Annotated in this window: 54 protein-coding genes (1 of these 54 only partly in view); 28 read left to right on the top strand and 26 right to left on the bottom strand. The window is 64.3% G+C overall.

Features of this window, described 5'->3' with window-relative positions; genetic code table 11:
* Both FJV77_RS14110 and FJV77_RS14105 read right to left on the bottom strand, forming a co-directional pair.
* Positions 1-603, bottom strand: partial view of a CHAD domain-containing protein gene (locus FJV77_RS14110; RefSeq protein ID WP_142867412.1) — the 5' portion only. 342 nt of this gene lie to the left of the window's left edge; only the first 603 of its 945 coding nucleotides appear in the window; it begins with the start codon at positions 601-603; its stop codon lies off the left edge, out of view.
* 86 nt (positions 604-689) lie between these two features.
* Positions 690-1,187, bottom strand: coding sequence for a CYTH domain-containing protein (locus tag FJV77_RS14105; protein ID WP_142867411.1), 498 nt, complete (start codon positions 1,185-1,187; stop codon positions 690-692).
* A gap of 91 nt (positions 1,188-1,278) precedes the next feature.
* Here FJV77_RS14105 and FJV77_RS14100 point away from each other — a divergent pair, with 91 nt between their 5' ends.
* The 4 genes from FJV77_RS14100 to FJV77_RS14085 are packed head-to-tail and all read left to right on the top strand — an operon-like array spanning position 1,279 to position 4,977.
* Positions 1,279-1,977: a CerR family C-terminal domain-containing protein gene (locus FJV77_RS14100; RefSeq protein WP_142867410.1), complete on the top strand. Its 699-nt coding sequence runs from the start codon at positions 1,279-1,281 to the stop codon at positions 1,975-1,977.
* Positions 1,974-2,927 carry an HlyD family efflux transporter periplasmic adaptor subunit gene (locus FJV77_RS14095; protein WP_142867409.1) on the top strand — a complete coding sequence of 318 codons (954 nt, stop codon included), beginning with the start codon at positions 1,974-1,976 and terminating at the stop codon, positions 2,925-2,927. Before FJV77_RS14100 ends, FJV77_RS14095 begins: the two co-directional genes overlap by 4 nt.
* Positions 2,924-3,844, top strand: coding sequence for an ABC transporter ATP-binding protein (locus FJV77_RS14090; RefSeq protein WP_142867408.1), 921 nt, complete (start codon positions 2,924-2,926; stop codon positions 3,842-3,844). The genes FJV77_RS14095 and FJV77_RS14090 overlap by 4 nt, the downstream gene beginning before the upstream one ends.
* Positions 3,841-4,977, top strand: coding sequence for an ABC transporter permease (locus FJV77_RS14085; protein ID WP_142867407.1), 1,137 nt, complete (start codon positions 3,841-3,843; stop codon positions 4,975-4,977). Before FJV77_RS14090 ends, FJV77_RS14085 begins: the two co-directional genes overlap by 4 nt.
* 3 nt (positions 4,978-4,980) lie before the next feature.
* On the opposite strand, the gene FJV77_RS14080 is transcribed toward FJV77_RS14085, so the two are convergent.
* A complete protein-coding gene (locus tag FJV77_RS14080; protein WP_142867406.1) occupies positions 4,981-5,580 on the bottom strand; it encodes a DNA-3-methyladenine glycosylase in 600 nt (199 codons plus the stop codon).
* 22 nt (positions 5,581-5,602) lie between these two features.
* Positions 5,603-6,580, bottom strand: a complete 978-nt coding sequence (locus FJV77_RS14075; protein ID WP_142867405.1) for a threonine/serine dehydratase — start codon at positions 6,578-6,580, stop codon at positions 5,603-5,605.
* A gap of 198 nt (positions 6,581-6,778) precedes the next feature.
* On the opposite strand from FJV77_RS14075, the gene FJV77_RS14070 reads away from it, so the two are divergent.
* Both FJV77_RS14070 and FJV77_RS14065 read left to right on the top strand, forming a co-directional pair.
* Positions 6,779-8,800, top strand: coding sequence for a hydantoinase/oxoprolinase family protein (locus FJV77_RS14070; RefSeq protein ID WP_142867404.1), 2,022 nt, complete (start codon positions 6,779-6,781; stop codon positions 8,798-8,800).
* Positions 8,801-9,008: 208 nt separating this feature from the next.
* A complete protein-coding gene (locus FJV77_RS14065; protein WP_142867403.1) occupies positions 9,009-11,171 on the top strand; it encodes a malate synthase G in 2,163 nt (720 codons plus the stop codon).
* A gap of 190 nt (positions 11,172-11,361) precedes the next feature.
* On the opposite strand, the gene FJV77_RS14060 is transcribed toward FJV77_RS14065, so the two are convergent.
* Entirely contained in the window at positions 11,362-12,894 is a 1,533-nt protein-coding gene (locus FJV77_RS14060) for a YifB family Mg chelatase-like AAA ATPase (RefSeq protein WP_142867402.1), read from the bottom strand.
* Between the two features lie 290 nt (positions 12,895-13,184).
* Here FJV77_RS14060 and FJV77_RS14055 point away from each other — a divergent pair, with 290 nt between their 5' ends.
* Positions 13,185-14,690: an Ig-like domain-containing protein gene (locus FJV77_RS14055; protein WP_142867401.1), complete on the top strand. Its 1,506-nt coding sequence runs from the start codon at positions 13,185-13,187 to the stop codon at positions 14,688-14,690.
* Positions 14,691-14,891: 201 nt separating this feature from the next.
* Complete coding sequence (locus tag FJV77_RS14050; protein WP_142867400.1) at positions 14,892-15,272, top strand: cupin domain-containing protein; 381 nt, start codon at positions 14,892-14,894, stop codon at positions 15,270-15,272.
* A 5-nt stretch (positions 15,273-15,277) separates the two neighbouring features.
* On the opposite strand, the gene gshB is transcribed toward FJV77_RS14050, so the two are convergent.
* Positions 15,278-16,222 carry a glutathione synthase gene (gene gshB, locus FJV77_RS14045; protein ID WP_142867399.1) on the bottom strand — a complete coding sequence of 315 codons (945 nt, stop codon included), beginning with the start codon at positions 16,220-16,222 and terminating at the stop codon, positions 15,278-15,280.
* A 275-nt stretch (positions 16,223-16,497) separates the two neighbouring features.
* Between gshB and FJV77_RS14040 the strand changes: the two genes are divergently transcribed.
* Positions 16,498-17,088: an NAD(P)H-dependent oxidoreductase gene (locus tag FJV77_RS14040; RefSeq protein ID WP_142867398.1), complete on the top strand. Its 591-nt coding sequence runs from the start codon at positions 16,498-16,500 to the stop codon at positions 17,086-17,088.
* 171 nt (positions 17,089-17,259) lie between these two features.
* Here FJV77_RS14040 and FJV77_RS14035 read toward each other — a convergent pair whose 3' ends face one another.
* Both FJV77_RS14035 and FJV77_RS14030 read right to left on the bottom strand, forming a co-directional pair.
* Positions 17,260-17,634 carry a GtrA family protein gene (locus tag FJV77_RS14035; RefSeq protein ID WP_142867397.1) on the bottom strand — a complete coding sequence of 125 codons (375 nt, stop codon included), beginning with the start codon at positions 17,632-17,634 and terminating at the stop codon, positions 17,260-17,262.
* A gap of 4 nt (positions 17,635-17,638) precedes the next feature.
* Positions 17,639-18,643 (bottom strand): glycosyltransferase, encoded by a 1,005-nt coding sequence (locus FJV77_RS14030; RefSeq protein WP_142867396.1) that lies wholly within the window; start codon positions 18,641-18,643, stop codon positions 17,639-17,641.
* A 124-nt stretch (positions 18,644-18,767) separates the two neighbouring features.
* Between FJV77_RS14030 and FJV77_RS14025 the strand changes: the two genes are divergently transcribed.
* The 7 genes from FJV77_RS14025 to FJV77_RS13995 all read left to right on the top strand — a co-directional run bounded on the left by FJV77_RS14025 (position 18,768) and on the right by FJV77_RS13995 (position 26,606).
* Positions 18,768-20,561 carry a GtrA family protein gene (locus FJV77_RS14025; RefSeq protein ID WP_246691256.1) on the top strand — a complete coding sequence of 598 codons (1,794 nt, stop codon included), beginning with the start codon at positions 18,768-18,770 and terminating at the stop codon, positions 20,559-20,561.
* Between the two features lie 100 nt (positions 20,562-20,661).
* On the top strand, positions 20,662-22,011 hold the full coding sequence (locus FJV77_RS14020) for an EAL domain-containing protein (protein ID WP_142867395.1): 1,350 nt from the start codon (positions 20,662-20,664) through the stop codon (positions 22,009-22,011).
* Positions 22,012-22,181: 170 nt separating this feature from the next.
* Positions 22,182-22,949 (top strand): SDR family oxidoreductase, encoded by a 768-nt coding sequence (locus FJV77_RS14015; protein WP_142867394.1) that lies wholly within the window; start codon positions 22,182-22,184, stop codon positions 22,947-22,949.
* Positions 22,946-23,914 carry a 2-dehydro-3-deoxygalactonokinase gene (locus tag FJV77_RS14010; protein WP_281408585.1) on the top strand — a complete coding sequence of 323 codons (969 nt, stop codon included), beginning with the start codon at positions 22,946-22,948 and terminating at the stop codon, positions 23,912-23,914. Before FJV77_RS14015 ends, FJV77_RS14010 begins: the two co-directional genes overlap by 4 nt.
* The gene (locus FJV77_RS14005; RefSeq protein ID WP_142867392.1) at positions 23,911-24,552 is read left to right on the top strand and encodes a 2-dehydro-3-deoxy-6-phosphogalactonate aldolase; all 642 of its coding nucleotides are present in this window, start codon (positions 23,911-23,913) and stop codon (positions 24,550-24,552) included. The genes FJV77_RS14010 and FJV77_RS14005 overlap by 4 nt, the downstream gene beginning before the upstream one ends.
* Positions 24,552-25,427: an SMP-30/gluconolactonase/LRE family protein gene (locus FJV77_RS14000; RefSeq protein ID WP_142867391.1), complete on the top strand. Its 876-nt coding sequence runs from the start codon at positions 24,552-24,554 to the stop codon at positions 25,425-25,427. Before FJV77_RS14005 ends, FJV77_RS14000 begins: the two co-directional genes overlap by 1 nt.
* A 120-nt stretch (positions 25,428-25,547) precedes the next feature.
* Positions 25,548-26,606 (top strand): D-alanine:D-lactate ligase-like protein, encoded by a 1,059-nt coding sequence (locus tag FJV77_RS13995; RefSeq protein WP_142867390.1) that lies wholly within the window; start codon positions 25,548-25,550, stop codon positions 26,604-26,606.
* Here the strand turns inward: FJV77_RS13995 and FJV77_RS13990 are convergent.
* From FJV77_RS13990 to dnaK, 6 genes are all read right to left on the bottom strand, one after another.
* A complete protein-coding gene (locus FJV77_RS13990; protein ID WP_142867389.1) occupies positions 26,603-26,890 on the bottom strand; it encodes a DUF1330 domain-containing protein in 288 nt (95 codons plus the stop codon). The genes FJV77_RS13995 and FJV77_RS13990 overlap by 4 nt on opposite strands.
* Before the next feature lie 70 nt (positions 26,891-26,960).
* Positions 26,961-27,677: an orotidine-5'-phosphate decarboxylase gene (gene pyrF, locus FJV77_RS13985; protein ID WP_185970310.1), complete on the bottom strand. Its 717-nt coding sequence runs from the start codon at positions 27,675-27,677 to the stop codon at positions 26,961-26,963.
* Positions 27,674-28,264: an NADPH-dependent FMN reductase gene (locus FJV77_RS13980; RefSeq protein ID WP_142867388.1), complete on the bottom strand. Its 591-nt coding sequence runs from the start codon at positions 28,262-28,264 to the stop codon at positions 27,674-27,676. Before FJV77_RS13980 ends, pyrF begins: the two co-directional genes overlap by 4 nt.
* Positions 28,265-28,309: 45 nt before the next feature.
* The gene (gene pmtA / locus FJV77_RS13975; RefSeq protein ID WP_142867387.1) at positions 28,310-28,915 is read right to left on the bottom strand and encodes a phospholipid N-methyltransferase PmtA; all 606 of its coding nucleotides are present in this window, start codon (positions 28,913-28,915) and stop codon (positions 28,310-28,312) included.
* 141 nt (positions 28,916-29,056) lie between these two features.
* Positions 29,057-30,187: a molecular chaperone DnaJ gene (gene dnaJ, locus FJV77_RS13970; RefSeq protein ID WP_142867386.1), complete on the bottom strand. Its 1,131-nt coding sequence runs from the start codon at positions 30,185-30,187 to the stop codon at positions 29,057-29,059.
* 320 nt (positions 30,188-30,507) lie between these two features.
* Complete coding sequence (gene dnaK / locus FJV77_RS13965; RefSeq protein ID WP_142867385.1) at positions 30,508-32,424, bottom strand: molecular chaperone DnaK; 1,917 nt, start codon at positions 32,422-32,424, stop codon at positions 30,508-30,510.
* Between dnaK and FJV77_RS13960 the strand changes: the two genes are divergently transcribed.
* Together FJV77_RS13960 and FJV77_RS13955 are read left to right on the top strand one after the other, a co-directional pair.
* Entirely contained in the window at positions 32,369-33,715 is a 1,347-nt protein-coding gene (locus FJV77_RS13960) for a hypothetical protein (protein WP_246691255.1), read from the top strand. The genes dnaK and FJV77_RS13960 overlap by 56 nt on opposite strands.
* Before the next feature lie 7 nt (positions 33,716-33,722).
* Complete coding sequence (locus FJV77_RS13955) at positions 33,723-35,693, top strand: tripartite tricarboxylate transporter permease (protein WP_142867384.1); 1,971 nt, start codon at positions 33,723-33,725, stop codon at positions 35,691-35,693.
* 30 nt (positions 35,694-35,723) lie between these two features.
* Here FJV77_RS13955 and FJV77_RS13950 read toward each other — a convergent pair whose 3' ends face one another.
* The 7 genes from FJV77_RS13950 to FJV77_RS13920 all read right to left on the bottom strand — a co-directional run bounded on the left by FJV77_RS13950 (position 35,724) and on the right by FJV77_RS13920 (position 43,492).
* Positions 35,724-37,190: a class I adenylate-forming enzyme family protein gene (locus FJV77_RS13950; RefSeq protein ID WP_142867383.1), complete on the bottom strand. Its 1,467-nt coding sequence runs from the start codon at positions 37,188-37,190 to the stop codon at positions 35,724-35,726.
* Entirely contained in the window at positions 37,191-38,243 is a 1,053-nt protein-coding gene (locus FJV77_RS13945) for an alpha/beta fold hydrolase (protein ID WP_142867382.1), read from the bottom strand.
* 100 nt (positions 38,244-38,343) lie between these two features.
* Positions 38,344-39,159, bottom strand: a complete 816-nt coding sequence (locus tag FJV77_RS13940) for an inositol monophosphatase family protein (protein ID WP_142867381.1) — start codon at positions 39,157-39,159, stop codon at positions 38,344-38,346.
* A gap of 73 nt (positions 39,160-39,232) precedes the next feature.
* On the bottom strand, positions 39,233-40,231 hold the full coding sequence (locus FJV77_RS13935; RefSeq protein ID WP_142867380.1) for an LLM class flavin-dependent oxidoreductase: 999 nt from the start codon (positions 40,229-40,231) through the stop codon (positions 39,233-39,235).
* A 5-nt stretch (positions 40,232-40,236) separates the two neighbouring features.
* Positions 40,237-41,064, bottom strand: coding sequence for an arylamine N-acetyltransferase (locus tag FJV77_RS13930; RefSeq protein ID WP_142867379.1), 828 nt, complete (start codon positions 41,062-41,064; stop codon positions 40,237-40,239).
* An 80-nt stretch (positions 41,065-41,144) separates the two neighbouring features.
* The gene (locus FJV77_RS13925) at positions 41,145-42,317 is read right to left on the bottom strand and encodes an AI-2E family transporter (RefSeq protein WP_142867378.1); all 1,173 of its coding nucleotides are present in this window, start codon (positions 42,315-42,317) and stop codon (positions 41,145-41,147) included.
* Positions 42,318-42,430: 113 nt separating this feature from the next.
* Entirely contained in the window at positions 42,431-43,492 is a 1,062-nt protein-coding gene (locus FJV77_RS13920; protein ID WP_142867377.1) for an LLM class flavin-dependent oxidoreductase, read from the bottom strand.
* A gap of 243 nt (positions 43,493-43,735) precedes the next feature.
* Between FJV77_RS13920 and FJV77_RS13915 the strand changes: the two genes are divergently transcribed.
* Positions 43,736-44,164 carry a DUF6481 family protein gene (locus tag FJV77_RS13915; RefSeq protein WP_142867376.1) on the top strand — a complete coding sequence of 143 codons (429 nt, stop codon included), beginning with the start codon at positions 43,736-43,738 and terminating at the stop codon, positions 44,162-44,164.
* A gap of 316 nt (positions 44,165-44,480) precedes the next feature.
* Here the strand turns inward: FJV77_RS13915 and sugE are convergent, their stop codons facing one another.
* Together sugE and FJV77_RS33275 are read right to left on the bottom strand one after the other, a co-directional pair.
* Positions 44,481-44,795, bottom strand: coding sequence for a quaternary ammonium compound efflux SMR transporter SugE (gene sugE, locus FJV77_RS13910; protein ID WP_142867375.1), 315 nt, complete (start codon positions 44,793-44,795; stop codon positions 44,481-44,483).
* A 192-nt stretch (positions 44,796-44,987) separates the two neighbouring features.
* Positions 44,988-45,113: a hypothetical protein gene (locus FJV77_RS33275; RefSeq protein WP_112559036.1), complete on the bottom strand. Its 126-nt coding sequence runs from the start codon at positions 45,111-45,113 to the stop codon at positions 44,988-44,990.
* Between the two features lie 215 nt (positions 45,114-45,328).
* On the opposite strand from FJV77_RS33275, the gene FJV77_RS13900 reads away from it, so the two are divergent.
* The 4 genes from FJV77_RS13900 (at position 45,329) to FJV77_RS13885 (ending at position 48,585) form a co-directional block, all read left to right on the top strand.
* The gene (locus tag FJV77_RS13900; protein WP_142867374.1) at positions 45,329-46,138 is read left to right on the top strand and encodes a transglutaminase family protein; all 810 of its coding nucleotides are present in this window, start codon (positions 45,329-45,331) and stop codon (positions 46,136-46,138) included.
* Positions 46,139-46,256: 118 nt separating this feature from the next.
* The gene (locus tag FJV77_RS13895) at positions 46,257-47,210 is read left to right on the top strand and encodes a cation diffusion facilitator family transporter (protein WP_142867373.1); all 954 of its coding nucleotides are present in this window, start codon (positions 46,257-46,259) and stop codon (positions 47,208-47,210) included.
* A 76-nt stretch (positions 47,211-47,286) separates the two neighbouring features.
* Complete coding sequence (locus FJV77_RS13890; RefSeq protein ID WP_142867372.1) at positions 47,287-47,691, top strand: GFA family protein; 405 nt, start codon at positions 47,287-47,289, stop codon at positions 47,689-47,691.
* An 81-nt stretch (positions 47,692-47,772) separates the two neighbouring features.
* The gene (locus FJV77_RS13885) at positions 47,773-48,585 is read left to right on the top strand and encodes a methyltransferase domain-containing protein (protein WP_142867371.1); all 813 of its coding nucleotides are present in this window, start codon (positions 47,773-47,775) and stop codon (positions 48,583-48,585) included.
* Here the strand turns inward: FJV77_RS13885 and FJV77_RS13880 are convergent.
* Complete coding sequence (locus FJV77_RS13880; protein ID WP_142867370.1) at positions 48,582-49,835, bottom strand: DNA recombination protein RmuC; 1,254 nt, start codon at positions 49,833-49,835, stop codon at positions 48,582-48,584. The genes FJV77_RS13885 and FJV77_RS13880 overlap by 4 nt on opposite strands.
* A 103-nt stretch (positions 49,836-49,938) precedes the next feature.
* Here FJV77_RS13880 and def point away from each other — a divergent pair, with 103 nt between their 5' ends.
* The 4 genes from def (at position 49,939) to truA (ending at position 52,813) form a co-directional block, all read left to right on the top strand.
* The gene (def, locus tag FJV77_RS13875) at positions 49,939-50,469 is read left to right on the top strand and encodes a peptide deformylase (protein ID WP_142867369.1); all 531 of its coding nucleotides are present in this window, start codon (positions 49,939-49,941) and stop codon (positions 50,467-50,469) included.
* Positions 50,470-50,473: 4 nt separating this feature from the next.
* A complete protein-coding gene (gene fmt, locus FJV77_RS13870; RefSeq protein ID WP_142867368.1) occupies positions 50,474-51,424 on the top strand; it encodes a methionyl-tRNA formyltransferase in 951 nt (316 codons plus the stop codon).
* On the top strand, positions 51,421-51,927 hold the full coding sequence (locus FJV77_RS13865; protein ID WP_142867367.1) for an N-acetyltransferase: 507 nt from the start codon (positions 51,421-51,423) through the stop codon (positions 51,925-51,927). Before fmt ends, FJV77_RS13865 begins: the two co-directional genes overlap by 4 nt.
* Before the next feature lie 130 nt (positions 51,928-52,057).
* Positions 52,058-52,813, top strand: a complete 756-nt coding sequence (gene truA / locus FJV77_RS13860) for a tRNA pseudouridine(38-40) synthase TruA (protein ID WP_142867366.1) — start codon at positions 52,058-52,060, stop codon at positions 52,811-52,813.
* Here the strand turns inward: truA and FJV77_RS13855 are convergent.
* Together FJV77_RS13855 and dapE are read right to left on the bottom strand one after the other, a co-directional pair.
* Positions 52,810-53,415, bottom strand: coding sequence for a transporter (locus FJV77_RS13855; protein ID WP_142867365.1), 606 nt, complete (start codon positions 53,413-53,415; stop codon positions 52,810-52,812). The two genes, truA and FJV77_RS13855, sit on opposite strands and share 4 nt — an antisense overlap.
* A gap of 2 nt (positions 53,416-53,417) precedes the next feature.
* A complete protein-coding gene (dapE, locus tag FJV77_RS13850; RefSeq protein ID WP_142867364.1) occupies positions 53,418-54,611 on the bottom strand; it encodes a succinyl-diaminopimelate desuccinylase in 1,194 nt (397 codons plus the stop codon).
* A 115-nt stretch (positions 54,612-54,726) separates the two neighbouring features.
* Between dapE and FJV77_RS13845 the strand changes: the two genes are divergently transcribed.
* Positions 54,727-55,734, top strand: coding sequence for a 2-dehydropantoate 2-reductase (locus FJV77_RS13845; protein WP_142867363.1), 1,008 nt, complete (start codon positions 54,727-54,729; stop codon positions 55,732-55,734).
* Positions 55,735-55,833: the final 99 nt, after the last annotated feature.

Here is a 55,833-nt window from a genome sequence, read left to right as displayed (position 1 = left end):
CGAGTGGGTCTTTGCCGCCTTGCGCAGGTCGTGGAAATCCTCGGCCTCACCGCGAGATCCCGCCCTGTCCAGCGCCTTCCTGGCGCGGCGCAAGGTCTTGCGGGCGCCGTCGGCGAGCACGTCGGCGGCGTGTTCGGGCAAATCCGGGAGCAGCAGCCGCTCTATCCGGACCAGGCCTTCCTCGCAGGCGGCGGTCGCCGCGCCTATGGCGGCGTCGAGGCCGGCGCCGGCATGCATTTCATGCTGGCGGGCGATAAGCCGGTCGCGCACGCTGTCGAGGCCGCCCCCGGCAACCTGCTCTGGAAAGGCGGCCGCCAGCCGGTCGATGGTCTCGACCAAAGCGGTTGCTTCACGCGGACCCGCCAGCAGGGCAGCCACCTGGCGGTAGCACTGGTTTTCAGTTTGGCAAAACGTTTCGTTACCGGAATGGACCAGGCGCAGCAAGGCACGCGCGCTCTTCAGCCGCTTGCGGCATTTGTGCAGCGCCTGCTCCGGCCGGTCGTGTGCGACGGCCAGATGCGCAAGCGCCTTGCCGATTTCCTCGCCAAGGATGCGTCTGACCTCGCCGGTCAGCGGCAGGCGCGGATCGATGCGAAAACTCATGCGGCGATCTCCGGAATCCCCCTAGAGCATGATGCCGAAAAGTGTGAAGCGGTTTTCGGGCGACATCATGCTCTATCTCTCTTGATTTAGAGCCGGATACTGATTTTAGGTCGACTCGACCCAAAATCATCCGGCTCTAGGGCGAGCGACGCGTTGTAAAACCTTTGCTCGCCGGTCACTTCGCGGCCGAGCCAATCAGGCAGCATTTCGTCAGGTACATCCTCCGGCGTCTCAAGCTCGGCCACCACTAGGCCAGCAAGAATCCCGCCGAAAACATCGACTTCGTAGAGATAGCCGCGATGCCTAACATGGTGGCGTGTCTTCTCGATGACATGTCCGATAGCGAAGGCCAGCATCTCCTCGGCATCGGCCAGCGGGATCGGATATTCGTATTCGTCGCGCTCGCGGGCGCGGCTGCCGAATTTGAGCGTCAGCTTCGCCGAGGTGCCGTCGCTGATGCGCACCCGCACGGTGCGGCCGGGGGCTGCGGCAAGGTAAAACTGGCGAATGCGGATATCCGCCTCGGCCAGATCGCGCCACTCGGCGCTGGAGACCAGGAACTTGCGTTCGACTTCCTTGCCCATGGCCGCGCACTAAAGCGTCTGCGGCTCGACATGGCAAGCCGGCACAGAGAATCAATTTGACTTTAATCAATCGATTGATTAAATTGCCGACATGATCAAACCAACACCCGACAAAATGCCCCGCCAGGAGACATCGCCCGCTGAGCAGACGCGCGCGGCGCTGGTGCTGGCTGCGCTCAAACTGTTCGGACGGCAGGGCTTCGACGGCACCTCGACGCGCGAGATCGCGGCGGAGGCCAAGGCTAATATCGGCTCCATCGCTTATCATTTCGGCAGCAAAGAAGGGCTACGCGCGGCCGCCGCCGACCACATCGTCGAGACCATCCAGGCAATCGCCGGACAAGCGATCGGAACTGCGCCGGCTCAGTCCACTCCCGAGGCTGCCAGGGCGCAGCTGTTCGCGGCGCTGGAGCGCATGGTGGGGTTCATCGTCGCGAGTCCCGAGGCCGGCGAGATCGTACAATTCGTACTCAGAGAGCTCTCGCATCCCACAGCGGCGCTCGACCGCATCTATGCCGGCGTGTTCGAGCCGACGCATCGGCGGCTCTGCCAGGTCTGGGAACAGGCGACCGGCGAACCGGCCGAGAGCGAGGCCACCAAGCTCACGGTTTTCACGCTGATCGGCCAGGTCATCTATTTCCGCATCGGCCGCGAGGCTGTGCTGCGCCGAATGGGCTGGCGCGAGATCGGCGCAGCGGAAGCCGCCAAGGTGGTGGCGGTCGCCACCAACAACCTCGAGGCCATGCTGGGCGCGCGAAAGCCGGCCGCCCGCAAGGAGGGCAAGCGATGAGTTTTCTCTGTTCCCTGCCGCTCGCCGCCCAGCTGTTCAGCGCCTGCGCGCCGGCAGCGCCGCTCGCCGTCGGCTATGTCGAGGGCGACTATGTCCTGCTGGCGCCGATCGAGGTGGCGCAGGTCGAGACCGTCACGGTCAAGCGCGGCGATCGTGTCGAGCCCAACACGCCGGTGGTGACGCTGGAAAGCGCCGACGCCAAGATTGCCGTGGCGCAAGCCGAAGCGGCGCTCGCCCAAGCGCAGGCGCAGCTGGCCGACCTGCAGGTCGGCAAAAGACCGGAAGAGATTGCTGTGCTGAAGGCCGAGGTCGACATGGCCCGCGCACAAGCCACCGACGCCAGGCGCCGCTATGACCGCGCCAGCGATCTGTTCAAGCGCGGCACCGGCACGCAGGCCGACTACGACACCGCGTCGGCGACGCTGGAGACGGCCAATGCGCAGGTCGGCCAGGCGGAGGCAAATCTCGCCGTCGGCGGCCTGCCGGCACGGCCCGAGACGATCAAGGCGGCCGACAACCAGGTCAAGCAGGCGCAGTCGGCGCTGGAACAGGCTGAGTGGCGGCTGTCGAAGCGGGTGCTGGCGGCGCCCTCCCCCGGCCGCGTCAACGACGTCATCCGCAACCCCGGCGACACCGCCGGCCCGACCGCGCCCGTCATCTCGATGCTGCCCGATGGCGCCGTGAAACTCAGCGTCTATATCCCGGAAAGAGCCTTTTCATCGATCAAGGTCGGCACGCTGCTTTCCGTCCATTGCGACGGCTGCGGCGAGGGCGTGAAGGCGCGCGTCAGCTATGTCTCGCCCGATCCGGAATTCACCCCGCCGGTGATCTACTCGCTCGAGAACCGGCAGAAGCTGGTCTACCTCGTCGAGGCGCGGCCCGAAGGCGATGCGCAAGCGCTGCAGCCGGGCCAGATTGTCGATGTCGAGCTGGCGGCCTCAACGCAATGAACGCCATCGACGTTCATGGCCTGGTCAAGCGCTTCGGCGACAAGACGGTCGTCGACCATGTGACGATGACTGTGGCCGAAGGCGAGATCGTCGGCTTTCTCGGGCCGAATGGTTCGGGCAAGACGACGACCATTCGCATCATGTGCGGCCTGCTGACGCCCGATGAGGGCGAAGGCACGGTGCTGGGTCTCAACATCCGCACCGAGTCGCTCCGCATCAAGCGCGAAGTCGGCTACATGACGCAGAAATTCTCGTTCTACGAGGATCTGACGATCGGCGAAAACCTCGAATTCGTGGCGCGGCTCTACAGGCTGAAGCCGGTCGAGGAGCATGTGGCGCGCACGCTGGAGGAGCTTGGCCTGACGACGCGGCGCAACCAGCTCGCCGGCACGCTGTCTGGCGGCTGGAAGCAGCGGCTGGCGCTGGCCGCCTGCATCATGCACAAGCCGAAGCTGCTGCTGCTCGACGAGCCGACCGCCGGCGTCGACCCGAAGGCGCGGCGCGAGTTTTGGGACGAGATCCATCGTCTCGCCAGCGGCGGCCTGACCGTGCTGGTCTCCACCCACTATATGGACGAGGCCGAGCGCTGCCACCGCATCAGCTATATCTCCTACGGCAAGATGCTGGCCACCGGCACGGTGGACGAAGTGGTGAAGAATGCCGGGCTGACCACCTTCGTGCTGCAGGGGCCGCACCTCGACCAGGTCGCCGATGCCCTGCAGGAACGGCCGGGCGTCGACCAGGTTGCGCCGTTCGGTGCCACGCTGCATGTCGTCGGTTCCGACAAGGCGGCCCTGGAAAAGGCGCTTGCCGATGTCGAGAAGGAGCATAAGGGCGTCACCGTAAAACCCGGTGAGACCAGCCTCGAGGATGTGTTCATCCAGTTCATGTCCGGCTCGAAGGACAATATGGCATGAACAGCGTCTTCTCTTTCGCCAGGCTCAGTGCGCTGCTGATCAAGGAATTCATCCAGATGCGGCGCGACCGCATCACCTTCGCCATGATGCTGGGCGTGCCGCTTTTACAGTTGGTGCTGTTCGGCTATGCCATCAACAACGATCCCAAAAGCCTGCCTGCCGCACTCGTGGCGACCAGCAACGACCCCTACACCCGCGCCATTGTCGCGGCCTTGCAGACGACCGGCTACTACCGCTTCGACCATGTCGCGCAAAGTGCCGAGCAAGCCGAATTCCTGATGGCGCGCGGCGACGTTTCCTTCGTCGTCACCATCCCCGCCGATTTCGGCCGCCGGGTCGAACGCGGCGACAATCCGCAGATCCTGATCGAGGCCGACGCCACCGACCCGGCCGCCGCCAGCGGCGCCATCTCGACGCTCAGCAAAGTGGCCAGCCAGGCGCTGCTTCGGGCGCAAGGCATGCAGGAGGCGGCGGCCGAGAACGCCAGGGGTCAGCTCGATGTGGTGGTGCACCGGCGCTACAACCCGGAAGGCATCTCGCAATACAACATCGTTCCCGGGTTGCTCGGCGTCATCCTGCAGATGACCATGGTGATGATGACCTCGATCGCGCTGACACGCGAGACCGAGCGCGGCACGATGGAGAACCTGCTGGCTATGCCGTCCAGTCCGCTCGAGATCATGCTGGGCAAGGTGCTGCCCTATCTGGCGGTCGGCGCGGTGCAGGTGGTGGTGGTCCTGGCGGCGTCGAAGCTCCTGTTCGCCATCCCCTTCGCCGGCTCGATGTCGCTGCTGCTCACTGCCGTGCTGGTGTTCGTGCTGGCGCTGGTGCTGCTCGGCTACACCATCTCGACCATTGCCCGCACGCAGATGCAGGCGCTGCAGCTGACCTTCTTCTTCTTCCTGCCGTCGATCCTGTTATCCGGGTTCATGTTCCCCTATCGCGGCATGCCGGATTGGGCGCAGATCTTCGGCGAGATTTTCCCGCTGACGCATTTTTTGCGCATCACCCGCGCGGTGATGCTGAAAGGCGCCGAGCTGCCGGCGGTGGCGAGCGAGATCACCTGGCTGGTTGCGTTCGTGGCCTTGTTTGCCGGCGTAGCACTCGTGCGATTCCGGCGGACACTGGATTAGCTCTTAAGGATTGAGCGATTTTGGACCGCTGACGAAGGGGCTGCCCCTGACATAAAACCGCAGCGAGCGGTCCGCATCCTTGGTAATGCCGATGCGGATGCCTTGTCCGATGTCGCCGGCTTGATGCTCATCTTCTGCCAGCCACAGCGGGCCTTGCCGGCACAGATCGAGGCCGTCGAGCGAACGATCGATCCGTAATGCCTGGGCGAGCCGTCCCGGCCCTCGCGCCAGGTCACGCAAGCGCTCGACGCCCCGGTTCTGCTGCATAAGCAGAATGCCTTCGAGCGGTTCGAGCGCCCGGATCAGCACGCCGGTGCCGGTCCCCGCTCCTTCGCTTGAAACATTGAGCATCCAGGAGACGCCATAGGCGAGATAAACGTAGGCGTGGCCGGCCTCGAGGAACAGCGAGCGATTGCGCGGCGTCATCCCGCTATAGCCGTGGCCGGCGGCGTCGCCGGTGACATAGGCTTCGGTCTCGACGATGCGGCCACTGACGATACCTTCCGGCAGCTCCCGCACCACCAGTCTGCCGATGAGGTAGCGGGCGAGAGCAGCCGTATCTTCTGGCAATTCGGCGCGGTCGAGCGGGCGGTGGCCGGTCATGCTATCGCCGCCATATCGGTTCTCAGGCCGCGGCCATGATCTCGGCATAGGTGCTGAAATCGACATTGCCGCCCGACAGCACCACGGCCACGCTCTTGCCCGACAACTCGATCTCGCCCGAGGAAAGTGCTGCCAGCGCGACGCAGCCGCCGGGCTCGACCACCAGTTTTAGATGGGCCATGGCGTCGCGCATTGCCTGCGCCGCCGCCTTGTCGGAGACGGCGATGGCGCCGGCCAGGTTCTTGCGGTTGATCTCGAAAGTGATGGCGCCAGGCTCTGCGGTGAGGATGGCATCGCAGATCGAGCTGTGGCCGGGCTCGTTGGAAACCCTTTTTCCCTCGATCAGCGAGCGGCGGGTGTCGTCAAAATGCTCGGGCTCCACCGCCCAGACGGCCGTATCCGGCGAGGCGTTTTTGACCGCAATCGAAATGCCGCTCGACAGGCCGCCACCACCGCAAGGGATGAGAACCGCGTCGAGGCTGACGCCGAGCGCCTTGGCCTGGCGCATCAGTTCGAGGCCGATCGTGCCCTGGCCTGAGATGATGGCCGGATCGTCGAAGGGCGGCACCAGCACCATGCCCTTGTCCATGTAGGGGCGCACCACGGTCATGCGGTCGTCGCGAAAACGATCAAACGGCACCACCTCGGCGCCCATCTTGCGAACGTTGGCGATCTTCATTGCCGGCGCATCGGCGGGCATGGCGATGACTGCCTTGACGCCGAACATTGCGGCGGACGCGGCGACGCCTTGAGCATGGTTTCCGGAAGAAAAGGCGACGACGCCGCGGCCGCGCTCTTCCTCGCTCAGCGTCGACAATTTGTTGTAGGCGCCGCGGAACTTGAACGAGCCGGTGCGCTGCAGCGTCTCCGGCTTGAACAGGATGCGGCCGCCGAAGCGCTTGTTGAGTTCCGACGATTCGATCAGCGGGGTTTCGACGATCAGGCCGGAGAGCCGCGCGGCGGCGGCGTGGATGTCGGCAATGCCGGGAAGCGTGGTCATGACGAAGTCCTGAGAGGGATGAGATCGGCGCATGGTGCACGCAAAGGCAGGCCGCGCACCAATGAAAAAATGTGACCGTTACAAAGTTTGGCGGGCATGAGCGGCGAGGAGGAGGGTCAAACTGGCCCACCTCTCCTGCCTTTATCCGCGAGGCCGTATCGGCTAAGGGCGGGGGAACAGAATTCCGGACCGCCAGAAATGACCACCAAGCCCAAACCCCTGTTCCTCGGCATCGACACCGGCGGCACCTATACCGATGCTGTGCTGTGGTCGGAACAAGGTGGTCCTAAAGGCAAGGTGCTGGCCAAGGCCAAGGCGTTGACCACGCGGCACGACCTTGCCGTCGGCATTTCCGGCGCCGTCGACGCGGTGCTGGAGAAATCCGCCACCGACCCGGCCTCGATCAAACTCGTGTCGATGTCGACGACGCTTGCCACCAACGCGTTGGTCGAGGGGCAGGGCGGTCGCGTTGCGCTGATCATGATTGGCTTTACCGAAGCCGACCTTGCCCGCGACGGGTTGAAGACCGCGCTCGGCACCGACCCGGTGGTGTTTTGTCAGGGCGGCCATGATGTCCACGGCAATGCGGCCAAGCTCGACCTTGCAGGCCTCGAGGCGGCGCTGCCCGAACTCGGCGCCTCGGTGTCTGGCTTTGCCGTCTGCGCCTATTTTGCCACCCGCAATCCGGCGCATGAGCTTGCCGCGCGCGACCTGATCCGCGAAAAGACCGGCCTGCCGGTCACCGCCAGCCACGAATTGTCAGCCAAGCTCGGCGGCCCGCGCCGGGCGCTCACCACTTTGCTCAACGCCCGGCTGATCTCGATGATCGACCGGCTGGTGGCGGCGACTGAGGGCTTTCTCGAGGCGCGCAAGATCGCCGCACCCCTTATGGTGGTGCGCGGCGACGGCGCGCTGGTTTCGGCCGCCTTTGCCCGCCAGCGGCCGATCGAGACGATTTTGTCCGGCCCGGCCGCCAGCCTGGTCGGCGCCCGCCACATGACGGGCTTGGACAACGCAATGGTCTCCGACATTGGCGGCACCACAACGGATGTCGCCGTGCTCGATGGCGGCCGTCCCAGGCTCGATCCTGAAGGCGCCACAGTCGGCGGCTTCCGCACCATGGTCGAGGCGGTGGCCATGCGCACCTTCGGCCTCGGCGGCGATTCCGAAGTGACGCTGGAAGATGGCGCGCTCAACCCGAAAATCCTGCTCGGCCCGCGCCGCCTGGTGCCGCTGGCGCTGGCCGGCATGATGCATAGTGTTGCCGTGACATCGGAGCTCGAGCGGCAGTTGCGGGCGCCAAACCCCGGCCGCATGGATGGCCGCTTTGCGCTGCGCACCGGCGTGCCGGACCGGCTCGCCGCCGGCCTGACCGCGCCTGAAGCCAAACTCTACGAGCAGATCGGCGCTGTGCCGCTCGCCATCGACAGGCTGCTCGCCTCGAACGCCCAAAACGCCACGTTGAACCGGCTTGTGTCGCGCGGCCTGGTGCATATCTCGGGCTTTACGCCTTCGGATGCCGCCCATGTGCTGGGCAAGCAAGCCAACTGGGATGCCCCCACCGCTCGCCTTGGCGCCGAGCTGTTTGCCCGCAAGCGCGACGGCCGCGGCCAGAACATCGCCGCCTCTCCCGAGGTAATTTCCGAGCGCGTGTTGGTGACGCTGACGCGCTGGTCGGCGGAATATATTCTGGAAACCGCCTTTGCCGAAGACGGGTTGGATGGCGCCGCCACCGTCGCCCATGCTCTGGTGCAGCGCGCCGTCGATGCCCATCCCGGCATCGCGCGCCTAAGCGTCGCGCTCGACCGTCCGGTCATCGGCCTCGGCGCCTCGGCGCCGTTGCATTATGCCGGGTTGGCCGAACTGGTCGGCAATGACTGCGTGGTGCCGGAAGACACCGACGTCGCCAACGCGCTCGGCGCCGTCGTCGGCCAGGTCCGCGTCTCCGCCGAAGCCCGCGTCAGCCAGCCCAAGGAAGGCCTGTTTCGCCTGGCCTCGGGGCAAACCGTGCGCGACTTTACCGACGAGGCCAAGGCGATCGCGGCGGCTGAAGCGGATGTAAGGGCTATCGTGGCGGAGCGGGCGAAGGATGCCGGCACCGACAATGCCGAAATCGAAGTCGCCACCGAATTCCGCGTCTCCACAGTCGAGGCCCAGCGCATGTTCATCGAAGCCCATGTGGTGGCGGTGGCGTCAGGCAGGCCAAGGATTGCGGTGTAGAGCGCTAACCTTATCTGTCGCAAGGGGGGCGCATCCAGTCGAACCGACCCCCTCTGGCCTGCCGGCCATCTCCCCCTCAAGGGGGGAGAAGGACGCTCTCATCATCGCCTTCGCCTCAGCCAATATCCCCACCTTCACCCTAAGCTGAATTGACCCTTCATCCCTGACATGCCAAAGGCCGCAAAGCCTTTCATCTGGAGAAGCCCTGATGACCGATCGCGTCGAGATCGCCGGATTGCGGATTGCCCGCGAGCTCAATGACTTTGTCGCCAACGAAGCATTGCCGGGCACCGGCATTGCGGCCGACGCTTTCTGGAACGGCTTCTCGTCCATCGTCCATGATCTCGGCCCGAAGAACCGGGCGCTGCTGGCCAAACGCGACGCCATGCAGGAGAAGCTCGACGCCTGGTACCGCGCCAATGGCGCGCCGATCGACATGGAGGCCTACAAGGCCTTCCTGAAGGAGATCGGTTATCTCGTTCCCGAAGGCCCTGCCTTCTCGGTCAGCACCGATAATGTCGACCCCGAAATCGCAATCGTCGCCGGGCCGCAGCTGGTCGTGCCGGTGATGAACGCGCGCTATGCGCTCAACGCCGCCAATGCGCGCTGGGGTTCGCTCTACGATGCGCTCTACGGCACCGATGCCATCGCCGAGACCGGCGGCGCCGAGAAGGGCAAAAGCTTCAACCCCGCGCGCGGCGCCAAGGTGGTGGCCTGGGCGAAAAACTTCCTCGACGAGTCCGTGCCGCTCACCTCGGGCAAATGGGCAGGCGTGAACGGGCTTACAGTTCAGGGCACCATCTTGCGGCTCAGCGCCGGCGCCGGCGGCACCACGCTCGCCAACCCGAAACAGTTTGCCGGCTATCGTGGCGAGCCCGCCAACCCGGAAGCCATTCTGCTGGTGCAGAACGGGCTGCACATCGAAATCCTGATCGACCGTGCCAACCAGATCGGCCGCACCGACCCGGCCGGCATTGCCGATATCGTGCTGGAATCGGCACTGACCACCATCCAGGACTGCGAGGATTCGGTCGCGGCGGTGGATGCACAGGACAAGGTCGTGGTTTACCGCAACTGGCTCGGCCTGATGAAGGGCGACCTGGCCGAAGAGATCAGCAAGGGCGGCAAGAGCTTCGTGCGCAAGCTCAACCCGGACCGCGCCTGGACGGCGCCGAATGGCGGTGCGCTGAGCCTGCCCGGCCGCTCGCTGATGCTGGTGCGCAATGTCGGCCATCTGATGACCAATCCCGCCATCCTCGACCGCGATGGCAACGAGGTGCCGGAAGGCATCATGGATGCGGCACTGACGGCGCTGATCGCGCTGCATGATGTCGGCCCGAACGGCCGCCGCGCCAATTCCCGCGCCGGCTCGATGTATGTGGTGAAGCCGAAGATGCACGGGCCGGAGGAAGTTGCTTTCGCTGTCGAGATTTTCGACCGCGTCGAAGCGTTGCTCGGCATGGCCAAAAACACCATCAAGATGGGCATCATGGACGAGGAGCGGCGCACCACCGTCAACCTCAAGGAGGCGATCCGCGCGGCAAGAGAGCGCGTCGTGTTCATCAACACCGGCTTCCTCGACCGCACCGGCGACGAGATCCACACCTCGATGGAGGCCGGGCCGATGATCCGCAAGGGCGACATGAAGCAGGCCGCCTGGATCTCCGCCTACGAGGCATGGAATGTCGATACCGGCCTGGAATGCGGGCTTGCCGGCCACGCCCAGATCGGCAAGGGCATGTGGGCGATGCCCGACCTTATGGCGGCCATGCTGGAACAGAAGATCGCCCATCCCAAGGCCGGCGCCAACACCGCCTGGGTGCCGTCGCCGACGGCGGCGACGCTGCACGCCACCCACTATCACAAGGTCGATGTTCATGCCGTCCAGGTGGCGCTGAAGAGCCGACCAAAGGCCAAGCTCGATGACATCCTTTCGGTGCCGGTGGCGGTGCGTCCGAACTGGACGCCGGAAGAGATCCAGCGCGAGCTCGACAACAATGCGCAAGGTATTCTGGGCTATGTCGTGCGCTGGATCGACCAGGGTGTCGGCTGCTCCAAGGTGCCGGACATCAACGATGTCGGCCTGATGGAAGACCGCGCCACGCTTCGCATCTCCTCGCAGCACATTGCCAATTGGCTGCACCACAAGGTTTGCTCCGAAATTCAGGTGATGGATTCGCTGCGCCGCATGGCGGCGACAGTCGACCTGCAGAATGTCGGCGACCCGCTCTACCGCCCGATGGCCGCCGACTTCGAAAATTCCATCGCCTTCCAGGCCGCCTGCGACCTGGTGTTCAAGGGGCGCGAGCAGCCGAATGGCTACACGGAGCCGGTGCTGCACAAGCGCAGGCTGGAGCTGAAGGCGAAGTAAGACAGCTGATCTCCCCCTTGTGGGGGAGATGTCCGGCAGGACAGAGGGGGGCGCTGTCCCTCCGGACTCTCATTCTTTCTTCATAATGGCACCGAGCCCCGATTTCGGCTGCGCAGGCTCAGCAAGGTTGGCGATCCTTCACGCCCCCCTCTGCCCTGCCGGGCATCTCCCCCACGAGGGGGGAGATCAGCTAAGCCGCCTGCGCCACGCGCTCCGACATCATGCGATAGGAAATCGCCTCGGCCAGGTGGATGCGGCCGACGGTCTCGCTGGCGTCGAGGTCGGCCAGCGTGCGCGCCACTTTCAGCACGCGGTGGTAGGCGCGCGCCGAAAAGCCGAGTTTCTCGCTGGCGTCTTTGAGCAACGACAGGCCGGCGGCGTCCGGCGCGGCGATGTCCTCGATGATGGCCGGCGAGCAATGCGCGTTGGTGGTGGCGCTGGTGACGCCGAGCCGCTCGAAACGTTCGCGCTGGATGGTGCGGGCACGCGCCACGCGCTGCGCAACGGCCGCGCTCTTTTCCGCCCGGTCCGGCCGGATGAGGTCGGCGGCCGAGACCGCCGGCACCTCGATCCTGAGATCGATGCGGTCGAGCAGCGGGCCGGAGATGCGCGCCTGGTAGTCGGTGCGGCAGCGCTCGCCGCGCAGGCAGCGATAGCCTGGTTCGCCGGCCATGCCGCAGCGGCACGGATTCATCGCCGCCACCAGCTGGATGCGCGCCGGATAAGTGACGCGGTGGTTGGCGCGCGCGATCATGCAGTCGCCGGTTTCCAGCGGCTGGCGCAGCGCATCCAGCGTCTGCGGCGAGAATTCGGGGAACTCGTTGAGGAACAGCACGCCATGATGGGCCATCGAAACTTCGCCCGGCCGCACCCGCAAGCCGCCGCCCACCATCGCCGCCATCGAGGCCGAATGGTGCGGGGCGCGAAACGGCCGCCGGTCGGTGAGCTTGCCTTCGCCAAGCTCGCCCGCCACCGAGGCGATCATCGAGACTTCCAAGAGTTCCTTGGGCGCCAGCGGCGGCAGGATCGACGGCAGCCTTTGCGCCAGCATCGATTTGCCGGAGCCCGGAGGCCCGACCATCAGCAGATTGTGACCGCCGGCCGCCGCCACTTCCAGCGCCCGCTTCGCGCTCTCCTGGCCCTTGATGTCGCAGAGGTCGGGCAGGTCGCGCGCCGAGACATGGATGCCGGGCTCGGGCCGCGACAGCACCTGCGTGCCGCGAAAATGATTGGCAATCGCTATCAGGCTGCGCGGCGCCAATATGTCGAAATCCTTGCCCGCCCAGGCCGCTTCCGGCCCGCAGCCGAACGGGCAGATCAGCCCCTTGCCCTCGGCATTGGCGCCGATCGCCGCCGGCAGCGCGCCGGCGACCGCGGCAATGGTGCCGTCGAGCGACAATTCGCCGAGCACGACATAAGAGGCCAGCATGTCGCCCGGAATGGCGCCGAGTGCGGCCATCAGGCCGAGGGCGATCGGCAGATCGTAGTGGCTGCCTTCCTTGGGCAGATCGGCCGGCGCGAGGTTGACGGTGACCTTCTTCGACGGCATCGACAGGCCCGATGCATGGAGTGCCGCCTGCACCCGCTCACGGCTTTCGGCCACCGCCTTGTCGGCCAGGCCGACAATCTGCATGCCGACCTTGCCCGGCGCGATCATCACCTGGACATCGACCGGCACGGCTTCGATGCCCTGGAAAGCAACCGTGCGAACCCGCGCCACCATTTTGCCCTGCCCCCGGATACCGGCTCGCTCGGGCCTTTCTGATCAGACTGCGAGCGATGTCAGCCTAAGACAACCATAGATTTCAGGCCAAGGCAAGAACATTACAGGAACATGCAAGTGTCGCCGTCCTTCCGGCACCATACGATGCCGACACCTGCCCTCGCCCGAGACAGAATTAACCACAAAGGCGCGGCGTGGTTGGGTGTCACCGATCCGACTAGCATATTATGGTATGGTTGGGATCGGGGGACATCCGCAGCGCGTCCAGGCGCCAAAGCGAGGAAAACAGGATGCCGACCTTAAGCAATGGCAGTCAGCTCACCGTATGGGAAGAACCCGACTATCCCAATCCGAGCCCAGACGCGGTGCTTTTCAGCATCACGGAACCCGACGGCGACGTGATCGGGCCGATAGGGGCAAAGCCCGATTTCCCGTTCGGCGGGATCGACGTGGCTTCGGTCGATGTCTTCGACGGCTTCTTCACCATCACCAGCTTCACCAATGAGGGCAGGACCGAGACCTGGACGACGGTCGAGACGCAGGTCTTCGACAACGAAGGCAATCTTCTCCGCACCTTGTCCGACCAGGCCGCCTACCTGTCGGCCCGGATCGTCTCGGTCAACGCCGACAACCCCGACACCATCACCGTCACATGGATCGGGGCGAACGAGTATTTTGGCGGCGAAAACACCCAATACGGCCAGCACCAGATCATCCTGGAGGGCGGCACGCTGCAGCCCGACACGTTCGTCAATCATGCGCCCACGGTCGCCAATCTGGATGTCTCGGTTTCGCAGGGGGAACTTCTCGACGACATCAAATTCAGCGCCGCCGATGCCGACTATGATCTCCTGAGCTTTGTCGTCGTCGATGGGCCGGACCACGGCATCTTTGAACAAAGCACGCGTTTCGACGGCAACCACTATCCGTTTCACCAGGGTCACTATGGCAACAGCCTGCACTATCATGCCGACTTTCTGAACGGCAATCTGTTCGACTACACACCCGAGGCGGGCTTCGTCGGCACCGACAGCTTTACGGTTTACGCCACGGACGGCCAGGGCAACAGCAATCTGGCGACGATTACGATCACGGTTGCTCCACCGGCCGAATCCATCGCGCTGACCGAGGCCGCGAACAATGTGAACTATGGAGCCCATGATCGTGCCGCGCTCGTCACCGCGCTGGGCGGTGGCGACCGTGTCATCGGCACGTCGTTCAACGATACGCTCGATGGCGGCGTCGGCGATGACCAGCTGTTCGGCGGCACCGGCGCCGACACCCTCATCGGCGGCGCAGGCACGGATTGGCTGAAGGGCGGCGCCGGCAATGATGTCATAAGCGGCGGCGCGGGCACAGACGGCATCCGTGGCGATGAGGGCGACGATGCCCTCAACGGCGGCGCCGGCTCCGACGACCTGCGCGGCGGCGCTGGCGATGACATCCTCAATGGCGGCGCCGGCGGCGACCGGCTGGCCGGCGGCGAGGGCAGGGATGTCTTCGTGTTCGACGCGCTTGGACTGGCGAATTGCGACAGGATCGAAGACTTCGATGCGCAAGATGATATGATCCGCCTGGACAGCTCCGTTTTTGTCGGGCTGCAGGCCGGCCCGCTTTTCGCGGCGGCTTTCGCGGTTGGTCACCAAGCCATCGATGACAGCGACCACGTCCTTTACAACGACGTGACCGGCGACCTTTTGTTCGATGTGGACGGGGTAGGCGGCGCGGCGGCTGTCAAGTTTGCCGCCGTCGAGGCGGGCACCTGGCTCACCGCGGACGACTTTATCGTGTTCTAGATGCGATGGGGCGGCATGCAGCGCCGCCTGCAAGGTTGGGCCGACGAGAAGGGCTGCGCGCCGAACTGAAGCGTCAGACCCAAGGAGTCGATATCATTATTTAGCAATCGCTTATAGATCGGCTCCAAACGTGATATGTATCCCGCTGTGGTTCCGACAATCGCAACATCAGACTCCGCGTCCAGCATAGGGGAGGATGACATGGCCGAAAGTGCAATGAACGTCACGAAATTGGCATCCAAGTCACACAACAACCCGGATGAAGTACGCTCGCCCAACAAGACACGCGTCGAAGTGGTGCGGCTTCCCGGTTTTACGCTCGGGCGGCTCAATATGGAGCCAGGATGGAAATGGTCCGAGTGTGTAAAGCCGGTCGTCAAGACGGACAGTTGTCAGGTGTCGCATGTCGGCTACGTCGTGTCCGGAACCATCACCGTCAAAATGAATGACGGCACGCAGAAAACGTTCGAGCAGGGCACGTCCTATACAATTCCACCCGGCCACGATGCCTGGGTGGAAGGCACCGAACGCTTTGTGTGCATCGAAGTCATGAGCGCCGAGCAGTACGCCAAACCGGCGTAGGGCTCCTATTTTCTCCGCTTGTCCTCGACGGCGTCCCAGAACAGGCTTGCAATGTCGGCGCCGCCAAAGCGCTGCACTTCGCGCACGCCGGTGGGCGAGGTCACGTTGATCTCGGTCATGTAGTCGCCGATCACGTCGATGCCGACGAGGATGAAGCCGCGCTCTTTCAGCGACGGTCCGATGCGGGCGCAAATCTCGCGCTCGCGCTCCGTCAGTTCGGTCTTTTCGGCGCGGCCGCCGACATGCATGTTGGAGCGCGAATCATGGTCGGCCGGCACACGGTTGATGGCGCCGACCGCTTCGCCATCGATCAGGATGATGCGCTTGTCGCCCTTGCGCACGTCCTTGAGGTAGCGCTGCACGATATAGGGTTCGCGCGACAGCTGGGCGAACATTTCGAGCAGCGAGGCGAGGTTGCGGTCGTCCTCCTTGAGATGGAAGATGCCGGCGCCGCCATTGCCATAGAGCGGCTTGACGATGATATCGCCGAACGCCTTGCGGAAGGCCGCGACCTCCTGGGGATCCTTGGTGATCAGCGTTTCCGGCATCAAATCCGGGAATTCAGTGACGAAGATTTTTTCCGGGCTGTTGCGGACCCAGGCCGGATCGTTGACGACCAGCGTCTTCGGGTGGATGCGCTCCAGAATATGCGTGGTGGTGAGGTAGTTCATGTCGAAGGGCGGGTCCTGACGCAGCAGGATCACGTCCATTTCCGACAGGTCTGTGCGCACCTTGTCGCCCAGCGTGTAGTGATTGCCCTTCTCGTCGCGGAGCTTCATCTCCTCGATGCGGGCGAACACCTTGCCGCCCAGCATCGACAGCCGGTCAGGAGTGTAATGGAACAGCTGGTGGCCGCGCCGCTGTGCCTCCAGCGACAGCGCAAACGACGTGTCGCCGGCGATCGAGACGGTGGAGACATGGTCCATCTGGACGGCGATTTTCAGCTTCATGGCGGTCTCCGGCGCGATTGGAGCGACGTTCGGGTCGATGCGTCGACGACAGCGATATAAGGAACTCGGTGCCGTCTGCCAATCACGCTTGCTTGGCTCAGGCTAAATGCGTGTCGTCTGCAGCAAATCGGCCGGGCGGCGTAGCCGATCGCTCACCCCCTTTGTTCGGGTTCGACGAGCTGGCCCTCGGCCGACGGCTCCAAGGCAGCGCCGTTCGGCTCTTAGCCTTTGCTTGAGTATTGGCTAATATATGCTTGCGCCCGGGGGAGCCGTGAATGAAAGTCAATGTCGTCTACGCACACCCACTCGCCGACAGCTACCAGGCATCGCTTCACAAACGTGTCGTGCAGACACTTAGAGCCAGGGGCGACGAGGTCATCGACTTCGACCTCTACGAAATGAGCTTCAATCCAGTGATGCAACAAGAAGAGCGGCGTGGCCACTTTGATCCTTCTAAAACACCGGAGGATTTGCTGGTCTATATCGACGCTTTGCAATGGGCTGACGCGTGCGTGTTCTGCTTTCCAACATGGTGGTCAGGCATGCCCGCCATGCTGAAAGGCTATTTCGATCGCGTTTGGCGACCCGGGGTCGCGTATCACGTGCCGGCGGATGGTGGCGTCATCAAACCGGCGCTTCTGAACATCCGCCGAATGGGGGTGGTGACGACGTGCGGATCGCCCTGGTGGTATACGGAAATATATATGCAAAATCCTGGAAGGAAGGTGCTGCTGCGGGGCCTGAAGACCATGTGTGGAAGCAAGGTGAAGCATCTGTACATGACGAGATATTCCGTCGAGGGCATATCCAACGAAAAGAGGGAAGTGTTCGCGCGCAAGGTGGAGCGGCGGTTCGAGAAATTCTGACCAGCCAAGCCCATGCCAGCGTAGCCGAGCTTGTCCGCTCCCGCTTCGACAAGGGGGCTACCTCGCCTTCGGCGACAAATCTGACCGGAACCACATCAACCTCAACGTTAGGCTCATGCGGTCAATGTGGAGCGCGGCTCATGCGCTCCGCGGGTTCCTCGGACCAGCGCTTCAGCGGTCGAAGACCAACCGGGAGTATCCGAGGAAGGACAGCGCCATCGCCACCAGCGAGGCAATCGCAAGTGCCGCCAGCGGCGGCATTGCCGGCAGCGCGAACAGGATGGCGCAATAGACGAGATAGTTGACGATGCTGGTGGCGATGCCGACGCCACCATACCGCGCACCCTCCTGCGTCAGGCCGCGGCTCGACGGCGAAAAGGTCAGGTGCCGGTTGATCTGCCAGGTGACGCACAATGCAAAGCCGATCGACAGCACGCGCGCGATGAAGGGGCCGAGTGGCGTCACTGCCAAAAGCAGCCAGAGAGCCGCGGCATCGCCGACAAAGCCGACAGCGCCGGCAAAAACGAAGCGGGCGAGCCTGCCCACGGCCTCAGGCGGCCCGGGGCGTCTTGCCCGACTCGGTTTTCGGGGTTTCGCTCGTGCGCTCGCGCCGTTCGACCCGGCCCGACGGAACCGAGAGATAAAAAATGCGCTTCTGTTCGGCGCGCCCGCGCGATACCGAATCCAGGATCAGTCCGGTCATCATCGCAAGCATCGAGAGCAGCAGCAGGCCGACCGACAGCACCCAGGTCGGCATGCGCGGCACCAGGCCGGTCTGGGCGAACTCGATCAGCACCGGCGTCATCAGGGTAAGGCTCGATGCCAGGAAGAAAATGGCGAAGGCGCCGAAGAAGCGCAGCGGCTGCGTCTCTTTCATCAGCATGGCGAACATCCACAGGATCCTGGCGCCGTCGCGATAGGTCGACAACTTCGACGACGATCCCTCCGGCCGGCGGCCATAGTCGAGCGCGATCTCGCTGACCGGCAGCTTGAGCTGCGAGGCATGCACCGACATTTCGGTCTCGATCTCGAAGCCGCCGGACACGGCGGGGAAGCTCTTGACGAAACGCCTCGAGAAGACGCGATAGCCGGAGAAGATGTCGGTGAAGTCGGTGCCGAACAGCCGCTTGTAGAGGCTGTTGAAGATGCGGTTGCCGAAGGCATGGCCGGAACGGCCGGCATCGTCTGTAACGCCGCGCCTGGTGCCCACCACCATGTCGCAGCGCTCGGTCTGCAGGATGTTGATCAGCTGCGGCGCATCTTCCGGCTCATAGGTGCCGTCACCGTCCGCCATCAGATAGATATCGGCATCGATGTCGGCGAACATGCGCCGCACGACGTTGCCCTTGCCCTGGCGCGGCTCGCGGATGACGATGGCGCCGGCCGCGCGGGCCTTGAGCGCGGTCAAATCCCTGGAATTGTTGTCATAGACATAGATCGCGGCCGACGGAAGCGTCTCGCGAAACCGCCGCACCACCTCGGCAATGGTCAGTTCTTCGTTGTAGCAAGGCAGGAGCACGGCAATGACCGGCTCGTGGCGGACTTCGTGCGGCATTTCCGTCTCCCGATGCCCGGCGGAGCCTCCGGCCGCGCTCAAAGGCGGCCTCGCTCAGGCGACTTTACTATTTATTGAAGCTGTTAAGGCTAGGTTTAAGCCGAGCTTCTTTCCGACAAAGGCCATGATGATGAACGCAGCCAAGGCGGGTGCTTCCTCCTGGAAGTCCGATATGGCGCTGGCGCTGCTTGCCATGCTGGTGGTGCTGGCCGTCAATGCCACCACCGGCTTTCGCGAATTGAGCAATGCCGGCGGCGACAATGACAGCCTGCTGCGGCTGGTCGAGGTTCGCGACATGCTGGCCGGCCAGGGCTGGTTCGACCTGCATCAGTACCGGATGGGGCCGGAGGGCGGCTTCGTCATGCACTGGTCGCGGCTGGTCGATGCGCCGCTCGCCGCCATCATCCTCGCCGCTTCGGCGCTGACCGGCAGCATGGCCATGGCCGAGTCGATCGCACAGGTGCTGTGGCCGGCGCTGCTGTTTTGCCTGGCGGTGTTCTGCCTCGCCCGCGCGGCGCGCAGCTTCGCCGGCGCCGGCGCCGTACTGCCCGCAATCGTCATAGGCGCGGCGGCGTTGCATTTCATCGGCATCTTCCTGCCGGGTGCGCTGGATCATCACAATGTCCAGCTGACGTTGACCATGGCCAGCCTCAGCCTGCTGCTCGAGGCGCCCACGCGCCGCTGGGCGGCGCTGATTTCGGGCCTGTGCGCGGCACTTACGCTGGCCGTCGGCATGGAAACCGCACCCTATGTCGCCACCATCGGCGCCTGTATCGCCTTGCTGTTCGTCGTCGACCCCGGCGGTGAGCACCGGACCGCAAGGGATTTCGGTCTCGGCTTCGCCGGGATTTCGGCGCTCGTCTTCGTCACCACCATTCCGCCATCGGCCTGGGGCCAGGCGCAGTGCGACGCCTTCTCGACGGTGCAATTCGTGGTGGCGACGATCGCCGGGCTTGGCCTTGCGGTCGTGACCTCGCTCGACGCATTCAGCACCACGCGCAGCCGCCGCCTGGTCTCGCTCGGCCTGCTCGCGCTTGTGCTGGGCGCCGTCGTCGTGGCGCTGTTTCCGCAATGCCTTGCGGCGCCCTACGCAAACCTCGATCCGCGCCTCAAGGAATTGTGGCTCGACCACATCGACGAGGCACAGTCGCTGTTCCATATCGCCGTCAGCGAACCGGCCTCGCTGGCGGCGCGCTATGTCACGCCGCTGGTGGCAATCCTGCTGATGGCGCTTCGCCTGCGCGGACCGTGGCGCCGCCAGGACAGCCTGGTCGGCGCCTTGCTGGTCGCCGCCTTCATCGTCAGCGCCTGGCAGGTCCGCGGCTCGACATTCTCGATCGCCTTGGCCGTCATCCCGCTGTCGGCCTGGATCGCAAGCTGGCGCGAACGGGCGAGCATCAGCCCTTCGCGCAGCGTGTCGCTGCGCATGGCGGCAGTCTGGCTGGTATCGGTGAATGCCGTCTGGGCCGGCGCTGCCGCCGCGACATCGAGCGCATTCGAGGCCGACAAGGTCTCCGCCGCGGCCAAGGGCGCCGATTCGGCCTGCACGCGCAAGGCCTCCTTCGCGACACTGGCCGCGCTGCCGGACACCACGGTGCTTGCCATTTCCAATCTCGGCTCGCCCATCCTGGCCTATTCCGGCCACCGTGTCTTTGCCGGCCCCTATCATCGCAACATCGCCGGCGACCTGCTTGCGCTCGATGCCTTCCTCGGATCGGCGGACCAGGCCAAGGCGATCGTGGCGCAGCACCATGTCGGCCTGGTGGCACTCTGCCGCGGCAGCGCCGAAAGCAAGCTGCTCGCCGCCAAGGCGCCGCAAGGCTTCCTGGCCCAGCTGATGCAGGGAGGCGTCCCCGATTGGCTCGAACCGGTCGCCGAAACGCGCGGAAACCCGGTCGAACTCTACCGCGTCCGCTAAAGCATCATTCGCCAGCGAAAAATCGATTTCGCGATACGGTTCCTAAACGCTTTGCTGCCAGTCTCAGCGTAAATTTCGGACGTCAAAAACAGGGATACCGATGCAAACGACGTTTGGCACCGGGCAGGCAAGCAGGGAAAACTCGGATCTGGCGTTCACCGACACGCTGACCGGGCTTGGCAACCATCGCCGCTTCTTCGACAAGGTCGACCGCCTGATCAGCGACCGTGCCGACGATCCCGCGCCCTTCACCGTCGGCATTCTCGACCTCGACGGCTTCAAGCCGATCAACGATCTGTTCGGCCACAAGGCCGGCGACGATATATTGATCCAGGTGGCGATGCGGCTGCGCGCCTCGATGGACAGCCATTCCACCGTCTGCCGCATCGGCGCCGACGAATTCGCATTCCTCTATCCGATGGTGTTCTCGGAGGAAGCGGCGGCCGAGAAGTCGCGCATGATGATCGAAATCCTGTCGGCGCCCTACGATGTCGGCGAACGCACCGCCAGGCTATCGGCCTCGGTCGGCTGCTCGCTGTTCTATTCCGGCGACGAAACCACGGAAATCCTCGTCAACAAGGCCGAAACGGCGCTCTACCACGCCAAGCGTTCGGGCCGTGGCCGCGTCGTCGTCTATACCAGAGAGATGGAAGAGGCGGCCAAACGCGTCACCCGCATCGAGCAGGCGCTGCGCCGCGCCGTCTCGGCCGGCGAGGTGGAACCGCATTTCCAGCCCATCGTCGACCTCAACACCCGCCGCACCATCGGCTTCGAGACGCTGGCGCGCTGGACCGATCGCGACCTCGGCGTCGTCCCGCCGACCGTGTTCATTCCCATCGCCGAGGAGCGCGGCATCATCGGCCCGCTGTCGCAGCTGGTGCTGCGCAAGGCGACCGAAGCGGCGCGCAGCTGGCCGAAGGACCTGTTCCTGTCCTTCAACCTGTCGCCCTCGCAGCTCGTCGACCAGAACACCGGCCTGCACATATTGTCGATCCTCGACCGCACCGGCTTCGATCCGCGCCGGCTGGAGATCGAGATCACCGAAACCGGCCTGATGAACGATCCGGCCTCGGCCGAGAAGATCGTCGAGGATCTGCGCCGGGTCGGCATCCGCGTCTCGCTCGACGATTTCGGCACCGGCCAGTCCTCTCTCGGCCGCTTGCGCGAATTCCACTTCGACAAGCTCAAGATCGACCGCGCCTTCGTCTCCTCCATCCTCGACGACCGTCCGTCGGAACACATCATCCGCGCCATTCTCGCCATGTGCGAAGGGCTCGGCATGGATGTCGTCGCCGAAGGCATCGAGGAGGAGGCGCAGGCCGACCGCCTCGTCCAGTTCGGCTGCGCCGGCGGCCAGGGCTATTTGTTCGGCAAGCCGGTCGATGCCGACGCCACGCTCGGCTACCTCCGCGATTCCTATCGCGGCGCCCTCTACGCCAAGGCGATCTGAGCGCCGGTCTGCCATGCGTCGATCAGGTCAGCGGCTCCAGGCCGGCACGGCCTCGTCTGCCATCTTGCGTCTTTTTGTCTGACATAAGCCGAACAAATCGCCGTTTTCGCCCTTGCTCCCCGGACTTGGCTGGCTAGGATGCGCGCCGACCGGAGCGGGAGTAGGAAAATATGATGCCATCGGCGGATTTTGCCGACCTCAGGGGCGCCTCGGTGCTGATCACCGGCGGCGGTTCCGGAATTGGTGCGGCACTGACCGAGGGTTTTGTCCGCCAGGGCGCCAATGTCGCATTCATCGACATCGCCGATGGCGCAAGCACGATGCTCGCCGACCGCGTCGAAAAGGAACTTGGCCGGCGGCCGCTCTACCTCAAGACCGATTTGCGCGATGTCGAGGCGCTACGCGCCTCCGCTGCCCGGGCGGCAGAAGTGCATGGCGACGTCACCGTGCTGGTCAACAATGCCGCGTGGGACGAGCGCCACGATGTCGCTGACGTCACCGTCGAGTTCTGGGACAACAACCTCGCCGTCAATCTGCGCCCGCATTTCTTCACCGCGCAAGCGGTGGCGCCGGGCATGAAGCGGGCTGGTGGCGGTTCGATCATCAACTTCACCTCGACCTCCTATCTCATCAACCATCCTGACATGCCGGCCTACACCGCCGCCAAGGCCGGCATCCTCGGCCTCACCAAGGGCCTCGCCGGCAAGCTCGGCGTCGACGGCATCCGCGTCAACGCGATTGCGCCGGGCTGGGTGATCACCGAGCGGCAAAGGGAACTGTGGGTCACCGAACAGGGGCTTGCCGCCCATGTCGCCAAGCAATGCATCAAGCAGGTCATGCAGCCCGACGACATTGTCGGCACCGTGCTGTTCCTGGCCTCGGACGCATCGCGTATGCTGACGGCGCAAATGCTGGTCGTCGACGGAGGTTTCCTGTGAGCCCGACAAGCCAGGCAGCAGCGGGCAAAGCCCCGGCCGCCGCCGCCGTCGACTGGGGCACGACCCGCATGCGGGTCTGGCTGGTCGACGAGGCGGGTGGGGTGCTTGCCGAACGTCGCGGCGATGACGGCCTGATCACCGCGCAGCAGAAGGGCTTTTCGACCGTTCTCGAAGGTCATCTGGCGGCGCTTGGCGCACCTGACACGCTGCCGGTCATCATCTGCGGCATGGCCGGATCCCGCCAGGGCTGGCTCGAAGCGCCTTACGTCACGGTGCCTACGCCGATCGACGCCATTCTCGCGGGCGCCGCCCGCGTGCCCGGCCAGAGCCGCGACGTCCGCATCGTGCCTGGCCTGGCGCAGCGCCTGGAAGACGCGCCGGACGTGATGCGCGGCGAGGAAACCCAGCTTGCCGGCGCCGGTTTGCCGGCAAAGGGCCGCCATCTCGTCTGTATGCCCGGCACCCATTCGAAATGGGTTCTGGTGGAGGACGGTGCGGTCGATGGTTTTTGCACCTGGCCAACGGGCGAGCTTTTTTCGGTGCTGGCCACTCACTCGATCCTGCGCCATTCGCTGGGCGAGACCCCGAAGCCGGTCACCCCGGACAATCCGTTCTTCCAGGATTGGTGCCGCAAGGCGCTGGCCGAAGGCGGCGATGTTACCTCGCGGCTGTTCTCGATCCGTGCCTCCGGCCTGCTGCAGGACTTGAAAGCCGACGACGCTGCCGCGTGCCTGTCCGGCCTGCTGATCGGTGGCGAAATCGCCTCGGCAGGCCGTCGCTACGGCGAAAGCGCCACCGCAGTCGTGCTGGTTGCCTCGGGCGCGCTTGCCGGCCTTTACCGGCAGGCGCTCGACCTTGCCGGACTTGCCGTCAGGACGGTCGACGCCGATGAGGCGGTGCGTTCCGGCCTGATCGAGGCCGCGCGGGAAAATGGCATGATTGCCAGAAATGGAGTGACCGTGTGACCCAGACCGCACCTTTCCCAGAGCTCAAGCGTGGTCTTGTCGCCATACTGCGCGGGCTGAAGCCCGGCGAGGCGGTGGCTATCGGGCAGGCACTGTTCGAAGCCGGCATCGAAGCCATCGAGGTGCCGCTCAATTCGCCCGAGCCGTTCGTGTCGATCGCCAGCATTGTCGCGGCGCTGCCCAAGACGGCGCTGGTCGGCGCCGGCACGGTGCTGACGGCGGCGGATGTCGACGCCTTGGCCAGGGCCGGCGGCAGACTGCTGGTCAGCCCCAACATCGATGCCGAGGTCATGGCCCGCGCCATGCACCATGGCATGGTGACGATGCCCGGCGTGTTCACGCCCACCGAGGCTTTCCTGGCGATCCGGCTTGGCGCCTCGGCGCTGAAATTCTTCCCCGCAAGCGTGCTTGGCGCCGGCGGTATTTCGGCGATGCGCGCCGTGCTGCCTGCCGACACCGTGGTCGGCGCCGTCGGTGGCGTTTCGGAGAAAGACTTTGCCGGCTACAAGTCGGCTGGGGTGACCGCTTTCGGCCTCGGCTCCAGCCTGTTCAAGCCTGGCATGAGCGTCGACGAGGTGGCCACGCGCGCCCGGGCGGCGGTGGCGGCCCGGGATGCTGCTTTCGGCGGAGAGGCATGATGGACAAGGTTTCCGTTTTTTCGGACCATATCTGCGAGTTGGGCGAGGGGCCGAGCTACGATCCCGCCACCGATACGCTGTTCTGGTTCGACATCGTCAACGGGCTGTTGCTGGAGCAGGGCGTCACCTCAGGTGTGCTGAAAGTCCATGAGCTCGGCCAGATGGCCAGCGCCATCGCCATCATCGACGACAAGCGCCAGCTGATCGCCACCGAGACCGGCCTGCACGTCCGCGATGTGGCGACCGGCAAGCTGGCGCTGCATACGGCCATCGAGGCCGACAATGCGCTGACGCGCTCCAACGATTCGCGCGTCCACCCTTGCGGCGCCTTCTGGGTTGGCACCATGGCCAAAAACGAGGGCAAGGGCGCCGGCTCGATCTACTGGTTCTTCAAAGGCGAGCTGCGTACGCTTTACACCGGCATCACCGTGTCGAACTCGATCTGTTTTTCGCAGGATGGGACGATCGCCTACTACACCGACACCGCGACCGGCCTGTTGATGCGCGTCGCCTGCGATCCGGCGACCGGCCTGCCGGTTGGCGAATCGAAAGTGTTCGTCGACCACCGCTCGTCGAAGGGCTATGTCGACGGCTCGGTCGTCGACCGCGACGGCGTGCTGTGGAACGCCGTCTGGGGCGGCAAGGCGGTCAAGGCCTATGCGCCCGATGGCACATTGCTGCGCGAAATTGCCGTGCCGGCGGGGCAGACCTCGTGCCCGGCCTTCGTCGGCGCTAAAGCCGATAGGCTGGCGGTGACCTCGGCCTGGAAGGGCAAGGACGACAAGCAGCGCAAGCTCGATCCGCAGGCCGGCATGACCTTCCTGCTCGACATCCCCGTCAACGGCCGCTTCGAGCCGCGCGTGCTGATCGCCTGAGAGGCGCCAGTGCTTCGTTGACGGTTGTCACGCAACCGCCCGGCCCGGTCGGTTTCACGCAAGCCGATGGTGCCTGCCGTGGGATGGTAATAGCCTCTATCGCCGGGAGCCGACCATTCAATGCCGCAGAACCACCCGACCTTGATCCTCGTCCACGAGCCGGAAAAGGCCTGTTTCGACCGGCTGGTTGCCGATGGCTTTCCTGCCGAGCGTGCCCTGGAAATCTCGTCCTATTTGGCGCAATCGACCGATCTTGCCCCCGAATTCGATGAACTCGCCGCCGCTTGCGAGCGACGCAGCCTCGCCTTCCTGCCGGTCGAACTCGACGATGCGGCAGCAGCGCTGGCGAAGGCCGATCCGCAGACGACACTGGTCTGGACGCTGACCGACGGCATCGCCTATTTCCGCGGCGCCGCTGCGCCCGCGCTTGCCCGTCTGAACGGGCTCAAAACCGTCGGCGCCGACGATGCGATGTTCGCGCTCTGCCAGGACAAGTTCCGTTCCGGCGCCGTGCTCGGCGCGCTCGGCCTGCCGGTGCCGCAAGCCGGCCTCGCCCGCGACGGCCACTGGCTGGCCGAGCCGCCGCCATCCGCCGCCGGCTGGTTCGTCAAGCCGAACCGGCTCGGCTCCAAGGTCGGCATCTGGCCGGATTCGCGCTGCCACGAGCTGGAGCACGCGCTGGAACTTAGCCGGCGTGTCTACGCCGCCTATCGCGACGATGTCGTCGTCCAGCCCTATGTCGTCGGCCGCAATGTGCGCGCCAGTTTCCTCGGGCTTGAGCCAGAGACCGGCGCGGAAGCACTCGGCATCGCTTTCGTCGACTCCGGCGGCGATTTCCAGACCATGGCTGACTCGATGGCGCTTTACGGCGACACCGGCGAGGCCGCCAAGGCAGCCGGGCTCTACAGCGAACCGGTGCTGGAGCCGGTCGTCGACGCCCAGCCGGCTGCCGCGGCAACCATTCGTCGTATTGCCGAGCGACTAATGAGCGGGCTTGGCCTGCGCGACGTGTTTTCCATCGACTTCAGGGTCGAGGCCGACGATCACGTCCACCTCATCGAGTTCGAGGTCTGCCCAGGTCTGCCCTGCTTCGATTTCCGTGCCTATTGCCGGCAGCAGTGGGGCAAGACGCTGGCCGATGCGATGGCCGCAACTGCGGCAAGCAGGCTGAGCGGCTAAACCCCCTCGACCAGCACGATCTCGCCTTCGGCCACCTTCTGGCGGATGGCGACGGCGCGCTGGTATTCCGGCGAGTGATAGCAATCATGCGCCACGCTGAGCGATTCGAATTCGATGATGACGTTGCGGGCGCGGCCTTGGCCCTCGGCCTTTTCGTGCTCGCCGCCGCGTGCCAGGAATTTCGCGCCGAAGCGCTCGAAGGCGAGCTTAGACGCCGCGACATAGTCCTTGTAGCCTTCAGCGTCGCGCACATCGACGCGCGCGATCCAGTATCCCTTGGGCATCTGTTTCTCCTCGCTTCTTTCCTGACGCAATCCCGGACGGAAACCGCTTCACACTTTTCCTGGAATTGCTTTATGCCGAGCGCATCTCTTCCACTATGGCCTCCGCCGCCGCGCGCCTGTCGCTTGCGGCGACGATCGGCCGGCCCACAACAAGATGGCTGGAGCCGTTGCGGATTGCCTGGCCGGGCGTCACCACACGCTTCTGGTCGCCATGGTCGCTGCCCTTGGGCCGGATGCCGGGTGTCACCACCGCCAGGTCGGGGCCGACGATGCGGCGCACCGCTTCCGCCTCCTCGGCCGAGCAGACGACGCCCCCCATGCCGGCATGCAGCGCCTGTTCGGCTCGCCGCAGCACCAGCGTGTGCGGGTCGTATTCATAGCCGGCGTCGATCACGTCCTGCTCGTCCATCGATGTCAGCACGCTGACCGCCAGCAGGCAGAGGTTGCTGCCCTTGGCGGCTTCCACCGCGGCACGCATCGCCTTGGGATAGGCATGGATGGTGAGCATGGTCATCCCCATGCGCACGATGTTCTCGACACCTTTGGCCACCGTGTGGTCGATGTCGAGCAGCTTCATGTCGAGAAAGATCTTGGTCCCGCCGCTGGCCAGTTCCCTGGCGAAGTCGAGCCCGCCGGCGAAGGCCAGCTGATAGCCGATCTTGTAGAAGGAGACGACGCCGTCGAGCGCGCGCACCGCCTCTTCGGCCTCCTTCACCGTCGGCACATCGAGGCCGACGATCAGCCTTTCCTGCATGGATTGGGCATGCATGGTCGGCGCGTGGGTCATGCCCGGGTCGACAGCATATGCGAGGTTTCGATCAGCGTGCGGCATAGATGCTCCATCGATTTGTTCAGTCTCTCATCCCTGAAATTGCCGTCGGCGTCGAAGGCAGTGCCGCCATCGGCTACCGAGCATTCCGGCGTCACCACTTCCATCTGGCAGCGCACCAGCACGGCGCGCAGATGGTTGATGCAGCGTATCCCTGCGAAATGTCCCTTGGAAGACGAGCACAGGCCCGCGACCTTGCCGGCAAACGGCCTGAACGTGCGGCCGCTATCCGTGCGCACCCGGCTTACCCAGTCGATCGTGTTCTTGAGCAGCGGCGGGATCGAGCCGTTATATTCGGGCGTTGCGATCAGCAGCCCGTCATGGGCGGCGATCAGCCGGCCAAGCTTTACGGCATTGTCGGGAACGCCTTTTTCCTTTTCGAGGTCTTCGTCCAGGATCGGCAGCGTATAGTCGGCCAGCGAAATGCGCGTCACCTCGGCGCCCTGCATGGCGAGCTCCTTCTGCGCCACATCAGCGGTCCGGCCGCTGAAGGCGCCGCTGCGCACCGAGCCGGCAAAGACGAGGATTTTCGGAATCACTGCCATTGGCCAACCTTGTCCCGGGACAGGTACAGCCAAGGATCACTCAAATCAATGCGCCTCGCGCCGGTAGATCCACAGCTGCGTCGGCGGGATGTTGCGGAAGATGAAATCGAAATGCTTGACCGTGTAGTCGCCGCGGCCGGGCGGGATCGGCGACAGCGGCCCGTAGGTCAGCTGTACGATCGGCCGCCCCACCGGGATGCGGTCGAGCAGGCTTTCGATATAGGCGATGCGCTGTGCCACAGGGAAATTCAGCAGCGGCACGCCGGAGACGACGGAGTCGAACACCATGTCACGCTTCTCGCCAAGCGTGGCGTTGAGATTGAAGGCGTCGCCCTCGATGATGTTGACGCCAGGATAGAGCTGGCGCAGATGGCGCACGAAATCGGTGGAATATTCGACCGCGTAGAGGTTTTCGGGCTTCACGCCCACGGCAAGAATTTGGCGGGTGATGACGCCTGTTCCTGGGCCGACTTCCAGCACCGGTAGGCCGGATTTCGGATTGACGATCGAAGCCATCTTGCGGGCGGTGATGGAGCTTGTCGGCACGATCGAGCCGACCGTCTTCGGCTTGTCGATCCAGCCTTTGAAGAATTTGAGCTCGTCGTCGAACTTTTCCGCCAGCGCCTTCCGCAATCCCGGACCACGTGCCATGCAAGTTCTCCTCAACCACCCCCCTGCACGCTACTTAGCAGCTAACAGGTCCAAGGCAAGGCGCGATCTGGCATAAGATGTTGATGACGTTCGGGAAGCGTGCCGGGCGCAGTCGTCGTCTGCAGCTTAATTGCTTGGAAATCAGCGCTCGCCGAAGGACTCGAAAAAGTCCTTCATGCGGGTGAAAAAGCCGCTCGACTGGGGCGAATTTTCTTTTGACGACAGCTGCTCGAACTCTTCCAGCAACTCGCGCTGGCGCCGCGTCAGGTTCTGCGGTGTTTCGACCGCGGTCTGGATGTAGAGGTCGCCGACATTGGGCTGGCGCAACACCGGCATGCCCTTGCCCTTGAGGCGGAACTGGCGACCGTTCTGCGTGCCTTCGGTGACTTTCACCTTGGTCTGGCTGCCGTCCAGCGTCGTCACCTCGAACGAGCCACCGAGCGCTGCAGTCGTCATCGAGATCGGCACCTTGCAGTAAAGGTCGGCGCCGTCGCGCTGGAAGAATTCGTGCGGCTTCACCGCCAGGAAAATATAGAGGTCGCCCGACGGGCCGCCGCGCAGGCCGGCTTCGCCCTCATTGGCAAGCCGGATGCGGGTGCCGTCCTCGATGCCGGCCGGAATGTTGACCGACAGCGAGCGCTCCTCGGTGACGCGGCCCTGGCCGGCGCATTTCGGGCATGGGTCCTTGATCGTCTGGCCGCGGCCCTGGCATTGCGGGCAGGTGCGCTCGATCGAGAAGAAGCCTTGCGTGGCGCGGACCTTGCCGTGACCATGGCACATCGAGCAGGTGACCGGCTGGGTGCCGGGCTTGGCGCCGGTCCCGGAGCATTCCGTGCATGACATCGAGGCCGGCACGCGGATTTGCGCGGTCTTGCCGGCAAACGCCTCTTCGAGCGTGATTTCCATATTGTAGCGCAAATCGGCGCCGCGCTCGCGGCCACCCGACGAGCGGCGCTGGCGCCCGCCCATCATGTCGCCGAAAATATCTTCGAAAATGTCGGCGAAGCCGCCGGCGCCAAAACCTTGCGCACTGCCATTCATGCCGCCTTGCTCGAAGGCGGCGTGACCGAAACGATCATAGGCCGCGCGCTTCTGCGGGTCCTTCAGCGTCTCGTAGGCTTCGTTGATTTCCTTGAACTTGTGCTCACAGGAATGATCGCCGGGGTTGCGATCGGGATGGAACTGCATGGCGAGCTTGCGGAAAGCGCTCTTGAGCTCCTTGTCGTCGGCACCCTTTTGTACGCCCAGCGTTTCGTAGAAATCAGCTTTCATCTTTTCCCGCAGTCCGGATGCTCAACGTCTTGATGCATGTCGCGTCGTTTGCCGGCACGTTGTCTCGATTTAGGAGCGGTGCTGCCCGGATGCTAGGGCCGGCGCGGACTTGTCCGTGTTTTTCGGCGACTTTTTCGACAGGACCCGCACTTTTTTCAGCGAGGGTTGCAAAAAAGCCCGGCTTTGCGCCGGGCTTCCTACAGCGCCGCGCGTCCTCTCGGACGCGCAAAGGACGCTGTAGCACTTTTGATTGGCGCATGATCCTTTCCAAAATCGATTCCGATTTTGGGGTCATGCGCTTTATCTTGCCGTCAACCGGTTCAGGCCGACTTCTTCTTGTCGTCGTCTTCGTCGATTTCTTCGAAATCGGCGTCGACCACGTCGCTATCCTTGGCGGCGTCCGCCTTGGCGTCGGCTTCCGCCGCTTCCTTCTGCGAGGCCTCATACATCGCCTGGCCGAGCTTCATCGAAGCTTCGGCAAGCGTCTGCGACTTGGCCTCGATATCGGCAGCGTCGTCGCCTTCGGCTGCGGTCTTCAGCGCCGCGATCGCATCCGATATCGCCGTGCGCTCGGTCTCCGAAACCTTGTCGCCATATTCCTTCAGCGACTTCTCGGACGAATGCACCAGCGCCTCGGCCTGATTGCGGGCCTCGACCAGCGCACGCCGCTGCTTGTCGGTCTCGGCATTGGCTTCGGCGTCCTTGACCATCTTTTCGATGTCGGCGTCCGAAAGACCACCCGAGGCCTGGATGCGGATCTGGTGCTCCTTGCCGGTGCCCTTGTCCTTGGCCGAAACGTTGACGATGCCGTTGGCGTCGATGTCGAAAGTGACCTCGATCTGCGGCACGCCGCGCGGCGCCGGCGGGATGCCGACCAGGTCGAACTGGCCGAGCGCCTTGTTGTCGGCGGCCATTTCACGCTCGCCCTGGAAGACGCGGATGGTCACGGCCGACTGACTGTCTTCAGCGGTCGAGAACACCTGGCTCTTCTTGGTCGGGATCGTCGTGTTGCGTTCGATCAGGCGGGTGAACACGCCACCCAGCGTCTCGATGCCGAGCGACAGCGGCGTCACGTCGAGCAGCAGCACGTCCTTGACGTCGCCCTGCAGCACGCCCGCCTGGATGGCGGCGCCGAGCGCGACGACCTCATCCGGGTTGACGCCCTTGTGCGGCTCCTTGCCGAAGAACTGCTTCACGATCTCCTGGATCTTGGGCATGCGGGTCATGCCGCCGACCAGAACGACTTCGTCGATCTCGCCGGCCTTCAGGCCGGCATCCTTGAGCGCCGCCTTGCACGGCTCGATCGTGCGCTGGACGAGGTCGTCGACCAGCTGCTCGAACTTGGCGCGGGTCAGCTTCAGCGTCAGGTGCTTCGGGCCGGTCGCGTCGGCGGTGATGAAGGGCAGGTTGATTTCGGTCTGCGTCGTCGACGACAGCTCGATCTTGGCCTTTTCAGCCGCCTCCTTGAGGCGCTGCAAGGCAAGCTTGTCGTTCTTCAGGTCGATGCCTTGTTCCTTCTTGAACTCGGCCGCCAGATATTCGACGAGACGCATGTCGAAATCCTCGCCGCCGAGGAAGGTGTCGCCATTGGTCGACTTCACCTCGAACACGCCGTCGCCGATCTCGAGCACCGAAATGTCGAACGTACCGCCGCCAAGGTCATAGACGGCAATGGTCTTGCCATCCTTCTTGTCGAGGCCGTAGGCGAGCGCGGCTGCCGTCGGCTCGTTGATGATGCGCAGCACTTCCAGGCCGGCGATCTTGCCGGCGTCCTTGGTGGCCTGGCGCTGGGCGTCGTTGAAATAGGCCGGAACGGTGATGACCGCCTTCTCGACCTTCTCGCCGAGATAGGCTTCCGCCGTTTCCTTCATCTTCTGCAGGATCATGGCCGAGATCTGCGAGGGCGACTGCTTCTTGCCGCCGGCTTCGACCCAGGCATCGCCATTGTCGCCCTTGACGATCTTGTAGGGGACAAGCTTCTTGTCCTTCTCCGTCACCGGATCGTCATAGCGGCGGCCGATCAGGCGCTTGACCGCGAAGATGGTGTTTTCAGGATTGGTGACCGCCTGGCGCTTGGCCGGCTGGCCGACGAGACGTTCGCCGTCGCCCGAGATGGCGACGATGGAGGGCGTCGTGCGCGCGCCTTCCGCATTCTCTATCACCTTGGGTTCCTTGCCATCCATGATGGCGATGCAGGAGTTGGTGGTGCCGAGATCGATACCGATTACTTTTGCCATTTTTCTAGTCTCTCCGCTAAGCAGGCTCTCAGGACCCGTAAGGCGTTCCGACGAAAGCCCCTGTTCACAAGAAATTCCGTTCCAGCCACCGGGTTCCGGCGCTGAACGGCTTGGCGCGTATATAAGAACAGGCGGCATCGGGCGCAAGCATTCTGCGCATGGCGTCCACGATGCGTCTCCTTGCGCCAAATCGACCCTCCGTCGGGCGGAGGCGGTCGAGCGGGCAGCAATATGGGCGAAAAGGCCGCTTCTCATCGTTTTTGCCGCAGCTATAGTGAGTGCCATATCGTTTGGGGATTGGATAATGCATTGGATTTTTTGGCGATTGCTCGCCCTTTTTGCCGTTGCCAGCCTTTCATGGGTCACCTGCCGGGCCCAGGCGGTCGAATTCCAGACAATCACCATCAAGGTCGGCTATGGCGCGGGTGGCGGCTATGACCAGACTTCCCGGCTGATTGCGCGTCATCTCGGCCGGTTTCTGCCCGGGCAGCCCAACATCATTGTGCAGAATGTGCCGGGTGGTGGCAGCCTCAAGCTCACCAAGATGCTCGTGGGCAGCGAACCGGCGGACGGCAGCGTCATCGCCTCGATCAGCGAGGCTATGTTCTATGCCCCGATCCTCGATCCCGAAAACGCGACTTTCGACCCGCTTGCCTTGCAGTGGATCGGTTCGCTGGTCGATGATCCAGCCTATTGCCTGACCAGCAAGCAATCCGGCATCGACACGATGGAAAAGTTCCTGCAGTCGGATTTCCTGATCGGAGCGACAGGCAAGAACAGCACGACCTACATCTTCGCCGCACTGGCCAAGAATGGCATGAAGGCCAGATACAAGATCGTCACCGGCTTCGACGGCACCGCCGACATCGAACTGGCCATGCAACGCGGCGAGATCGCCGGAATGTGCGGGGTATCGAGTTCCCTGCTCAGAAACGATCGCGCCGCGATCAACATTATCGGCACGTTCGGGCAGGGCGGTTCCGGCGCGACGCCGAGCATTTCGGCAACCATCGCCGACCCGACGGCACGTCAGGCGGCCGATCTCATCGAATCGGCGCTGCACATCCACCATCCGCTCGTCGCCCCGCCCGGCGTGCCGAAAGAGACCGTTGACGCGCTGCGCAAGGCCTATTCCGCGATGGTCGTGGACGCCGACTTTCTCGCCGATGCCACGAAGCTTGGCGACCTCACCCTCAACCCGACATCCGGCGAAGCGATCAGCCAGCTGGTCGCGCAAGAGCTGAAAGCCACGCCTGCGGTCTTCGCCGCTGCCCGGGAACTCGTGAAATAGGCCCAATGTGGATCTGATCCTTACCGCCATTGCGGAGATGGCGCAGCCATTTCGCATGCTCATGCTGGTCACCGGCGTGTTCGCCGGCCTTGTCGTCGGAGTCGTGCCGGGCATTGGCGGCCTGTTCGCCATGGCCCTGCTGATCCCGATGACCTACAATATGGACCCCTACGCCGCCTTCGCGCTGCTGCTCGGCATGGGTTCGGTCACCACCACGTCGGACACCATTCCGGCCATCCTGTTCGGCGTTCCGGGCTCGGTCGGTGCCGCGGCGACCGTGCTTGACGGCCATGCCATGGCCAAGAAGGGCGAAGCGGCACGCGCCTTCGGCGCCTCCTATTCGGCCTCGATGATCGGTGGCGTGTTCGGCGCGCTGATGCTGGCGGCGGCGATTCCCGTCATGCGCCCGCTGGTGCTCTACCTCAAGACGCCGGATTTCTTCGCCATCTGCGCCTTCGGCCTTTCCATCGTCGCCATCCTCGCCGGCAGTCAGCCGTTAAAGGGTCTGGCGGCGGCGATGCTCGGCATGCTCGCCTCCTTCATCGGCATCGACAGCATTGCCGGCGTCGAACGCTGGAGTTTTGGCCAGATCTACCTCTGGGACGGCTTGCCGATCTCGCTGGTCTTCCTCGGCCTGTTCGGCCTGCCCGAACTGGCCTCGCTGCTCATGCGCGGCTCGATCCAGGGCAACGCCGAGCGGCCGACCTATGCCGGCATGTGGCAAGGCATCAGGGATACGCTGCGCGAATGGCCGCTGGTGCTGCGCTGCAGTGCCATCGGCTCGCTGCTCGGCGCTGTGCCCGGCATCGGCATCGCCGTGCTCGACTGGATCGCCTATGGCCATGCCTCGCGGCGGCCGGGACCGGGGCCGAAATTCGGCCAGGGCAATGTGCGCGGCGTCATCGCGCCGGAAAGCGCCAACAACGCCAAGGAGGGCGGCTCGCTTATCCCGACCATCGCCTTCGGCGTGCCGGGATCGGCCTCGATGAGCATCCTGCTCGGCGCCTTCGTCATCCACGGCCTTGTCCCCGGCCCCGATATGCTCGGCAAGAACGCCGCGATCACCGTTTCGATGGTGCTGTCGATCGCCGTCGCCAACATCGTCGGCGCCGTGACTTGCCTGCTGTTGACCAGGCAGCTGGCGCGTATCGCGCAAGTGTCGGCAGCGATCCTGGTGCCGCTGGTGATCACCTTTATCGTCGTCGGCGCCTACCAGACCAATATGAGCGCCTTCGACTTCCTGCTGGTGATGCTGGTTGGCGCGGTCGGCATGGCAATGAAGGAGCTCAACTGGCCCCGCTCGGCCTTTTCGCTCGGCTTCGTTCTTGGCCCCAGCCTCGAAAATTATTTCTTCCTCGCCTACCAGATTTCCGGCTGGGCCTGGCTGAAACAGCCGCTGGTGCTCATCCTGCTCGGCCTGGCCATTGCCGGCGTGGTCAGGCAGACCGTGTCCTGGATCAAGGCCCGCGGCAATGCCGACGCCTTGCCGCCGGCGTTGCCCGATATCGCCGCCAGCAGTGCGCTGACGCTGCTTGGCGTCTCGGCTCTGGTCACGGCGCTGCTCGATTTTCCCTTCGAGGCCGCCATCTTCCCGGCCATCACGGCCGGCCTTCTGGCGCTGTTTTCCTTGTTGACGACTATCCAGACCATGCTGCGCTGGCGAAAGCCGGTGCCTGCCAGCGGCGCAGATGTAACGCCGGTCGGCGAATGGCAGCCTTCCGATGGGCCGGCGATGAAGGGCAATCTCACCGTGCTTGGCCTTTGCCTCGCGCTCGCCTTTCTGGTCCTGTTGGCAGGCCACCTCACCGCCACCTTCGTCTTTGTTGCCGGCGGTATCTGGATGCTCGGATCGCGGTCACTGAATATGACGCTGGCTGTCGCCGCGGGCACGACGCTTTGCATCTATGCTGTGTTCGATCTCCTGGCGTCGCAGCCCTGGCCGGCGCCCTGGCTGGCCGGTCTCGTCAAGGCTTTTTGAGGACAGCCGCCGCTCATGCAGGTGGCGCGGCTACGACCTGGCCGGTGACAGCGTTTCGACAAGGCGGCGGCGCAGCAGCTTGCCATTGTCGCTGTAGGGCAGCGAATTCACCAGTCTGACCTCGCGCGGCCGCCGGTCGGGCGAGATGTTGGTGCGCAGAAAGGCCTCGAATTCGGCAACGCTTCCCTGGTCGGCGACAATGAAGGCGGCGATCTCCTGGCCCATCGTCGCATCGGGAAAGCCGGCGACCGCAACATCCCTGACCTTGGGATGGGCGCGGATCAGCTTTTCCAGTTCCTGCGGCGCGACATTGACGCCGCCGCGCACGATCATGTCGGCCTCGCGATCGACGATGGTCAGGAAGCCATCCTCGTCGAGGAAGCCGATGTCGCCGAGAATGCCCCAGCCGGCACCCATCACCTTGGGGTCGACGAACGGCTTGTTGCCTGCCGACACCACCGCTGAAACCATGGTCGATGTCCAGGCCTTGATCAGTCCGCTCTCGCCCTTGCCGAGCACGCGCCCGTCCGCACCGAGAATTTCGACGCGCACATCGGCAAACGGACGCCCGGCAGTGCTGGGCTTGGCCAGCACGTCGGCGCCGGACAGGGTGGTGATGCCGCCGGTCAGGCTCGATGCATAGTTGATGCGGTAGCCCGGTGAAAGATTGCGGTAGGCCGCCAGCTTGTCTTCGACGGTTGCCGGTCCGCCGATGCTGAAAAGCACCGCCAGGTCCGGCAGCAGCCGGGTCGAGCGTTCGCCCACTTCGCGCACCAGCCGCGTAATCACCGGCGGCGGCAATGCCGAGCCGCTGGCCTGGAACGACAGCAGGCCCTCGATCAGCTCCGATGGGGTGAACAGCGGCGGAAAGAAGTTGATCGTCCCGCCATGGCGCAGATAGCTGAATACCTGGTGGCGCGTCGCCGAATAGGACATCACCATCGGGGTCAAAAGGCGCATCACCGTTCCGTTCAGCCCGCGCCTGTCTGACGTCACGCGTCCGGCAAGCGCCTCATGCGACTGCAGATAGCCTTTTGGGTCGCCGGTCGTGCCGGACGAGAACATCAGGAAGGCTGGATTGGTGTCGTCGCCGGCCTGGCCGGCATAAGGCGCGGGCGAGGTGTGTTTCCAGTCATCCTGGAAAGCGACGCCCGGATAGGCATCGTCACCTGGCGGGCTGCGGCTTTCGAGGATCAGCCTCAGGACGAAATCGCGCGCAAACTGCGCCCGCTGGCTGCGCGGCGCGCGAAAGTCGGCAATCGAAGCCGTGGCGCCGAGCTTCCAGCAGGCCAGGATCGACAGCACGACGTCGATATTGCCGATCATGGCCAAGCCGACGCGATCGCCGGGGCGAATACCGAGGGCGCTGAAATTGGCGGCGAGATGGTCGATCTGGGTCAGAGCTTGCGCATAGGTGATCCGGTCACGGCCGCTGATCATCGCCACGCGGTCGCCATGGCCGGCGAAGGCAGCCAGTACATCGCGGCCAAAACCCATCTAGCGGACCGGCATTCCGGCCGGCGCGCGCCTGGCGTCGAGGAAGGCGATGATCGCAGTGTCGATCGCGTCCATGTTGGCGGCCCGGAACTTGTCATGGGTGCCCGTCATGACGACCGTTTCCACCCGCGTGTTCTCGCTAGCCCAGTCTTTGTATTGCTCGACCGTGGTGGCGCTCCATTCCGAGCTGGCGATGACCAGTATGTCGCACGGGTAGGACGACGGTGAAAAACCCGCGGCAGCGCGCACCAGCATGCTCTTGAAGGCCTTCTGCCTGGTGTGACGCCCAAGCCTCGACTGCCCAAGGCCGACCGCCCCCAGGCCGTCGCGCAAGAGCCGCCAGTAGACGACCTTGCGGGTGATTTGGCGTCGCCTTTGTGCGGTCATGCGGTTGTCCGCCATCGGCTTCAGCCAGGCCGAACCCAGCGGCGGCGGGTCGATCAGCAGCAAAGCCGGCCGCTCGCCGGTCGCTTCGAAAGTCAGCCGCCCGACCTCGATTGCCAGCAGCCCGCCAAGGCAGATGCCGCCGATGACGCGCGGGTGTTGGCCGGTGGCCGAGCTCAACCCGTCGAAGTAATTGGCGCTGATCTCCTCGACGCTGTCATACGGCGTCTCGCCGGGCTCGAGGCCCATGCCGCGCACGGCGATGACGGAATAGCGCTGCTTCAGCGCCTTGCCGAAACGGTTGGCGAACAGCGCCGAACCGGAAATGCCATGGATCATGGCGATCGGCTCCTGGCCGTGGCTGCCGGAAACCTGCACAGCCAGCCGCCGCGCCGGGTGCTCGGGCAATTGCAACGCGATCAGCCTGCCGAATTCGCGCGGCGTCGGCGCTTCAAGCAGCACCGAGGTCTGCAGCTTCACGCCGAACCGGCTCTGCACCGCAAGCACAAGAGTTTCGGCGGCCAGCGAATCGCCGCCGAGATCGAAGAAATTGTCGTCGAGGCCGACCGAGGCCAGCTGCAATTCTTGCGCAAAGATGCCGGCGATCGCCTGCGCCGGCCCGCTGCCCAACGGGGCTCTGTCTGGCCGGATGGTGTTATGCATGTTCATCGGCAAGCCCTTGAACCGATGGAATTGCCGTTGCCGGCAATAGCGCATCCCCTGAATGCCTGTCCGCTTTTAACCCACAGCCTATGTGTTGAACAGTGGCCTATCGCTGCGCAATACCGGCAGGCGCCGCTCCGAAGGCCTGCGCGCACAGCGCCTGCAACTTCGGGAACACATGCTTGCCGCCGGCGATCACCAGTGTTCCCTTGGCAAGGACCGTCTTGGGGTCCGGTTTCAGCACCATACCGCCGGCTTCTTCCACCAACAGCATGCCGGCCAGGCAGTCCCACGCATTCATGTGCTCCTCGACATAGCCGAGCAGCCGCCCGGACGCCGCATAGGCCAACATCAGCGCGCCCGATGCATTGCGGAAGAAGACGCCGCCTTCTGCCATGATCAGCCCGACGAGCACGGCGACATGGCGGGTCTCGGCCCGGTTCGACAGGCCGGTGCCGACCGATCCTTCCCCGAGGCCGGCGGTGCTGGCCTTGATCGGCCGGCCGTTGACGAAGGCACCGCCGCCGCGGCGGCCGTGAAAAGTCTCGCCGGTCGACGGCTCGTGGATGACGCCGACGACCGCCTCGCCGTGCTTGGCGCAGGCGATGACCACACACCAGGCCGGAATACCGCGCACGAAGTTGGCGGTGCCATCGATCGGATCGATGACCCACACATGGCCCGTCGATCCCTCAACCGCGGCATGTTCCTCGCCGACAATGCCATCCTGCGGATAGGCGGCGGCGATCGCCGCGCGGATGAACAGTTCGACCTCGCGGTCGCCATCGGAAACCAGGTCCTGATGGCCCTTGCTCTCGATGGTCAGGTTTTCGAGGTCGCGGAAGTATTTCAGGCCGAGTTCGCCGGCGCGTCGCGCCAGATCGATGGCGAAATGCATGCGTTGGTCGAGGTCATGGGTCACGGCAAGGCTCTTGGCTGAGGAAGGCGTCTGCCCTTAGCAGACGAGCCTCTCCTGAAAAAGCTTCACTGGCGACTCACGCGGCTTGCAACAGCGATTTGTGCGCCTCGGCCAGGATTTCGAACGAACGCACGCGCGCCGCATGGTCGAAAATCTGCGCCGTCACCATCAGCTCGTCGGCGCCGGTGCGGCGCACGAAGGCGTCGATGCCTTGCCGGACGGTTTCGGGCGAGCCGACGACCGCGCAGGACAGCGCCTGGCCGAGCATGGTTTTGGCCATCGGCTCCAGCGTCTGGTCATAACCCTCGACCGGCGGCGGCAGGCGGCCCGGCCGTCCAGTGCGCAGGTTGACGAAGGCCTGCTGCAGCGAGGTGAACAGCAATTTTGCCTCGGCATCGGTCGGCGCGGCGAAAACGTTGAGGCCGAGCATGACATAGGGCTTGTCCAGCTGTTCAGACGGCTGGAAGCGCGAGCGGTAGATGTCCAGCGCATGGTCGAGCTCGGCCGGCGCGAAATGCGAAGCAAAGGCATAGGGCAGGCCAAGCAGAGCGGCGAGCTGCGCGCCATAGAGGCTTGAGCCGAGAATCCAGACCGGCACCTTCTGGCCTTCGCCGGGCACAGCATGGATACGCTGACCTTCCTCGGCCGGCTGGAAATACCCCATCAGCTCGACGACATCCTGGGGGAAATTGTCTGACGCCTCGAGGTTGCGGCGCAGCGCTCGCGCCGTGCCCATGTCGGTGCCGGGCGCGCGGCCGAGGCCGAGGTCGATGCGGCCGGGGTGCAGTGCCGCCAGCGTGCCGAACTGCTCGGCGATCACCAGCGGCGCATGGTTGGGCAGCATGATGCCACCGGCGCCGACGCGGATCGTCTTGGTGCCGCCGGCGACATGGGCGATGACGACCGCGGTCGCCGCACTGGCGATACCCGGCATGTTGTGGTGCTCGGCCAGCCAGTAGCGCTTGTAGCCGAGCCGCTCGGCATGGCGGGCAAGGTCGAGCGAATTGGCCAGCGACTGCGAGGCGTTGCTGCCTTCGACGATCGGCGACAGGTCGAGCACGGAAAGAGCGGTCATGGGCCTCAAGCCTTTACGATGTTCAGCTGCCGGACCTTGGTTTCGAAGGCGGCGCGGTCGGGGATGATGATGTCGATCTGGCTTTCCAGAATGTCGGCGAATTCCGCCGCTGTCGCGATCTCGCGTTGCTCGCTGCGGCCGCCGACATGATGCGTCGATAGCCTGGCGTTGCGCAGCGCATAGCGCCGGTCGGGCAAGGCGCGCGCCGCTACGACGGAGGACAGGAAATGCGAGGTCGGATGGGTCGAGACGAAGTAATTGGCGACCGCATAATCGACCTCATAGGCCGGTTGCATGTCGAAGCGGTGGAGTGTCTGCCAGTCGCCGCCGACATTGGCTTGTACCCGAAAATGATCTGGCGTCTCGATGATGCGGAATGTTTCGTGCGGGGTCTGTTGTTCGAGGCCGGGCTCGAGCAACAGCGGCGCGGTCATCGTCAGGCCGCCAAAGCCGACATCGGCAATGTAGGTTCGGCCGTCGAGCTCGATCCGCAACAGCATGTGGCTGCGCGCGGTGATGGCGTCCTCCGGCTGACCCCTTAGAACCCGCGCGGCGAGGCCGCTGACCTCGAAGCCCAGCGCCTTCAGCGCATGCATGAGGATCAAATTGTGTTCGAAGCAGTAGCCGCCGCGGCGGCGCGCGAAAACCTTGTCCTGCAGCGAAGCGAGATCGAGCTTCACCGCGATGCCCAGCAACGGATCCATGTTCTCGAAGGGGATCGCTTGCGGGTGCTGCCGGTGCAGCGCCTTTAGCGTGTCGAGCGACGCATCGATCGAACCGCGATAACTGATCCGGGCGAAATAGGCGTCGAGGTCGAAGGAGACGTCGGTCATGGCAGGGTCCGGCTTGACCGGCTCGATATAGGCACTCGGCCCGAAGACGACAAACACGAGGCGGCAAGCAGTACCGGCCTCTATGCCTTGGCCTCGCCATTCTCTTCGGCCGCTTCGTCCTCCACCACGACCGCCGTCTGCTGTGCGGCGAGGAAGTTGCCGACATGGCTGAGGCCGTCGAAGTGATCGCAGAACACCTTGATGACGACCAGCAGCGGCACCGCCATCAGCGCGCCGACAAAGCCCCACAGCCAGGACCAGAAGGCGATGGCAATGAAGATCGCCACGGCGTTGATCTCGAGGCGCCGCCCGACCACCATCGGCGTCACGAACTGGCCTTCGACGATGTCGCACAAAAGCACGAAGGCCGGCGCCAGCAGTGCGTAGGAGATACTATCGAAGCTGATCAGTGCAATGACGCTGACCAGCACGATGGTGATCATCGCGCCGACATAGGGCAGGAAGTTGAGCAGCGCCGCCATCGTTCCCCAGACCAGTGGATTGGGCATGCCGAGCCCCCACAGGCCGAGGCCGATCACCGTGCCGAGGCCGGCATTGATGACGGCGACGGTGAGCAGATAGTGCGAGATTTCGCGCTCGACGTCATAGACGACGCGCAGTGCCCGCTTCTTTTCGCTGAGCCTGGCGAAGGACTGGACGATTTTTTCGTAAAACATCGTGCCGGACGCCAGCAAGAACAGCGACAGCACGAAGATGATGGTGAAGCTTGTGCCTGCCGCCAGGATATTGCTGGCGGCCGCCGACAGGATACCGGACTGCGCCACCGCCACTTTCTGGACGCCCGGTTCCTGCGAGGTCTCGGTCATCTGTTCGATCTGATGCGAGATCTGCATGATCCTCTCGAGCGGGCGCCGTAACTGCGCCATCCGCTCGCTCAGCTGCTGGCCGATGGCGGAGGTGTTGTTGATAAGGTCGATGACCGGACCGCTGAGCAGATAGCCGGCGGTGGCAAAGATGCAGACAGACAGCACCACCAGCAGCGTCGCCGACACCACTTCGGGCACGCCGCGCTTGCGCAGGAAGCGCACGATCGGCGTCAGCGTCAGCGTAAGCAGGAAGGCGAGGATGACCGGCATGAAGAAGGCGCGGGCGAAATAGAGCGCGTAGATGGCCATCAGGATGAAGATGCCGATGAGCAGCGAACGCATCAGGTGCGTGTCCGCGCGCGCCACGACGCGCGCCTCTTCGGCCTCGGCAAGGACTGCGCCCAAAGCGGTGGGTTCGGCTTTCATCGTTTTCCCCCGGCAGCGCACCGCAATTGGTGCATTCCGCTGACGGAAAACGCCTCTACTGCCTCTAGGTTCCGTTAGCCGGCAAGGCCAGCAATCCAGATCATGTCGTCGAATTACGCGGCGGGCGCCGTTACCGCCGGCGCCGACTTCGCCGTTTCCTTGCGCACGATCGGCGCCACCTTGGTGCCGTAGAGTTCGATCGCTTTCATGATCTTGGCGTGCGGCATGGTGCCGATTGCCATCTGCAGCAGGAAGCGATCGTTGTTGAAGATCTTGTGCTGGGCGACGATCTTTTCCGCCACCTGTTCGGGATTGCCGACGAACAGCGCGCCGTTTGGGCCACGCGACTGATCGAAATGCGCCCGCGACGTCGGACCCCAGCCGCGCTCGCGGCCGATGCGGTTCATCACCTCGGCTTGCGGCCCGTAGAAATCGTCGGCCGCCTGCTCGGTGGTCTCGGCGATGAAGCCGTGCACATTAATGCTGGTTGCGAGCCCCGTGGGGTCGGTGCCGGCACGCTTGGCAGCCTCGCGGTAGATATCGAACAGCGGCGCAAAGCGCGCCGGCTCGCCGCCGATGATGGCCAGCGCCAGCGGCAGGCCGAGCACGCCGGCGCGGGCGGCCGATTGCGGCGTTCCGCCAATGGCGATCCAGATCGGCAATTTGTCCTGCAACGGGCGCGGATAGACGCCGCGGTCATTGATCGGCGCACGCAGATTGCCCGACCATGTGACTTTCACGCTGTCGCGTATCGCCAGGAGCAGGTCGAGCTTTTCGGCGAACAGCTCGTCATAGTCTTCGAGATTGTAGCCGAACAGCGGGAAGGATTCGATGAACGAACCGCGCCCGGCCATGATCTCGGCCCGGCCGCCCGACAACAGGTCGAGCGTCGCGAACTGCTGGAAGACGCGCACCGGATCGTCGGAGGACAGCACGGTGACCGCGCTGGTCAGCTTGATGCGTTTGGTGCGCTCGGCGGCGGCGGCCAGCGCCACTACCGGCGCGGACGCGGCATAGTCGGGGCGATGATGTTCGCCGAGACCAAAGACGTCGAGGCCGACCTGGTCGGCCAATTCGATCTCTTCGATCAGGTTGCGCAGCCGCTCATGCGGGCCGATCGCGCCGGCGCCGGGCTCGGGGCTGACGTCGGCGAAAGTGTAGAGACCGAGTTCCATTTCATGTCATCCAAATGTTCTGATTTACGGCTACAGGTAGCGACCGAGCCGCTCTGCCGCCAGAGGGGCGGATGGTGAACAGTGCATGTCGGTTTCAGCCAGCTTCTGTCGGCTTTGGTCGGCAAAAGCGCGTCTCCTGGCTGCAACAGCATAGAATTTCATGGCTGGCATTCCGTTTTGGCGCTTGAACTATCGGTTTTCGCGCGTATGTAAGCGTCGCGAATTGACTTCAGGGAAGTGGACTTGGCTATCTACAGGGAAAAAGACATTTTCGAGCGGCGCAATGCCGCGAACGAGGCAAAGAAGGCGCTTCTGGAGCGCTTCAAGTCAAAGCCGGCGGCAGATGATCCTGCGGTGCTGGCAAGACAGGCCGAACGCAAGGCGATTCTGGCGGCTCGCGAAATACGCGAGGCCGAAAAGGCCAGGCTGAAGCAGGAAAAGCTGGCACGCGAGGCGGTCGAGAAGGCCGAGCGCGAGGCAGCAGCCGAAGCGGCGCGTATTGCGGCCGAAGAGGCAGCGCAGGCTGAAGCGAAGATCAAGGAAGCCGAAGAAAACGAGCGCATCGCCCGTTTGCTGGCCGACGAAGCCGAACGCAAGGCCAAGCGCGACGCACGCTATGCGGCGCGCAAACAGCGCACCGGCAGGACGCCTCCGGGCTTCTCCGCCCGCTAACGCTTCGATCGAAACGATCGGACATCAGGGTCGCCTTCGGCGGCCCTGAACGTATTTGCGCGCCGATTTCCTTGTTTGCTTTGGCTTAAAGCAATTCCAGGAAAAGGGTGAAGCGGATTTCCCGGGAAAAGCGCGCAGCGCTTTCCCTTGGGAATTGCGAACAACCAAAGAGATAGAGCGGGTCGCCGTTTCTGTGAAACGGTGAACTGCTCTAATGCATGTCGCCCAGAAGTGTACTGCGGTTCTGGGACAACGACATGCATCAAAACAAAGACTTAAAGCGCGTCGCTTGAATCCGTTTCAGCGCGACGCGCTTTTAGGCGGCGAGCTTCAGTCCCATAATGCCGCAGACGATGAGCGCAATGCAGCCGAGCCGGATCGCGGCTGCCGGCTCGCCCAGCAGCCAGATACCGAGCAGCGCCGTTCCGACCGTGCCGATGCCGGTCCACACCGCATAGGCCGTACCGACGGGCAGCGTCTTCAGCGCCAGGCCGAGCAGCCCCAGGCTGACGATCATTGACGCGACGGTGAGCACCGTCGGCAGCGGTTTCGAGAAGCCGTCGGTGTATTTGAGGCCGATCGCCCAGCCGATCTCGAACAGGCCGGCGAAAAACAGAAAAATCCACGACATCGGGATGCACTCCATTCCATGAGGATGGCGGGTCGTCCCAGCCGGTTTTTCGGGGAAGGCGCGAGGTCGTCCTCGCCGCCTCGATATAGCGGCTTCGCCTGCCCGATCAACAAAACACCGGCAGCATTGCTCATGCCGCCGGTGTAAAAAATCTGCGCCGAAACGGATTGCCCGGATTTCGGTCCGAGCGACCTACTTGTCCTTGAGTCTTATCGCCTTGACGGGAGGCGCCTTGAGCGCCGGAGCCGCGGCGGGCTTCTTGGCGTCCTTCTTCGGCTTGCGGGCTTCCTTGCCCGCCTTCATCGCACCTTTAGCCATGATTCGGTCCTCCAATTGCTGGGACGCCAAGTGAAACAAGAGAAACGCCGGACTGCAAGGGGGCTGGCGCCTGTCGCCGGCGCCAGCGGGCCGCTTTCAACTGCTTTCTAATTTGCTCGTAAACCATGCCGGTCCGTGCCATGGTTGTCTTCGCACTGCAGCATCAGGCCGCGCTTCCTGCCGGGCGATGATCAGGCAGGTCGGTCAGGACACAGATGCGAATCCACATCGGCTGCGAGATGAGCTTCGACTTTCCGCAGGAAACGCCGCTGATCGCGATGCTCAACGTCCATTACTCCCGCGCATCCGATCTCGAGCGTCCGGATTTCCTGACCTCCAATCCGGCCGTGCCGATCCAGAGCTACCGCGACAGTTTCGGCAATTGGTGCAACCGCTTCATCGCGCCACCCGGACGCTTCACCTTCGGCACCGATTCAGTGATCCGCGATCCCGGCACCTTCGAGATGGGCGACCTGATAGCCTGGCAGCACGAGGTGCGCGACCTGCCGTCGGACACACTGCTGTTCCTGTTGCCGAGCCGCTTTTGCGAGAGCGATCTCCTCGCCAGCGAAGCCTGGCGGCTGTTCGGCAACACGCCGCTCGGCATTGCCCGCGTCCAGGCGGTCTGCGACTTCGTCCACAACCACATCGTCTTCAGCTACGGCAATGCGCGGCCGACGCGCACCGCGGCCGAAGCCTATCGCGAGCAAAGCGGCGTCTGCCGCGACTTTGCCCATCTTGCTGTCGCCTTCTGCCGCGCGCTTAACATCCCGACCCGCTACTGCACCGGCTACATCAGCGACATCGGCATGCCGAAGCCCTGGGCGAGCATGGATTTCGCCGCCTGGATGGAGGTCTATCTCGGCGGCCGCTGGCATGTCTTCGATCCGCGCAACAATTCCCCGCGCATCGGCCGCATCCTGATCGCCTCCGGCCGCGACGCCGCCGACGTGCCGCTGACCCACATTTTCGGGCCGGGCACGCTTGCCGGTTTCAAGGTCTGGACGGACGAGATCGTCGAATAGCGGCGTCTTTTTCTCCAGCTAGCCTTCAAGGGCCTGAACGACCGGGCGATTGGCGCGTTGTGATGCTCGTGGAGCTTCGGTCGCAGGGCCGTTACATTGGGTGCCTTGGAGGGACAGCATGGCAGCGCATGGCGGGTCGAAGACGGTCATCTACGCGGCGCTCGCCGGCAATCTCGCCATTGCACTGACCAAATTCGTCGCCGCCTTCTTCACCGGCAGCTCGGCCATGCTGTCGGAAGGCGTCCACTCGCTGGTCGACACCGGCAATGGCAGCCTGCTGCTCTACGGCATGCACCGCGCTGCCCGGCCGCCGGACCGCACGCATCCGCTGGGCCATGGCCGCGAGCTGTATTTCTGGAGCTTTATTGTCGCTCTGCTGGTTTTTGCGCTCGGCGCCGGCGTGTCCTTTTACGAGGGCGTCGTCCACATCATGGCGCCCGAGCCGGTCGCCAATCCCAAAATCAACTACATCGTGCTTGGCCTCTCGATGCTGTTCGAGGGCAGCTCCTGGTATGTGGCGCTGAAGGAGTTCCGCCAGCAAAAGGGCAAGCAGGGCTGGCTGCAGGCCGTACAATCGAGCAAGGATCCGAGTGTTTACACGATCCTGTTCGAGGACAGCGCCGCGCTCCTTGGCCTGGTCGTCGCCTTCGCCGGCATCCTGGCGGCGGAGGTCCTCGACAGGCCTGAACTCGACGGCGCCGCCTCGATCGGCATCGCGGTGATCCTCGGTGCCACCGCCATCTTCCTCGCACGGGAAAGCAAGGGCCTGCTCATCGGCGAGCCGGCCTCGCCGGAGGTACAGGCCAAGGTGCTGGCCATCGCCCAGCGGGATCCGGCGGTGCAGCGGGCCAACGGCGTTCTCACCGTCCATCTCGGCCCGCAAGAGATCGTCGCCGGCCTCAGCATCGAGTTCGAGGACCATCTGACGGCGCCCGAGATCGAAGCCTGCGTCGAACGCCTGGAGGCACTGCTGAAGAAAGACATGCCGGAGATCACCAGGCTGTTCGTCAAGCCGCAGACGACGGGGACCTGGGAGCGCCGGCGCCAGGTTGTCGAGGCGGCGTCGGATTAGCGCTGGACCAGAAGTCCACCGTTGGCCCCGTCGCCTGGTCCCGCTAAGATCAACCGATGGATTCGGAGGAGCAACCATGAAAATCGATGGTGGGTGTCATTGCGGCGCCATAACTTATGAAGCAGAGGTCGACCCGGAAAAGACCTCCATCTGTCATTGCACGGATTGCCAGCAACTGACCGGCACCGCCTTTCGTGTCACCGTTCCCGCGTCTGAGGATCACTACCGGATCACCAAGGGCACGCCGAAGGTCTATATCAAGACAGGATCGAGCGGCGCCAAGCGTGCCCAGGCCTTTTGCGGCGACTGCGGGTCGCACCTTTACGCGACGTCGGTTGGCGACGGCCCGAAGATCTATGGGATCAGGGCGGGGACCGCGCGGCAACGCGAGGATCTGGTTCCGACTCAGCAGAAATGGCACCGCTCGGCCTTGCATTGGCTGCCGGAATTCGAGGGCATAAGCATCGTGGAGGCGCAGTAGCAGCTGTTTCGTGGTTAAACGCGGCCCAAACCAGATGATTATGTGCTAGGCTCGCCATCAAACAGATGGCGGGTGGTAGCGATGCTGGAAACGGACAAGATCTTTGCCGGCTCGATTCCGGAAAACTACGACCGCTACATGGTGCCGTTGATTTTTGAGCCATTCGCCGCGGATATGGCGCGACGGGCGGCGTCCCTGTCGCCCGGCGCTGTCCTGGAAGTCGCCGCAGGCACCGGGGTTGTCACCCGCGCATTGGCGCCAAAACTGTCTCCTGGCGCAAGCTATGTCGTGACCGATCTCAACCAGCCTATGCTCGATTTTGCGGCTTCGCGGCAAGCTGACGACAGTCGCATCCAATGGCGCCAGGCGGATGCTTTGGCGCTGCCGTTTGAAGATGCGGCCTTCGATCTCGTTTGCTGTCAGTTCGGCGCGATGTTCTTTCCCGACCGCACCGCCGGCTATCGCGAAGCAAAGCGGGTCCTGAAGCCCGGCGGCCATTTCCTCTTCAACGTATGGGATCGCATCGAGGAGAATGTGTTTGCCAATGATGTGACGAACGCTCTTGCGGAGATCTTTCCGAACGATCCGCCGCGCTTTCTCGCCCGCACACCGCACGGCTACCATGACACGGCCCTGATCCGCAGCGAGCTGGAAGGCGCAGGTTTCTCCCGTGTGGCGATCGAGACGAGAGCCGAACAAAGCCGTGCGTCCTCGCCGCGGCTTCCGGCGGTTGCCTATTGCCAGGGAACGCTGCTTCGCACCGAGATCGAGGCCAGGGATGCGGGAAAACTGGAAGCGGCAACCGACCATGCCGCAGCCGTGATTGCAGCCCGACATGGCAACGGCGAGGTCGCGGCCAAAATCCAGGCGCACGTAATCGTCGCTACGGTCTAATCGTCACCTTCGACGACACGCAGCCTGAGCTGCCCCGTCTTGGAATCCGCCACGCGCACCCCGGGTTCGGCCTTGGCGGGGCCGCCGCTGCGCACTTCGGCTTCGCTTTCGCCGAACTCCAGCGCCTCGATCTTCTGGCCGCGCCTGGTCACCTTCGATGTCGACACCAGGATCTCGTCAATATCCTTGGCCGACTGGCCAAAATGCGTCTGCAGCCGGCGCACGCGTTCGTCGACGCGCGCTACGTCTTCCATCAGCCGGATGACCTCGCCCTGGATCAGATGCGCCTGCTCGCGCATGCGGGCATCCTTGAGGATCGCCTGGATGACCTGGATCGACAGCATCAGCAGTGACGGCGAAACGATGATGACACGAGCGCGGTGCGCCTTCTGGATGACCGCGTCGAAATTCTCGTGGATTTCGGCGAACACCGATTCCGACGGCACGAACATGAAGGCGGTGTCCTGCGTCTCGCCCTGGATCAAATATTTTTCCGAGATATCGCGGACATGGATCTCGATGTCGCGGCGGAAGGCCTGGGCCGCCACCTTCTGCAAGTCGGCGCCATCGGCGGCGCGGATGGCGTTCCAGGCTTCGAGCGGAAACTTGGCGTCGATGGCCAGCGACGGAGCGCCATTCGGCATCCTCACCAGACAGTCGGGCCGGCTGCCGTTCGACAACGTCGCCTGGAATTCATAGGCGCCCATCGGCAGGCCGTCGGCGACGATCGCCTCCATGCGCGACTGGCCGAAGGCGCCGCGCGTTTGCTTGTTGGACAGGATAGCCTGCAACTGCACGACCTGGCCGGCAAGCGACTGGATGTTGCCTTGCGCGGTATCGATGACGGCCAGCCGCTCCTGCAATTTCGCCAGGCTCTCATGCGTCGATTTGGTCTGCTCCGTCATGGTCTGGCCGAGGCGGCCGGTCATGGCGTCGAGGCGCTGGCCGATCGACTGGTTGAGTTCGGCCTGCCTTGCGCCGAACACATCGGCGATGGCGCCCATGCGGCCCTGCATCTCGGCCTGGCTTTGCAAAATGCCGGCCATCCGCGCCTCGGCGTCGCGGGCGTGGTCGGCCGCTTCCGCGGCGGCGATGGTGCGCGCCCTGGCCGACCGCCACAGCGCGATCACAAGCGCCAGGAACAGGCCGAGAAACACGATCGCGCCGAAGGCCAGCGCATGGCCGAGCGTGATCGTCGTGGCGCCGAGCTGGGCCACAGGTTCGGAAAGGATGGAGTTCAGGTCGTTCATGTCGCCAGCATAGCCGATTCGCCGATCTGGCACAGATCAAAACGTGAACGGGCGCAAACCGCCCCGGTTGACGCTTTTCGCATGACGTCTTAGGTGAGACGCCATGTCGATCAAGCCGCTCATCATCCTTCCCGATCCTATCCTGCGCCAGGTTTCCAAACCGGTCGAGCGCGTCGACGCGTCCGTGCGCAAACTGGCCGACGACATGCTGGCGACCATGTATGACGCGCCGGGTATCGGGCTCGCCGCAATCCAGATCGGCGAGCCGCTGCGCATGCTGGTCATCGACCTCGCCAAGGAAGACGAGACGCCGGCGCCGCATGTCTTCATCAATCCCGAAGTCCTCGAAAGCGCCGACGCGCGCTCGGTCTACGAGGAAGGCTGCCTGTCGATCCCGGACTACTATGCCGAGGTCGAACGGCCGGCTTCGGTGCGGGTGAAATATCTCGACCGCGACGGCAAACTGCAGGAGATCGAGGCCGAAGGCCTGATGGCGACCTGCCTGCAGCACGAGATCGACCACCTCAACGGCGTGCTGTTCATCGACCACATCTCGAAGCTGAAGCGCGACATGGTGGTCAAGAAGTTCAAGAAGCTCGCCAGGGACAAGGCGCCGGGCAAGCTGGTGGGATAGGAAGATGCCGCTTCGCGTCATCTTCATGGGCACGCCGGAGTTTTCGGTGCCGGTGCTGCGCGCGATCGCCGAGGCCGGACACGAGCTAGCAGCCGTCTACACCCAGCCCCCGCGCGCCGCAGGCCGGCGCGGGCTGGAACTGACGCCGTCGCCGGTGCAGCGCGAGGCCGAGCGGCTTGATATCGGGGTGCGCACGCCGATTTCGCTGAAAAGCGAGACCGAGCAGGCCGCTTTCCGCGCGTTGCAGGCCGATGTCGCGGTCGTTGTCGCTTATGGTTTGCTGTTGCCGAAGGCCATTCTGGAGGCTCCGCGGCTCGGCTGCATCAACGGCCACGCCTCGCTGTTGCCGCGCTGGCGTGGTGCAGCTCCCATCCAGCGCGCCATCATGGCCGGCGACGCCGAGACCGGCATGATGGTGATGCAGATGGAAGAGGGTCTGGACACCGGTCCGGTGGGATTGGTTGAAAAATGCGCCATCGGACCCGATATGACGGCCGGCGACCTGCATGATCGACTGATGCGCATTGCTGCCACACTGATGGTCGAAGCGTTGTCCCGAATTGAGACCGAAACGCTGGCATTCAACTTGCAATCTGTGGATGGGGTGACCTACGCCCGAAAAATCGACAAATCGGAGACCCGCGTGGACTGGACGCGGCCGGCTGGCGAGGTCCACAATCACATTCGCGGCCTGTCGCCATTCCCTGGCGCCTGGTGCGAGGCCGACATTGGCGGCCGCACAGAACGGCTGAAACTGCTTCGCTCGACGCTTTCTGAAGGCACGCTTTCTGAAGGCATGGGCGAGTCGGGAGGAATTCTCGATGACCGGCTGACGGTCGCCTGCGGAACAGGCGCGGTCAGGCTGGTCGAAGTTCAACGGGCGGGCGGAAGGCCCGCCGCCGCGCAGGAGTTTCTGCGCGGGGCCAAGATCGAAAAAGGAATGAAATTCACATGAGCATGATGTCGATACGCGCGGCAACGCCGCGGGACCGGGAGGCTATTCGCCTCGTCGAGGAACACGCATTCGGCCAGCAGGCGGAGGCCGGTCTGGTCGACGCGTTGGTCACCGGCGGCGACGCCGTTGTCGAGCTTGTGGCGGAAGAAGATGGCCAGGTGGTCGGCCACATCCTGTTCTCCAGGCTGTATGTGCAGAATGGCGGCAAGAGTTTCCCGGCGGTGGCGCTGGCGCCGTTGGCGGTGGAACCTTCGTTCCATGGCTCGGGCATTGGTGGTGCGCTGATTCGCGAGGCGCATATCCGCCTCAAGGACGCCGGCGAAGTGCTCGCCGTTGTCTTGGGCGATCCGGCCTATTACGGCCGCTTCGGCTACAACCATGCGCGCGCCGAAAAGTTCGAGAGCGAATACCAGGGTGAGGCGCTGCAGGCGCTGGCCTGGGGTGACGCACCCGAAAAAGGCAAACTGGTTTACGCCCAGGCATTTACCGCACTCGCCGCCTGAGCATGATGCCGAAAAGTGTGAAGCGGTTTTCGGACGACATCATGCTCTATCTTTTTGATTTAGAGCCGGATTCAGATTTCGGGTCGATTCGACCTGAAATCTTCCGGCTCTAGGCGAGTGTCGGTGGCCCATGCCGCGTTTTCGTCTCGATATCGAATATGACGGCAGCCTCTTCGCCGGCTGGCAACACCAGGCGGATCAGCCTTCGGTACAGCAGGCGATAGAGCAGGCGATCGAGAAATTCAGCGGCGAGGCGGTGCGGTTGCGCGCCGCCGGCCGTACCGACGCCGGCGTGCATGCGACCGCCCAGGTGGCGCATGTCGACCTCGCCAAGGCGTGGCCCAACGACAAGGTGCGCGACGCCATCAACGCGCATCTGCAGGCGGCGGGCGCACACGTCGCCATCCTGCAGGCGACGGTAGTCCCCGACGATTTCGATGCCCGTTTCTCGGCCACCGGGCGGCACTATCTCTACCGCATCCTCAACCGGCGCGCGCCGGCTGCGATGGAAAAGGGCAAGGTCTGGTGGGTGCCGAAGCGGCTCGATGCAGGCGCCATGCACGAAGCGGCGAAAGTCCTGCTCGGCCGACATGACTTTACCACCTTCCGCTCGACGCAATGCCAGGCCAACAGTCCGGTGCGGACGCTGGAGCGGCTCGATGTGAGCCGCCAGGGCGACCTGATCGAGGTCAGGGCCTCGGCGCGCTCGTTCCTGCACAACCAGGTGCGCTCCATGGTCGGGTCGCTGAAACGCGTCGGCGACGGCGGCTGGACGGCTGCCGACCTCAAGGCCGCGCTCGACGCGCAAGACCGCGCCGCCTGCGGCCAGGTGGCGCCGCCCGACGGGCTTTTCCTGGTCGGTGTCGATTACCCCGATGGGTCCTAGGCCGGGGCGGCCGTCGGTAGGGTAATGCCGAGCAGCGCCACAAGGCCGAACAAGACGGCCAGAGACACCACCAGCATGCCTGTGAACACGGCGGTGCCGACAGCCGCGCCCTTGCCGATCGCGGCGTTGGTCATCCGCCAGGTGAGGACCAGCGACAGCACCACCAGAACCAGCCATACCAATTCGGCGAATGGGTTGCCGGACGGCAGGAAGAGCCGGATCAACGCCGATGGCAGCAGCATCCAGGCGGTGATTGCCGACGCCCAGTTGCTGGCGACGACGTAGTGGACGAAGCGGTCGCCGATGCCGGCGCGCGACGCGACCAGGGCAAGCGCGACCAGCGGCAGCAGCCACGAGCCGAGGTCGACGGTTGCCAGGCGGATCAACATGCCCAGCCGACCGGCGAACGCATTGGGGTCGCCGATCTCGTTGGCCGTACCGACCCAGCCGACGATCATCGCCGGCGCGGCGACGACGATGGCGAAGAAGGAATTCCAGAAGCCATCCGCCGACAGGTCGAGCAGCCGCAAGCCGTCGGCCTTGCCAAGCATCAGCCGCCAGGCGCCGGTAAGCGATGAAGAGGTCTCGTCAACCGAAAGCATGATCAGCCTTGCTCGAACCAGTCTTCGATGAAGCGCTGGTAGATCTGGGTCAGCGTTTCGAGGTCGGCCAGTGCGACGCGTTCATCGACCATGTGCATGGTCTTGCCGACCAGCCCAAACTCGACCACCGGGCAATAATCCTTGATGAAACGGGCGTCCGAGGTGCCGCCGGAGGTGGAGAGCGCCGGCTCCTTGCCGACCGCCGCCTTGATCGAGCCGCGCAGCGTGTCGATCAGCTTGTCGTCGCGCGTCAGGAAGACATGGCTCGGCCGGTCGCGCCAGACAAGCTCATAGTCGACAGGGGTCTTCTTGCCGGTCCGGTATTTCTTGCGCTTGGCCGCCTGGTCGAGGCGGTTGTGGATCTCTGCCTGCACGGTCTCGGCTGTCCACGTGTCGTTGAAGCGGATGTTGAAGGTGGCGGTCGCCTTGGCCGGGATGACATTGGTCGCCGGATTGCCGACATCGATCGAGGTCACTTCCAGATTGGTCGGCTGGAAATCCCTGGTGCCCTTGTCGAAGACGGGGTGGAGCAAGGCCTCGACCATGCTCATCAGGCCGCGCACCGGATTGTCGGCAAGCAAGGGATAGGCGACATGGCCCTGGCGGCCGTTGACGGTGACGCTGCCCGACATCGAGCCACGCCGGCCGATCTTGATCATGTCGCCGAGCGCGTCCGGATTGGTCGGCTCGCCGACGATCGAGGCGTCCCATTTCTCGCCCTTGGCCGCCGCCCAGTCGAGCAGTTTTGTCGTGCCGTTGATGGCCGGACCCTCTTCGTCACCGGTGATCAGCAGCGAGACCGAGCCTTTCGGGCCGCCCTTGTTTTCGATGTGGCGTGCCACGGCGGCGATGAAACAGGCGATGCCGCCCTTCATGTCGACGGCGCCGCGGCCGAACATCTCGCCCTTGGCGATTTCGGCGGCGAAGGGCGGATGCGTCCACGATGCCTCGTCGCCCACCGGCACCACGTCGGTATGGCCGGCAAACATCAGATGCGGCCCATTGCCGGAGCGGCGCGCATAAAGGTTCTCGATGTCGGGCGTGCCGTCTTCGGAAAACACCGGGCGTTCGACGGAAAAGCCGAGCGGTTTCAGCATGCCTTCCAGCGCGGCCAGCGCACCGCCCTCGGCGGGTGTCACGGAGGCGCAGCGTATGAGGGTCGCGAGGTTGGCGGCGGGATCGGTCGGCAGTTTCATGGGCAAAGCGATAATCGAAAGCGAAAGGCCTGTCACGGTCAGAGATGATGACCGGTCCTGCCGCCGACATTATGGTTTTCATGTCGTATAGTGCAGGCCAACACGGGATTATCGCATGGCCAACGCCGAAAAGACCATCGTCATTGCCGGCGCCGGCAGCATCGGCTGCTATGTCGGCGGCTGCCTGGCGCTGGCCGGACGCAAGGTGGTGTTTCTGGCGCGGCCGCGCATCGCGGAGGCCTTGCTGGGCGGTGGGCTGCGCGTCACCGACCTCGACGGTCGCGACCGATCCATCAAGCCAGTGTCCGTCACAGCCGACCCCGCCGTCGCCCTGGCCAATGCCGACGTGGTGCTGGTGGCGGTCAAGAACGGCGCCACCGAGGAGATGGCGGCGCTCATTGCCGCACACGCTCGCGCCGATGTCGTGGTGGTCAGCCTGCAGAATGGCGTCGGCAATGCCGACCGGTTGCGCGCCGGGCTGGGCTCTCGACCGGTGCTCGCCGGCATGGTGCCGTTCAATGTCGTCCAGTCGGCCGAAGGCGAGGTGCCGCTTCGCGTGCATCGCGCCAGCGAGGGCAAGGTGATGATCGAAGCGCCCGGCCTTGCCGGCCTTCTCGATGTCGAAGGCCTTGCTGTCGAAACCCATGCCGACATGAAGGCAGTGCAGTGGGGCAAGCTGCTGATCAACCTCAACAATGCGCTCGTCGCGCTGTCCGGCCTGCCGCTGGCGAGTGAGCTTGCCGACCGCCGCTGGCGGCTGATCTTGGCCGGTCAGATCGACGAGGCGCTGGCGGCGATGAAGGCATCACACATCGCCCCGGCGCGGATCGGCGGCCTGCGTGCCGGCCTGTTGCCGAAACTGCTCCGGCTGCCGGACTGGCTGTTCCGGCTGGTGGCCCGCCGCATGCTCGCCATCGACCCGCAGGCGCGATCGTCGATGTGGGATGACCTCCAGCGCGGCCGGCCAACCGAAATCGGCGACCTGCAGGGAACGGTCCTGAGCCTCGCCGAAAAGGCCGGCACGCCGGCGCCTTTGCTGAAACGGGTCACCGCGCTGGTGCGGCAGGCCGAGCGGGAAAAGCACGGGTCACCCGGCCTGACGCCGGAAGCCGTCACGGGATAGGCTGCTCGCCGCGACCGTCAGGCCTAAAGCGTGTCGCTATTAATTGGCCTCATATCCGGCAGCCTTGAAGAAGTTTCTGCATTCGGCTGGCTCGAACAG

The organism is Mesorhizobium sp. WSM4306, from assembly GCF_007003975.1.
GTDB lineage: Bacteria > Pseudomonadota > Alphaproteobacteria > Rhizobiales > Rhizobiaceae > Mesorhizobium.
Note: the sequence above shows the minus strand (reverse complement) of the source record. Positions and strands in the feature narration are given on the sequence as shown.

What these genes read in the sequence shown, in the direction of transcription:
- FJV77_RS13885 (WP_142867371.1), top strand. Translation starts at nt 47,773, where the DNA reads ATGCTGGAAACGGACAAGATCTTTGCCGGCTCGATTCCGGAAAACTAC.
- FJV77_RS13980 (WP_142867388.1), bottom strand. Translation starts at nt 28,264, where the DNA reads ATGGCAGTGATTCCGAAAATCCTCGTCTTTGCCGGCTCGGTGCGCAGC.
- FJV77_RS14030 (WP_142867396.1), bottom strand. Translation starts at nt 18,643, where the DNA reads ATGCCGCACGAAGTCCGCCACGAGCCGGTCATTGCCGTGCTCCTGCCT.
- FJV77_RS14085 (WP_142867407.1), top strand. Translation starts at nt 3,841, where the DNA reads ATGAACAGCGTCTTCTCTTTCGCCAGGCTCAGTGCGCTGCTGATCAAG.
- def (WP_142867369.1), top strand. Translation starts at nt 49,939, where the DNA reads ATGTCGATCAAGCCGCTCATCATCCTTCCCGATCCTATCCTGCGCCAG.
- FJV77_RS14070 (WP_142867404.1), top strand. Translation starts at nt 6,779, where the DNA reads ATGACCACCAAGCCCAAACCCCTGTTCCTCGGCATCGACACCGGCGGC.
- truA (WP_142867366.1), top strand. Translation starts at nt 52,058, where the DNA reads ATGCCGCGTTTTCGTCTCGATATCGAATATGACGGCAGCCTCTTCGCC.
- FJV77_RS13920 (WP_142867377.1), bottom strand. Translation starts at nt 43,492, where the DNA reads ATGGAACTCGGTCTCTACACTTTCGCCGACGTCAGCCCCGAGCCCGGC.
- dnaK (WP_142867385.1), bottom strand. Translation starts at nt 32,424, where the DNA reads ATGGCAAAAGTAATCGGTATCGATCTCGGCACCACCAACTCCTGCATC.
- FJV77_RS14050 (WP_142867400.1), top strand. Translation starts at nt 14,892, where the DNA reads ATGGCCGAAAGTGCAATGAACGTCACGAAATTGGCATCCAAGTCACAC.
- pmtA (WP_142867387.1), bottom strand. Translation starts at nt 28,915, where the DNA reads ATGGCACGTGGTCCGGGATTGCGGAAGGCGCTGGCGGAAAAGTTCGAC.
- sugE (WP_142867375.1), bottom strand. Translation starts at nt 44,795, where the DNA reads ATGTCGTGGATTTTTCTGTTTTTCGCCGGCCTGTTCGAGATCGGCTGG.
- FJV77_RS13950 (WP_142867383.1), bottom strand. Translation starts at nt 37,190, where the DNA reads ATGGGTTTTGGCCGCGATGTACTGGCTGCCTTCGCCGGCCATGGCGAC.
- FJV77_RS14055 (WP_142867401.1), top strand. Translation starts at nt 13,185, where the DNA reads ATGCCGACCTTAAGCAATGGCAGTCAGCTCACCGTATGGGAAGAACCC.
- gshB (WP_142867399.1), bottom strand. Translation starts at nt 16,222, where the DNA reads ATGAAGCTGAAAATCGCCGTCCAGATGGACCATGTCTCCACCGTCTCG.
- FJV77_RS14015 (WP_142867394.1), top strand. Translation starts at nt 22,182, where the DNA reads ATGATGCCATCGGCGGATTTTGCCGACCTCAGGGGCGCCTCGGTGCTG.
- FJV77_RS13945 (WP_142867382.1), bottom strand. Translation starts at nt 38,243, where the DNA reads ATGAACATGCATAACACCATCCGGCCAGACAGAGCCCCGTTGGGCAGC.
- FJV77_RS14105 (WP_142867411.1), bottom strand. Translation starts at nt 1,187, where the DNA reads ATGGGCAAGGAAGTCGAACGCAAGTTCCTGGTCTCCAGCGCCGAGTGG.
- FJV77_RS13890 (WP_142867372.1), top strand. Translation starts at nt 47,287, where the DNA reads ATGAAAATCGATGGTGGGTGTCATTGCGGCGCCATAACTTATGAAGCA.
- dnaJ (WP_142867386.1), bottom strand. Translation starts at nt 30,187, where the DNA reads ATGAAAGCTGATTTCTACGAAACGCTGGGCGTACAAAAGGGTGCCGAC.
- FJV77_RS14060 (WP_142867402.1), bottom strand. Translation starts at nt 12,894, where the DNA reads ATGGTGGCGCGGGTTCGCACGGTTGCTTTCCAGGGCATCGAAGCCGTG.
- FJV77_RS14040 (WP_142867398.1), top strand. Translation starts at nt 16,498, where the DNA reads ATGAAAGTCAATGTCGTCTACGCACACCCACTCGCCGACAGCTACCAG.
- FJV77_RS13990 (WP_142867389.1), bottom strand. Translation starts at nt 26,890, where the DNA reads ATGCCCAAGGGATACTGGATCGCGCGCGTCGATGTGCGCGACGCTGAA.
- FJV77_RS14020 (WP_142867395.1), top strand. Translation starts at nt 20,662, where the DNA reads ATGCAAACGACGTTTGGCACCGGGCAGGCAAGCAGGGAAAACTCGGAT.
- FJV77_RS14065 (WP_142867403.1), top strand. Translation starts at nt 9,009, where the DNA reads ATGACCGATCGCGTCGAGATCGCCGGATTGCGGATTGCCCGCGAGCTC.
- FJV77_RS13925 (WP_142867378.1), bottom strand. Translation starts at nt 42,317, where the DNA reads ATGAAAGCCGAACCCACCGCTTTGGGCGCAGTCCTTGCCGAGGCCGAA.
- FJV77_RS13900 (WP_142867374.1), top strand. Translation starts at nt 45,329, where the DNA reads ATGCGAATCCACATCGGCTGCGAGATGAGCTTCGACTTTCCGCAGGAA.
- FJV77_RS13855 (WP_142867365.1), bottom strand. Translation starts at nt 53,415, where the DNA reads ATGCTTTCGGTTGACGAGACCTCTTCATCGCTTACCGGCGCCTGGCGG.
- FJV77_RS14100 (WP_142867410.1), top strand. Translation starts at nt 1,279, where the DNA reads ATGATCAAACCAACACCCGACAAAATGCCCCGCCAGGAGACATCGCCC.
- FJV77_RS13895 (WP_142867373.1), top strand. Translation starts at nt 46,257, where the DNA reads ATGGCAGCGCATGGCGGGTCGAAGACGGTCATCTACGCGGCGCTCGCC.
- FJV77_RS13880 (WP_142867370.1), bottom strand. Translation starts at nt 49,835, where the DNA reads ATGAACGACCTGAACTCCATCCTTTCCGAACCTGTGGCCCAGCTCGGC.
- FJV77_RS13865 (WP_142867367.1), top strand. Translation starts at nt 51,421, where the DNA reads ATGAGCATGATGTCGATACGCGCGGCAACGCCGCGGGACCGGGAGGCT.
- FJV77_RS14080 (WP_142867406.1), bottom strand. Translation starts at nt 5,580, where the DNA reads ATGACCGGCCACCGCCCGCTCGACCGCGCCGAATTGCCAGAAGATACG.
- FJV77_RS14075 (WP_142867405.1), bottom strand. Translation starts at nt 6,580, where the DNA reads ATGACCACGCTTCCCGGCATTGCCGACATCCACGCCGCCGCCGCGCGG.
- pyrF (WP_185970310.1), bottom strand. Translation starts at nt 27,677, where the DNA reads ATGACCCACGCGCCGACCATGCATGCCCAATCCATGCAGGAAAGGCTG.
- FJV77_RS13960 (WP_246691255.1), top strand. Translation starts at nt 32,369, where the DNA reads ATGATGGCGATGCAGGAGTTGGTGGTGCCGAGATCGATACCGATTACT.
- fmt (WP_142867368.1), top strand. Translation starts at nt 50,474, where the DNA reads ATGCCGCTTCGCGTCATCTTCATGGGCACGCCGGAGTTTTCGGTGCCG.
- FJV77_RS33275 (WP_112559036.1), bottom strand. Translation starts at nt 45,113, where the DNA reads ATGGCTAAAGGTGCGATGAAGGCGGGCAAGGAAGCCCGCAAGCCGAAG.
- FJV77_RS14095 (WP_142867409.1), top strand. Translation starts at nt 1,974, where the DNA reads ATGAGTTTTCTCTGTTCCCTGCCGCTCGCCGCCCAGCTGTTCAGCGCC.
- dapE (WP_142867364.1), bottom strand. Translation starts at nt 54,611, where the DNA reads ATGAAACTGCCGACCGATCCCGCCGCCAACCTCGCGACCCTCATACGC.
- FJV77_RS13995 (WP_142867390.1), top strand. Translation starts at nt 25,548, where the DNA reads ATGCCGCAGAACCACCCGACCTTGATCCTCGTCCACGAGCCGGAAAAG.
- FJV77_RS13930 (WP_142867379.1), bottom strand. Translation starts at nt 41,064, where the DNA reads ATGACCGACGTCTCCTTCGACCTCGACGCCTATTTCGCCCGGATCAGT.
- FJV77_RS13935 (WP_142867380.1), bottom strand. Translation starts at nt 40,231, where the DNA reads ATGACCGCTCTTTCCGTGCTCGACCTGTCGCCGATCGTCGAAGGCAGC.
- FJV77_RS14090 (WP_142867408.1), top strand. Translation starts at nt 2,924, where the DNA reads ATGAACGCCATCGACGTTCATGGCCTGGTCAAGCGCTTCGGCGACAAG.
- FJV77_RS14025 (WP_246691256.1), top strand. Translation starts at nt 18,768, where the DNA reads ATGATGATGAACGCAGCCAAGGCGGGTGCTTCCTCCTGGAAGTCCGAT.
- FJV77_RS14000 (WP_142867391.1), top strand. Translation starts at nt 24,552, where the DNA reads ATGGACAAGGTTTCCGTTTTTTCGGACCATATCTGCGAGTTGGGCGAG.
- FJV77_RS13845 (WP_142867363.1), top strand. Translation starts at nt 54,727, where the DNA reads ATGGCCAACGCCGAAAAGACCATCGTCATTGCCGGCGCCGGCAGCATC.